Origin of the sequence: Millisia brevis NBRC 105863, from assembly GCF_001552615.1 — a bacterium.
Taxonomy (GTDB): Bacteria; Actinomycetota; Actinomycetes; order Mycobacteriales; family Mycobacteriaceae; genus Millisia; species Millisia brevis.
On record NZ_BCRN01000010.1, the window covers coordinates 1 to 57067 of the forward strand.

General features: G+C 69.4%; 55 protein-coding genes, 4 tRNA genes and 2 pseudogenes (1 of these 61 cut by a window edge). 35 read left to right on the top strand and 26 right to left on the bottom strand.

Going from position 1 to position 57067, the window contains the following annotated elements:
- The 3 genes and pseudogenes from MB1_RS26240 to MB1_RS14590 all read left to right on the top strand — a co-directional run.
- Positions 1 to 808, top strand: a pseudogene (locus MB1_RS26240) (serine/threonine-protein kinase); the annotation flags it as partial.
- A gap of 9 nt (positions 809 to 817) precedes the next feature.
- The gene (locus MB1_RS26320) at positions 818 to 2599 is read left to right on the top strand and encodes a serine/threonine-protein kinase (protein ID WP_066908610.1); all 1782 of its coding nucleotides are present in this window, start codon (positions 818 to 820) and stop codon (positions 2597 to 2599) included.
- 114 nt (positions 2600 to 2713) lie between these two features.
- Positions 2714 to 3130: a hypothetical protein gene (locus MB1_RS14590; RefSeq protein WP_066908612.1), complete on the top strand. Its 417-nt coding sequence runs from the start codon at positions 2714 to 2716 to the stop codon at positions 3128 to 3130.
- 294 nt (positions 3131 to 3424) lie between these two features.
- Here MB1_RS14590 and MB1_RS14595 read toward each other — a convergent pair whose 3' ends face one another.
- A complete protein-coding gene (locus MB1_RS14595; RefSeq protein WP_066908616.1) occupies positions 3425 to 3619 on the bottom strand; it encodes a DUF3073 domain-containing protein in 195 nt (64 codons plus the stop codon).
- A gap of 171 nt (positions 3620 to 3790) precedes the next feature.
- The gene (gene ygfZ, locus MB1_RS14600; protein WP_066908619.1) at positions 3791 to 4969 is read right to left on the bottom strand and encodes a CAF17-like 4Fe-4S cluster assembly/insertion protein YgfZ; all 1179 of its coding nucleotides are present in this window, start codon (positions 4967 to 4969) and stop codon (positions 3791 to 3793) included.
- A gap of 26 nt (positions 4970 to 4995) precedes the next feature.
- Between ygfZ and MB1_RS14605 the strand changes: the two genes are divergently transcribed.
- Positions 4996 to 5940: an aminodeoxychorismate lyase gene (locus MB1_RS14605; protein WP_084351821.1), complete on the top strand. Its 945-nt coding sequence runs from the start codon at positions 4996 to 4998 to the stop codon at positions 5938 to 5940.
- Between the two features lie 387 nt (positions 5941 to 6327).
- Here MB1_RS14605 and MB1_RS14610 read toward each other — a convergent pair whose 3' ends face one another.
- From MB1_RS14610 to MB1_RS14625, 4 genes are all read right to left on the bottom strand, one after another.
- Positions 6328 to 7008, bottom strand: coding sequence for a heme-binding beta-barrel domain-containing protein (locus tag MB1_RS14610; protein WP_174531968.1), 681 nt, complete (start codon positions 7006 to 7008; stop codon positions 6328 to 6330).
- A gap of 324 nt (positions 7009 to 7332) precedes the next feature.
- On the bottom strand, positions 7333 to 7638 hold the full coding sequence (locus tag MB1_RS14615; protein WP_066908622.1) for a DUF1416 domain-containing protein: 306 nt from the start codon (positions 7636 to 7638) through the stop codon (positions 7333 to 7335).
- Between the two features lie 5 nt (positions 7639 to 7643).
- Entirely contained in the window at positions 7644 to 8477 is an 834-nt protein-coding gene (locus tag MB1_RS14620) for a sulfurtransferase (RefSeq protein ID WP_066908625.1), read from the bottom strand.
- Between the two features lie 401 nt (positions 8478 to 8878).
- A complete protein-coding gene (locus tag MB1_RS14625; RefSeq protein ID WP_281190089.1) occupies positions 8879 to 9673 on the bottom strand; it encodes an LmeA family phospholipid-binding protein in 795 nt (264 codons plus the stop codon).
- Between the two features lie 126 nt (positions 9674 to 9799).
- On the opposite strand from MB1_RS14625, the gene MB1_RS14630 reads away from it, so the two are divergent.
- The 6 genes from MB1_RS14630 to pstB all read left to right on the top strand — a co-directional run bounded on the left by MB1_RS14630 (position 9800) and on the right by pstB (position 15908).
- Positions 9800 to 10615, top strand: a complete 816-nt coding sequence (locus MB1_RS14630) for a winged helix-turn-helix transcriptional regulator (protein ID WP_084351825.1) — start codon at positions 9800 to 9802, stop codon at positions 10613 to 10615.
- Between the two features lie 154 nt (positions 10616 to 10769).
- Positions 10770 to 11681, top strand: a complete 912-nt coding sequence (gene mshD, locus MB1_RS14635; protein WP_066908631.1) for a mycothiol synthase — start codon at positions 10770 to 10772, stop codon at positions 11679 to 11681.
- 252 nt (positions 11682 to 11933) lie between these two features.
- Positions 11934 to 13028, top strand: coding sequence for a phosphate ABC transporter substrate-binding protein PstS (gene pstS, locus MB1_RS14640; protein WP_066908634.1), 1095 nt, complete (start codon positions 11934 to 11936; stop codon positions 13026 to 13028).
- Between the two features lie 55 nt (positions 13029 to 13083).
- The gene (gene pstC, locus MB1_RS14645; RefSeq protein ID WP_066908636.1) at positions 13084 to 14142 is read left to right on the top strand and encodes a phosphate ABC transporter permease subunit PstC; all 1059 of its coding nucleotides are present in this window, start codon (positions 13084 to 13086) and stop codon (positions 14140 to 14142) included.
- A gap of 3 nt (positions 14143 to 14145) precedes the next feature.
- A complete protein-coding gene (gene pstA / locus MB1_RS14650) occupies positions 14146 to 15054 on the top strand; it encodes a phosphate ABC transporter permease PstA (protein ID WP_066908639.1) in 909 nt (302 codons plus the stop codon).
- Positions 15055 to 15131: 77 nt separating this feature from the next.
- Complete coding sequence (gene pstB, locus MB1_RS14655; RefSeq protein WP_066908642.1) at positions 15132 to 15908, top strand: phosphate ABC transporter ATP-binding protein PstB; 777 nt, start codon at positions 15132 to 15134, stop codon at positions 15906 to 15908.
- 160 nt (positions 15909 to 16068) lie between these two features.
- On the opposite strand, the gene phoU is transcribed toward pstB, so the two are convergent.
- The 4 genes from phoU to MB1_RS14675 form a co-directional block, all read right to left on the bottom strand.
- The gene (gene phoU, locus MB1_RS14660) at positions 16069 to 16734 is read right to left on the bottom strand and encodes a phosphate signaling complex protein PhoU (RefSeq protein ID WP_066908645.1); all 666 of its coding nucleotides are present in this window, start codon (positions 16732 to 16734) and stop codon (positions 16069 to 16071) included.
- 89 nt (positions 16735 to 16823) lie between these two features.
- Positions 16824 to 18494 carry an LCP family protein gene (locus tag MB1_RS14665; protein ID WP_084351898.1) on the bottom strand — a complete coding sequence of 557 codons (1671 nt, stop codon included), beginning with the start codon at positions 18492 to 18494 and terminating at the stop codon, positions 16824 to 16826.
- Between the two features lie 247 nt (positions 18495 to 18741).
- A complete protein-coding gene (dusB, locus tag MB1_RS14670) occupies positions 18742 to 19875 on the bottom strand; it encodes a tRNA dihydrouridine synthase DusB (RefSeq protein WP_218000252.1) in 1134 nt (377 codons plus the stop codon).
- Between the two features lie 35 nt (positions 19876 to 19910).
- On the bottom strand, positions 19911 to 20864 hold the full coding sequence (locus MB1_RS14675; RefSeq protein WP_066908651.1) for an acyl-ACP desaturase: 954 nt from the start codon (positions 20862 to 20864) through the stop codon (positions 19911 to 19913).
- Between the two features lie 226 nt (positions 20865 to 21090).
- Between MB1_RS14675 and rfbA the strand changes: the two genes are divergently transcribed.
- The 6 genes from rfbA to MB1_RS14705 all read left to right on the top strand — a co-directional run bounded on the left by rfbA (position 21091) and on the right by MB1_RS14705 (position 23546).
- Complete coding sequence (rfbA, locus tag MB1_RS14680; protein WP_066908654.1) at positions 21091 to 21990, top strand: glucose-1-phosphate thymidylyltransferase RfbA; 900 nt, start codon at positions 21091 to 21093, stop codon at positions 21988 to 21990.
- Positions 21991 to 22027: 37 nt separating this feature from the next.
- A tRNA-Lys gene (locus tag MB1_RS14685) sits at positions 22028 to 22100 on the top strand.
- A 372-nt stretch (positions 22101 to 22472) separates the two neighbouring features.
- On the top strand, positions 22473 to 23132 hold the full coding sequence (locus MB1_RS14690; protein WP_066908658.1) for a TetR family transcriptional regulator: 660 nt from the start codon (positions 22473 to 22475) through the stop codon (positions 23130 to 23132).
- A gap of 91 nt (positions 23133 to 23223) precedes the next feature.
- Positions 23224 to 23296 (top strand) — tRNA-Glu (locus MB1_RS14695).
- A 50-nt stretch (positions 23297 to 23346) separates the two neighbouring features.
- Positions 23347 to 23420: transfer RNA gene (locus MB1_RS14700), tRNA-Asp, on the top strand.
- A 49-nt stretch (positions 23421 to 23469) separates the two neighbouring features.
- A tRNA-Phe gene (locus MB1_RS14705) sits at positions 23470 to 23546 on the top strand.
- A gap of 27 nt (positions 23547 to 23573) precedes the next feature.
- Here MB1_RS14705 and MB1_RS14710 read toward each other — a convergent pair.
- Positions 23574 to 24461, bottom strand: coding sequence for a LysR family transcriptional regulator (locus MB1_RS14710; RefSeq protein WP_066908661.1), 888 nt, complete (start codon positions 24459 to 24461; stop codon positions 23574 to 23576).
- A 163-nt stretch (positions 24462 to 24624) separates the two neighbouring features.
- Here MB1_RS14710 and MB1_RS14715 point away from each other — a divergent pair, with 163 nt between their 5' ends.
- The 5 genes from MB1_RS14715 (at position 24625) to MB1_RS14735 (ending at position 29982) form a co-directional block, all read left to right on the top strand.
- A complete protein-coding gene (locus tag MB1_RS14715) occupies positions 24625 to 25938 on the top strand; it encodes a M20 family metallo-hydrolase (protein WP_066909115.1) in 1314 nt (437 codons plus the stop codon).
- A complete protein-coding gene (locus MB1_RS14720) occupies positions 25935 to 27041 on the top strand; it encodes a pyridoxal-phosphate dependent enzyme (protein ID WP_066908664.1) in 1107 nt (368 codons plus the stop codon). Before MB1_RS14715 ends, MB1_RS14720 begins: the two co-directional genes overlap by 4 nt.
- A complete protein-coding gene (locus tag MB1_RS14725; RefSeq protein WP_066908667.1) occupies positions 27038 to 28219 on the top strand; it encodes an amidohydrolase in 1182 nt (393 codons plus the stop codon). Before MB1_RS14720 ends, MB1_RS14725 begins: the two co-directional genes overlap by 4 nt.
- A gap of 39 nt (positions 28220 to 28258) precedes the next feature.
- On the top strand, positions 28259 to 29077 hold the full coding sequence (locus tag MB1_RS14730) for an alpha/beta fold hydrolase (protein WP_066908670.1): 819 nt from the start codon (positions 28259 to 28261) through the stop codon (positions 29075 to 29077).
- Positions 29078 to 29166: 89 nt separating this feature from the next.
- Positions 29167 to 29982 (top strand): exodeoxyribonuclease III, encoded by an 816-nt coding sequence (locus MB1_RS14735; protein WP_066909118.1) that lies wholly within the window; start codon positions 29167 to 29169, stop codon positions 29980 to 29982.
- A gap of 24 nt (positions 29983 to 30006) precedes the next feature.
- Here MB1_RS14735 and MB1_RS14740 read toward each other — a convergent pair whose 3' ends face one another.
- Positions 30007 to 31149, bottom strand: coding sequence for an acyl-CoA dehydrogenase family protein (locus tag MB1_RS14740; RefSeq protein WP_066908673.1), 1143 nt, complete (start codon positions 31147 to 31149; stop codon positions 30007 to 30009).
- A 179-nt stretch (positions 31150 to 31328) separates the two neighbouring features.
- Between MB1_RS14740 and MB1_RS14745 the strand changes: the two genes are divergently transcribed.
- Positions 31329 to 32837: an aminobutyraldehyde dehydrogenase gene (locus tag MB1_RS14745; RefSeq protein WP_066908676.1), complete on the top strand. Its 1509-nt coding sequence runs from the start codon at positions 31329 to 31331 to the stop codon at positions 32835 to 32837.
- 88 nt (positions 32838 to 32925) lie between these two features.
- Here MB1_RS14745 and MB1_RS14750 read toward each other — a convergent pair whose 3' ends face one another.
- Positions 32926 to 34497 (bottom strand): PucR family transcriptional regulator, encoded by a 1572-nt coding sequence (locus MB1_RS14750; RefSeq protein ID WP_066908679.1) that lies wholly within the window; start codon positions 34495 to 34497, stop codon positions 32926 to 32928.
- Positions 34498 to 34623: 126 nt separating this feature from the next.
- Here MB1_RS14750 and MB1_RS14755 point away from each other — a divergent pair, with 126 nt between their 5' ends.
- The 8 genes from MB1_RS14755 to MB1_RS14790 all read left to right on the top strand — a co-directional run bounded on the left by MB1_RS14755 (position 34624) and on the right by MB1_RS14790 (position 44538).
- Positions 34624 to 36117 (top strand): CoA-acylating methylmalonate-semialdehyde dehydrogenase, encoded by a 1494-nt coding sequence (locus MB1_RS14755; protein WP_066908682.1) that lies wholly within the window; start codon positions 34624 to 34626, stop codon positions 36115 to 36117.
- Positions 36118 to 36175: 58 nt separating this feature from the next.
- Entirely contained in the window at positions 36176 to 37558 is a 1383-nt protein-coding gene (locus MB1_RS14760; RefSeq protein ID WP_066908685.1) for an aspartate aminotransferase family protein, read from the top strand.
- Positions 37559 to 37708: 150 nt separating this feature from the next.
- A complete protein-coding gene (locus MB1_RS14765; RefSeq protein ID WP_066908688.1) occupies positions 37709 to 38338 on the top strand; it encodes a TetR/AcrR family transcriptional regulator in 630 nt (209 codons plus the stop codon).
- Between the two features lie 5 nt (positions 38339 to 38343).
- On the top strand, positions 38344 to 39978 hold the full coding sequence (locus MB1_RS14770; RefSeq protein ID WP_066909121.1) for an acyl-CoA dehydrogenase family protein: 1635 nt from the start codon (positions 38344 to 38346) through the stop codon (positions 39976 to 39978).
- 134 nt (positions 39979 to 40112) lie between these two features.
- Positions 40113 to 41756, top strand: coding sequence for an acyl-CoA synthetase (locus tag MB1_RS14775; RefSeq protein WP_084351829.1), 1644 nt, complete (start codon positions 40113 to 40115; stop codon positions 41754 to 41756).
- 49 nt (positions 41757 to 41805) lie between these two features.
- Positions 41806 to 42720: an MBL fold metallo-hydrolase gene (locus MB1_RS14780; protein ID WP_245650203.1), complete on the top strand. Its 915-nt coding sequence runs from the start codon at positions 41806 to 41808 to the stop codon at positions 42718 to 42720.
- A 181-nt stretch (positions 42721 to 42901) separates the two neighbouring features.
- Positions 42902 to 43309, top strand: a complete 408-nt coding sequence (locus MB1_RS14785; protein ID WP_066908690.1) for a hypothetical protein — start codon at positions 42902 to 42904, stop codon at positions 43307 to 43309.
- A 65-nt stretch (positions 43310 to 43374) separates the two neighbouring features.
- Positions 43375 to 44538: a diflavin oxidoreductase gene (locus MB1_RS14790; protein WP_245650204.1), complete on the top strand. Its 1164-nt coding sequence runs from the start codon at positions 43375 to 43377 to the stop codon at positions 44536 to 44538.
- A gap of 41 nt (positions 44539 to 44579) precedes the next feature.
- Here the strand turns inward: MB1_RS14790 and MB1_RS14795 are convergent, their stop codons facing one another.
- Together MB1_RS14795 and MB1_RS14800 are read right to left on the bottom strand one after the other, a co-directional pair.
- Positions 44580 to 44906, bottom strand: coding sequence for a DoxX family protein (locus MB1_RS14795; RefSeq protein ID WP_245650205.1), 327 nt, complete (start codon positions 44904 to 44906; stop codon positions 44580 to 44582).
- 75 nt (positions 44907 to 44981) lie between these two features.
- Entirely contained in the window at positions 44982 to 45932 is a 951-nt protein-coding gene (locus MB1_RS14800) for a pseudouridine synthase (protein ID WP_066908699.1), read from the bottom strand.
- Between the two features lie 141 nt (positions 45933 to 46073).
- Between MB1_RS14800 and MB1_RS14805 the strand changes: the two genes are divergently transcribed.
- Both MB1_RS14805 and MB1_RS14810 read left to right on the top strand, forming a co-directional pair.
- On the top strand, positions 46074 to 46958 hold the full coding sequence (locus MB1_RS14805) for an oxidoreductase (RefSeq protein WP_066909130.1): 885 nt from the start codon (positions 46074 to 46076) through the stop codon (positions 46956 to 46958).
- 198 nt (positions 46959 to 47156) lie between these two features.
- Positions 47157 to 48230, top strand: coding sequence for a 3-deoxy-7-phosphoheptulonate synthase (locus MB1_RS14810; protein ID WP_066908702.1), 1074 nt, complete (start codon positions 47157 to 47159; stop codon positions 48228 to 48230).
- Between the two features lie 64 nt (positions 48231 to 48294).
- Here MB1_RS14810 and MB1_RS14815 read toward each other — a convergent pair whose 3' ends face one another.
- The 9 genes and pseudogenes from MB1_RS14815 to MB1_RS14850 form a co-directional block, all read right to left on the bottom strand.
- Positions 48295 to 48876 (bottom strand): alpha-ketoglutarate-dependent dioxygenase AlkB, encoded by a 582-nt coding sequence (locus tag MB1_RS14815; RefSeq protein ID WP_245650206.1) that lies wholly within the window; start codon positions 48874 to 48876, stop codon positions 48295 to 48297.
- A 114-nt stretch (positions 48877 to 48990) separates the two neighbouring features.
- Entirely contained in the window at positions 48991 to 49293 is a 303-nt protein-coding gene (locus MB1_RS14820) for an SHOCT domain-containing protein (protein WP_066908708.1), read from the bottom strand.
- The gene (locus tag MB1_RS14825; RefSeq protein WP_157084087.1) at positions 49290 to 49727 is read right to left on the bottom strand and encodes a DUF1269 domain-containing protein; all 438 of its coding nucleotides are present in this window, start codon (positions 49725 to 49727) and stop codon (positions 49290 to 49292) included. Before MB1_RS14825 ends, MB1_RS14820 begins: the two co-directional genes overlap by 4 nt.
- Before the next feature lie 2 nt (positions 49728 to 49729).
- On the bottom strand, positions 49730 to 50290 hold the full coding sequence (locus MB1_RS14830; RefSeq protein WP_066908714.1) for an HdeD family acid-resistance protein: 561 nt from the start codon (positions 50288 to 50290) through the stop codon (positions 49730 to 49732).
- 119 nt (positions 50291 to 50409) lie between these two features.
- On the bottom strand, positions 50410 to 50868 hold the full coding sequence (locus tag MB1_RS14835; RefSeq protein ID WP_218000250.1) for a hypothetical protein: 459 nt from the start codon (positions 50866 to 50868) through the stop codon (positions 50410 to 50412).
- Positions 50869 to 50965: 97 nt separating this feature from the next.
- Positions 50966 to 51187 (bottom strand): hypothetical protein, encoded by a 222-nt coding sequence (locus MB1_RS14840; RefSeq protein WP_066908717.1) that lies wholly within the window; start codon positions 51185 to 51187, stop codon positions 50966 to 50968.
- A 119-nt stretch (positions 51188 to 51306) separates the two neighbouring features.
- Positions 51307 to 51435, bottom strand: a pseudogene (locus MB1_RS26965) (hypothetical protein); the annotation flags it as partial.
- 91 nt (positions 51436 to 51526) lie between these two features.
- Entirely contained in the window at positions 51527 to 51892 is a 366-nt protein-coding gene (locus MB1_RS14845; RefSeq protein WP_066908720.1) for an ArsR/SmtB family transcription factor, read from the bottom strand.
- 21 nt (positions 51893 to 51913) lie between these two features.
- Entirely contained in the window at positions 51914 to 53188 is a 1275-nt protein-coding gene (locus tag MB1_RS14850; protein WP_066908722.1) for an MFS transporter, read from the bottom strand.
- 289 nt (positions 53189 to 53477) lie between these two features.
- Between MB1_RS14850 and lppU the strand changes: the two genes are divergently transcribed.
- From lppU to MB1_RS14865, 3 genes are all read left to right on the top strand, one after another.
- Positions 53478 to 54083, top strand: coding sequence for an LppU family putative lipoprotein (lppU, locus tag MB1_RS14855; protein WP_245650207.1), 606 nt, complete (start codon positions 53478 to 53480; stop codon positions 54081 to 54083).
- 88 nt (positions 54084 to 54171) lie between these two features.
- On the top strand, positions 54172 to 55032 hold the full coding sequence (locus MB1_RS14860; protein WP_066908725.1) for a MerR family transcriptional regulator: 861 nt from the start codon (positions 54172 to 54174) through the stop codon (positions 55030 to 55032).
- Positions 55029 to 55604: a VIT1/CCC1 transporter family protein gene (locus MB1_RS14865; protein ID WP_066908727.1), complete on the top strand. Its 576-nt coding sequence runs from the start codon at positions 55029 to 55031 to the stop codon at positions 55602 to 55604. The genes MB1_RS14860 and MB1_RS14865 overlap by 4 nt, the downstream gene beginning before the upstream one ends.
- On the opposite strand, the gene MB1_RS14870 is transcribed toward MB1_RS14865, so the two are convergent.
- Positions 55595 to 56626, bottom strand: coding sequence for an AraC family transcriptional regulator (locus MB1_RS14870; protein ID WP_066908730.1), 1032 nt, complete (start codon positions 56624 to 56626; stop codon positions 55595 to 55597). The genes MB1_RS14865 and MB1_RS14870 overlap by 10 nt on opposite strands.
- A gap of 13 nt (positions 56627 to 56639) precedes the next feature.
- Positions 56640 to 57067, bottom strand: the 3' end of a protein-coding gene (locus tag MB1_RS14875; RefSeq protein WP_066908733.1) for a pyridoxal phosphate-dependent aminotransferase. It continues 751 nt past the right edge of the window; the window shows 428 of its 1179 coding nt (coding positions 752–1179); its start codon lies beyond the right edge, outside the window; its stop codon occupies positions 56640 to 56642.

Here is a 57067-nt window from a genome sequence, read left to right on the forward strand (position 1 = left end):
CCCCGCCGGCAACGGGGTGCCCGCGAACCCGGCGGCCCCGCCCGGGCCGCACCCCGGGCCGTGGCTCCCATCCGGCGCGGGCCCCGTCCCGGCCGTGACGCAGCTGCGACCGGCCACCGTCCCGCCGACGGCGGACCGCCGCCCGCGGTGGGTGATCCCGGCGGTGGTCGCCGCGGTGGTCCTGGTGGTCGCCGCGCTCGGATCGGCGGTATGGGTCACCCGATCGGTGGCCCCGACGCTCGGCATCGTCGCGGGGGCGGACGACACCCCGGCGACCCGGTCGGCCTCCACCCCGCCCGCCTCGTCCGCACCCGCCTCGTCCGCACCCGGGGCCGCCACCACCGAACCCACCTCCACCTCCACCACGGACACGGCCGGGGCGACGACGGCCTACAGCGCCTGGGGGCCGGCCGCCTATATCGCCGAAGCCTTTCCCGGCCTGCTTCCCGCCGAACCGGCCGGCGCCGGCTACCAGGGGCTTCGTTGCGGCCTGGACGACGACGAGGGCCGGTCGCTGACCTGCCCCGACGACGCCGCCGGCTACGGGGTCAACATCTGGTGCGACCCGCAACTCGGCCGCCGGGTGTACCTGCGGGACACCACCGGCGTCACCGGTACCCGCGAGGAGACGTGGGCCCGGCCGACCGGCACGGGCAGCGTCTGGTGGACCACCGACGCCATCAGCGGAACCGGGCTGCTGCGGGTCGAGTTCGACGACCCCGACCGGTACTTCTGCGTCCTGGGCGTCGCCGGCGACCACGGCGGTCAGGATGTCTACGACCGTTGGTGGATCGGCGCTCCGATCTGAGGCTGGGCGATGACGATGTATGTGACCCCCGGAACGGTCTTTGCCGGCTACCTGATCGAACGACGGATCGGCTCCGGCGGCATGGGCGCCGTCTACGCGGCCCGGCATCCCCGCTTGCCCCGACTGGTCGCCCTGAAGATCCTCACCGCCGAGGCGGGCGGGACCTCGCGGATGCGGGCCCGCTTCGAGCGGGAAGCCGACCTGATCGCCCAACTCGACCATCCGAACGTCGTCGATATCTACGACCGGGGGACCGAGGGCGACCATCTGTGGATCACCATGCGGCTGGTCGACGGCCTCGACGTCGCGCGGCTCGTGGCGCCCGGGCATCCGATGCGACCGGCGGCGCGGGCGGTGGGAATCGTCGCGCAGGCCGCCGACGGGCTCGACGCCGCGCACCGCCGCAGGCTGCTGCATCGGGACGTCAAGCCGGCCAATCTGCTGGTCGCGACGGCCGACGACGGATCCGACCAGGTCTTCGTCACAGACTTCGGCATCGCCCGATCGATCGAGAGCCCCCGGCTGACCTCGACCGGCTCGATCGTCGCCACGCTCGCCTATGCCTCACCCGAGCAGATCGGAGCCGGCCCGATCGACCACCGCACCGACGTCTACTCGCTCGGCGCCACGCTCTTCGAGATGCTGATCGGCGAGGCGCCGTTCGCCGGACGACCTCCGCCGGCGGTGCTGACCGCCCATCTCAACGAGCCGCCACCGCTGCCGTCGCGGATCGACCCGAGCCTGCCGGTCGGCCTCGACGAGGTGATCGCCACCGCGATGGCGAAGGACCCGAACCGGCGTTTCGACAGCTGCGCGGCCCTCGCCGCCGCCGCGTGGCGTGCCCTCGAACCCGCCGCCGCGTGGGGCGGCCCCGAACCCGCCGCCGCGTGGGGCGGCCCCGAAGCCGCGGAAGCGTGGCGCGGCCCGGAAACCGCCGAGGCGTGGCGCGGCCCCGAAACCGCGGGGGCGGCGCCGATTCTTCCGCCGACCGCGGCGGCGCTGCCGGGCACGCGGATCGCGGACGGCAGCGGTCCGCGGCCGAGCGTTCCGTCCCGCTCGGGGCGCAGGTCACGGGGCCTTCCGCTCGCGGCGGTGGCGGTGGCGCTCGCCCTGGTCGGGGTGATCGTGACCCTGCTGATCGTCGGACCCCAGCGCGGCGACGGGACCGAGACTCTCGCGACCACCGGCACGCTCGACCCGACCACCGGGACCGGGAGCACGAGCGCCGGCAGCGCGTCGACCACCGAGACCGGGACCGGCCACACGCCGACCAGCGAGGCGCCGACCACCGAGACGGCGGCCGCCGGAACCGCGAGCACGACTCCGAGCGCCGGGGCCTCGGTACCTACCGGTTCGCCCTACCCGGCGTGGGGCGCGGCGGGGGAGTTGGTGGCCATGTTTCCGTACCTGTTGCCGGCAACCCCCGACGATGTCGGCTACCAGAACTCCCGATGCGAGAGCATCGAGGTGCTGAACAACGGTCGGATGCCGGCGCTGCAATGCACCGGCGACGGGGGGTTGCTCTGGTACGTCTGGTCGTTCCGGCCCGACGATCCGCGCTGGGAACAGACCAGCACGGCGGCCTTCGAGGGCGCCACCGCCGTCGACGAACCCTGGCAACGCGTCTCCGGCAGCGGCACGCTGCGCATGTCGGACGGCCCCGACAACTCCGGCGCACTGGTGATCTCCTTCGACGACCCCAACCGCCGGTGGATCCTGATCGACATCACCTCGTGGTACTACGACGGCCGCGGCCTGACCGACCTCTGGTGGGCCGACGCGCCGATCTGAGCGCCCCGTCCGGCATCAGCGTCCGGCGCTATCAGCGGACTGTCATCGGGTTGTCACCACGCGATCGCATTCTTTGTTCAGCGAAGAGCTGAACCACAGACGAAGGAGATCGTGATGAGCACCGTCCGAATCGCACTGCGCACCCTCACCGTCGCGGTGGTCGGAATCGCCACCGCCGCGGTCCTGGTGATGACCGGAGTCGGCGCAGGCGTCGCGTCGGCCGCCCAGGGCAAGGACGTGCGGATCGAATTCGCTCCGGGCGAAAGCGGCTCGTCGTTCACCGGTGACATCGTGCGGGGTGACTACGACCACTACCACCTCGACGCGGTGGCCGGTCAGACCATGAGCGTCGGGCTGGTGTCGATCGAGAACAACGCCGTCTTCGCCATCTACACGCCCAGCGGATACCCGCTGGTCCTCGAGGAGGTCGACCGCAGCGTCGTGCTGCCGGAGACCGGGGACTACGTGCTCGAGATCAGCTCGGTCCGCGGCAACGCCGGGTACGACGGCTACGTGTGGATCGGCTGGTAGACCGCTCGACCGGTGTCGAGTCTCCGGGGGGAGGGATCGGCAACGTCGCCGATGGGTTGTGGCCGAGAGGATCTGCGCAGGGGGCAGATTCACTCGGCCACAGCCGCGTTCCCCGGAAGTACCGTGACTCGACCAACCGGGTCTCGACCATGGCTCACCCGCACGGCGTCACCCCGGCGAGGGGTGGTCGCATATGTGGAGGGTGGGCCGTCGACTCGTATCGGGTCGACTACCGAATCAACGAAAGTCGGGAGCGCCTCTGCGCCCCCGACCTTCATCAGAAGTGTGGTGGATCTACTGCCACTTCTCGTACTCGTAGTCGTAGTCGTCATCCGACGGCTCCGAGCGGCCGGTGGGCACGTCTCGACCCCGGGGCTCTTCACCGCCCGACAACTCGCGTTGGAGGCTCTCGAAATCTGTGGTCGGGGAGCTGTACTTGAGCTCACGTGCCACTTTGGTCTGCTTTGCCTTAGCCCGGCCGCGGCCCATGGCTAACCCCCTCGCGCGAGCGGGGCGGCCTGGGAGTTTTGGCGGCCCCGTCATAGTTTTGAGTATCTTCCTGCCGACCACTCTAGCGTGCCCGGGGAGCAAGTGCCGCAGCGATCGCGCGTGGCGAAGTGCGGCCGCGCGTGTCGACAGGAGAAATGGTCCCGCCGGAGGTCACCGCCCCCGCAACCGCGAGACCGCTTCGCGGCCCGCCCGCACCCAATCGGTGGGTGCGGAATCGGGGTCGATCGAGATCGCGGTGCCCGAGGCGACCAACGGGGTGTCGACCGGGACCGCGCGCTTGAGCAGCGCGAGCGCGATCGGACCGAGCTCGTGGTGGTCGACCACCGTTCCGAGGGAACCGACCCGGCGCCCCTCGGCGGTGAGCACGTCGGTGCCCCGCTCGGGACGCAGGTCGGCGGACCCGTCGATGTGCACCAGGAACAGATGCCGGGGGGGACTGCCGAGATTGTGCACCCGCGCCACGGTCTCCTGGCCGCGATAGCAGCCCTTGTCGAGGTGTACCGCACCCCGGGCGGCGATATCTCCGATCCAGTCGACCTCGTGCGGAATGGTGCGCTCGTCGGTGTCGACGCCCAGGCGTGCGCGCCCGGCCGCGACCCGCAGCGCCTCCCAGGCCCAGCTGCCCGCCGGCGCCGCACCCGCCGCGACGAGGCGATCGCGCATCCGTGCGACCCCGTCGGCCGGCACCAGCAGATCGAACGCCGCCGTTGGCGCTTCGCCCAGCACCGGTTCGCCGAGCGGGATCAGCGGGGGCATGGCGCGCACGACGACGTCCCCGGCGACCTCGGCGGCGTAGAGCCGGCTCGGCGCGGGCAGATCGGCGGCGGTCAGCACCGCGGCGGCGTTCGGCCCGAGGACCGACAGCACCGCCCAGCGCTCGCGGGCGTCCTCGACCCGCACGTCGGACCAGAAGACCATCTTGCTCAGATAGGCCAGCAGATCGGCGCCGCGATCGGGCTCGGTGTCGATGATCGTGGTGGGGGTGTCGTCGATCACGACGTCCGACATCACGAAGTGGTGTTCGACACGGCCGTTGATGTCGAGGATCAGATTCTCGGCGGACTCGCCCGACGGCAGCTGCGAGATGTGCTGGGTGGTGATCGAATGCAGCCAACTCAGGCGCTCGGATCCGGTCAAAACCAGCACGAATCGATGGGAGCGGTCGACGACGACCGCCGCCCGTTCGGCGGCGCGTTGCTCCCCGAGGGGATCGCCGTAGTGCCAGGGAATCGCCGCGTCCGGACCGGAATCCGGTCCGGGGAAGATCGCTTTCGGCGCAGTGCGAAGCGACTCGCGGTCGTGGGGGTGCGCGGGTTTGTCGCCGACCATGCGTCCAGTCTAGTTAGGCTTCTGCCATGGCTACGCAGGTTGTTGTGACTCTCGATGGCACAGTCCACGACGGAAGCGAGCCGCTGCTGCACGCCGACGATCTGTCGGTGGTTCGGGGGGATGGAGTTTTCGAAACTGTTCTCGTCCGGGACGGCAGGGCGGTCCTGCTCGACAAACATCTCGATCGCCTCGCGATCTCGGCGGGGATGCTCGACCTACCGGAGCCGGATCGGTCCGCCTGGGAGGCGGCGGTCGAGATCGGTGTGACCCGCTGGGTGTCGACCGCACCCAAGCCCGTGCCGCCGGCGCACGCCGATGCGATGATGCGGTTGGTCTACACCCGCGGGCGCGAGGGTGGGGGCCCGCCGACCTGCTTCGTCAGCATCGCCGAGGTACCCGATCGGGTGACCGCGGTGCGCAACGACGGGGTCGTCGTGGTCACCCTCGGACGCGGGTACTCCGCGGATTTCGCCCCCGAGGCCCCCTGGCAGCTCTACGGCGCCAAGACGCTGTCCTACGCGACCAATATGGCGGCGCTGCGCTATGCGCGCAGCCGCGAGGCCGACGACGCGATCTTCCTGAGCAGCGAACGCTACGTGCTCGAGGGGCCGCGCTCGACGGTGATCGTGGTCAACGACGACGAGCTGCACACCCCGCCGGTGGAGCAGGGCATCCTGCGCGGCACCACCCAGGCGGCGCTGTTCGAGGTCGCCCCGAAGAAGGGGTTCCGCTGCTTCGAAACGCCGCTGCGCCCGGCGGACCTGCTGACCGCCGATGCGGTCTGGTTGGTCTCGTCGATCACCCTGGCGGCCCACGTCCGCGAACTCGACGGGCTGCCGCTGCGCCCCCGCCGGCGCGGTGAGGAGATCCCGGCGTTGATCGACCTCGCGATCGCCCCGGAGGGGCCCAGCGCACCCGCACCGCCGCGCCCGCGGTCCTATCCGCGCGATCGCGGCCGCTGGCGCCGCTGAGGGTCCCCGTTGGACCGCTGCGCAGCGTCGTACCTGGTCACAGCCGCTTTCCGGCGGTACGCGATCAGCGAAATTTAATCGCTTGCGGCCCTGGTTCGCCGCGGCGTACGTTCGGAGGTACACAAGGAAGGAGGTGGTCCGACAGTGATTGACATACGGACATGTGAGGTGGCTGTCCGCTAGCCGCTAACGCTGCAGTCGGGTATCACCCGTCGCGCGAGCGGCGAGCGAATACCAGGCAGCCACCCGACCCCCGAGCCGCCGGTCCGTCCGACCGGCACGTGTATCCCCCCACGGATGCGCAGGGCTCGGGGGTCGTTCCGTTTCCGGGCGCCCGTTGCCGGCACGAGGTCACCCGAGGTGCGAGGGTCGGCAGGGTACCGAGATTCAGCCGATGTAGCGGCTCAGCCGCGCCGACATGCGCGGCTCGAGGGCGCCGTCGGCGGTGATCCGCTCCTCGACGTAGGCGAGGTCGCCCCCGTCGACGATGCCGTAGAGCCGCTTCGCGCCGCCCACGACGTCCGAGGAGGTGCTGCGGATGACCACGTCGGTGGCGATCTCCCACGACGACGCGGTGAGCGCGGCGCCGTAGTAGAGCTCGACGACGCCGGAGGTATGCGTCAACAACAGCTCGAGGACCTCGTCCGAGGTCGTCCCGTCGCCATTGGGCTCGCCCCCGGCCACCCGCCAGAAGCCGCTCTCGCGCTGATCCGGACCGAGGTACTCGCCCTCGGGGGTCAGCCGCCAGGCGACCGACTCCCACACCAGATACGGACCGCCGTTGTGGGCGACGATGATCTGCTGCCCGAAGCGGTACTCGCCGGTGCTGGGATCGCGGCCCTCGCCGACACCGCGCCAGACACCGACCATCGGCAGCAGGGCGAGCAGATCGTGATTGAGGTTCGCGCCCTCGCGCAGATTCGCGGTATCGGCCGGGATCGGCAGGTCCGGCAACGACGGGACGTTGAGCGTCCCGGTCACCGCGGCCCGTTCGGCGGCCGCGGCGATCGCGTCATTGCCGCCGAGCTGCGGAACGCCGGCGGAGCCGTCATCGGACGGCACCGCGATGTCCTCGGGCGAGGCGTCGGAGCTGGTCTGCTCGTTCCGGGGGCCGTCGGTCACGATTCGTCGGTGACCAAGCGGTAGACCACGTAGAACGTGAACCACAACACCAAGACGGTCGCGAGACCCAACAGAATTTCGAATATGAGAACCACAGCGGGAGTCTATCGCGTGTACGACCGTGTGAAGTAGCGCGTCGGCAACCTCACCATCGCGGTTCTGCGATCGGTGTCCCTCGGGCTCGACCGCACCCGTGCCGCCGGGCCCCGGAGACGACCGTGGGCCCGCCGAATCGGCGGGCCCACGGGGTGAGGCATGAAGAGCAGCAGGTCAGGCGGCGATCGTCACGTCGACGGCGTGAATCCCGGCGCCCTCCGCCTGCACGGCAGCCTGGCCGTTGCCGGCGGACGACAGCGCGCGAACCGTCCACGCCCCCGGCGCGGCGAAGAAGCGGAAGTCGCCGGTCGGCGACGCCACCACCTCGGCGGTGAACTCGCCCGTTCCGTCGAGCAGGCGAACGTAGGCGCCGGCGACCGGCTGCCCGTCACCGGCGAGCACGCGCCCGGTGAGGATCGTTTCCTTCTCGGCGTCGACTCCGACGGGCAGATTCTGACCCTGCACGGGTGCAGCACACATGTCTCTTACTCTCCCAACTCGATCGGCACGCCGATCAGCGAGCCGTACTCGGTCCAGCTTCCGTCGTAGTTCTTGACGTTCTCGTGGCCCAGCAGTTCCTTCAGCACGAACCAGGTGTGCGAGGAGCGCTCACCGATCCGGCAGTAGGCGATGGTGTCCTTGGAGCCGTCCAGACCGGCCGCTCCGTAGATCTCGGCCAGTTCCTCGTCACTGCGGAAGGTACCGTCCTCGTTCGCGGCCTTGCTCCACGGCACGTTGATCGCGCCGGGGATGTGGCCGGGACGCTGGCTCTGCTCCTGCGGCAGGTGGGCCGGCGCCAGGATCTTGCCGGAGAACTCGTCGGGGGAGCGCACGTCGACGAGGTTCTTGACGCCGATCGCCTCGACGGTCTCGTCGCGGAAGGCGCGGATCGACAGATCCGGCTCCTTGGCGACGTACTCGGTCGGCTCGCGCTTGACCGGGTCGGTGCTCAGCGGACGACCGTCGAGCTCCCACTTCTTGCGACCGCCGTCGAGCAGCTTGACGTTCTCGTGGCCGTAGAGCTTGAAGTACCAGTACGCGTAGGCGGCGAACCAGTTGTTGTTGCCGCCGTACAGCACGACGGTGTCGTCGTTGCCGATACCGCGGTCGGACAGCAGCGCGGAGAACTGCTCGCGGTTGACGAAGTCACGACGGACCGGATCCTGCAGATCGGTCTTCCAGTCGAGCTTGATCGCACCTTCGATGTGGCCGGTGTCGTAGGCACTGGTGTCCTCGTCGACCTCGACCAGAACGATGCCGGGGGTGTTGAGGTTCTGCTCGGCCCAGTCGGCGGTGACCAGGGTGTCGGAGCGAGCCATGAGTGTCCTTTCCTGCTGCGTACGTTTGCGTGGAGCATCACCGAGGCGCTGATGCGTCCGTGGATGGGGGATGTCGGCACGCGATATGCGCGGGAATTGCACAATCGGGGGCCGGGACGATCGGGAACGAGGCCACGCCACGAGAGAATTCGGGTGCGGATACGGGTCGAACGAGCGACGTCGCCGCGAAGAGGGGCCCGATCAGGAACGGCAGCGACAACAGCAGCCACCGAGACGGCACAGATCAACCGCGCGTCGTCGGGTGAGCAAAAGCTCTCGGCTGTTCTGCACACGCACAGCGTACCCGGACCGTTGCCGACCGTCGGCGGCCCCGGGCCCCCGGGAGCCGGGCGGGCGATCCGAGCCCCGGCGCGGGCGCCGGAAACGGGCGCGACCGGGTCCTAGCTGCGACGCAGGGTGGTCAGGTCCACCGTGACATCGCGGGTGATGCCCTCGACGACGATCTGGGATCCCTCGGTATAGATCCAGGTGACCGGAACGCCGAACGGCAGGGTTCCCGCGTCGATGACGCCGCCGAAGGGCGCGATGATCGCGGGCACCTGCGCATCGGGGACCCGGATGTCGACCTGCCCGTCGGCGCCCTGGTGCAAACCGGTCGGGGTGATCACTATCCGGTTGCCGTCCATCTCCAACCGGGCGTCGACCGAGATCGTCTCCGGCTCGCCGTCGACCGGCACGGTACCGGTTAACACCGTCGTTCGCGGACGGGTTTCCCGAGTCTGTTCCGGTGAACCGGGTGTTCGCTCCGGTTCGGATATTCCGAGATCCGGAATGCCGAGAAATACACCCAGGTCCGTGCCGTCTATCCGAATTCGTCCATACAATTCGGATACCGGCAGGTCGGCGAACTGCCGTCCGACCAGGTTCGAAGCCGGCAGAACCGCGCCGAAGAGGGACGCTTCGACTGTGGTATTGCTCACGTCCGGGGCCGGCACGTCGTGCGCGCTGACCTCGATGTCGCGATAGGTCCCGCTCGCCAATTGCGGGAGGAAGGCCCATCCCGTGATCCGCACGGACGGATCGGTTTCCAGCCCGCTACCGGCGCGTAATGCTCGAGACACACGGAATTCAGCTGCGGCCGCCGAGCCGAGATCGGCCAGCGCTAGGATCGCCAGCAGAGCGATCAGAACGACGAACAGCCTCCGAATCAGGGTGATTGTCTCTCTCCCTTTCACGTGGATCGGGCGCCAACCGGCCCGACCACGCTAATCTGTTCGTCGGGGTGAGGTCGTTCGGTCGGCGCATTGCTTGCATTGGCCTCGATCGGATCGTACGGGCTACCGAGGTCTGGGAGGCCACTGATGGAACTGCTTCTGCTGACTTCCGCTCCCGATGTCGACGCCGTTCTCCCGTCGTTGTCCTTGCTGCCGCACACCGTGCGCGCAGTACCGGCGGAGGTGTCGTCGTTATTGGAGGCGGGCTCCGCGGACATCGCTCTGGTGGATGCGCGAACCGATTTGGCGGGCGCGCGAGGGCTGTGTCGTTTGTTGGGTACCACCGGCGGTACGCCGATCCCTGTGATCGCCGTGCTCACCGAAGGTGGATTGGTCGCCGTCAACGCGGACTGGGACCTCGATGATTTTTTCCTGCCGAGTATCGGCCCGGCCGAGATCGAGGCGCGCCTGCGCCTGCTGGTCTCCGGACGGACCGGAACGATAGGCGACGAGTCGACCGGCAAGATCACCCTCGGTGAACTGGTCATCGACGAGAGCACCTATACCGCGCGGCTGCGTGGTCGAGTGCTCGATCTGACCTACAAGGAGTTCGAACTGCTCAAGTACCTCGCGCAGCACGCCGGCCGGGTCTTCACCCGCGCCCAGCTGCTGCAGGAGGTCTGGGGATACGACTTCTTCGGCGGTACCCGCACGGTCGACGTGCACGTACGACGGTTGCGGGCCAAGCTCGGGTCGGAGTACGAGTCGCTGATCGGCACGGTGCGCAATGTCGGCTACAAGGCCGTACGTCCCCGGCCCGGCAGCGGCGGCGATCTGATCGTCGACGCCGGCCCGGTTGCCGACGTACCCGCACCGCGCAATGTTCCCGCGGCCGGCGAACCCGCCCGCGGCCCCGAGGACCGTCATCACCTGCACTCCGTCGCCGGAGGCCGCGCGGGCTGAGCCCGCTCGGTACCCACCGGACCCGCTTGTGCCCGCTTGTGCTCGGTGCACACTGGGCCCACCTGCGCTCGGTGAGTAGCGCACTCGCTCGGGTCGGCATCGACGCCGACGTCGTCACCGCGGCATCGAGGCCGCGCGGGGCTAGACTTCCCACATGGTGTCAGCCGGCGATGGATCGAGCCCCCTGGCGGTCGCGGTGGAGGACGCTCGCGCCGACGTCGACCGCATCATCGCCGCCGCCACGGAAGCCGACGGCACCGCCCCGCTGTCCTCCGACATTCTGCGCGCCCGTTCGGCCGGTACGTCCGGCCTCGAGGAAGTGATCGCCCGCGTCGACGGTGAGGTCGCCGGATACGCCGCGGTCCTGAACTTCCGGGACGGCTTTCCCGCCATCGGCGAGGCGGTCGTCGACCCGGCCCACCGCAATGTCGGGATGGGCGGTTCCCTGGTCTCCTGGATCCTGAGCACCGGGGGCGCCGACGCCCGCGTCTGGGCGCACGGCGATCTGCCGTCCGCCCGCAGCGTCGCCAATCGTCTCGGCCTGGTCGTCCTGCGCGAGCTGCTGCAGCTGCGCCGCCCGCTCGACGGCGATATCCCCGAACCGGTCGTCCCCGACGGCGTGGTGATCCGCACCTACACCGACGCCGACCGCGCCGAACTGCTGCGCGTGAACAATGCCGCCTTCTCCTGGCATCCCGAACAGGGCGGTTGGGACGACCGACAGATCGACGAACGCGCCGCCGAACCCTGGTTCGACCCCGAGGGGATCTTCCTGGCGGTCGAGGCCGATCGGCCGGAGCACGTCCTGGGCTTCCACTGGACCAAGATGCACCTCGAGCATCCGGGGCTGGGGGAGGTCTACGTCGTCGCCGTCGATCCGGAGGCGCGCGGCCGCAGTCTGGGCGGCATCCTGACCACGATCGGGATGCGCTATCTGCGGGATCGCGGCGCCGACACGGTGATGCTCTACGTGGAGGCGGACAATGAGCGCGCGGTCCGCACCTATGACAGGGTCGGCTTCCGCCGTTTCTACGCCGACGTCGCCTACGGGCGACCGGCTATTTGACGAGCCCTTTACCCGATAGATACCGGTCGAAGAGACCGATTCGGGGCGCTCTACCTCACACTTCTTCCGGTGAACGGATGGTCACCATCTCGTGGACGCCCAGCGTTCACCTCTGATTAACCCTTGCGGTGAGGACAGTGCACCGAAACGTCCTAGTTTCGAGAGGGCGGCAGCCGTCGCCTCGGTGCGGGCGCACCACCACATTCGAGTCGCCGTACCGGTGGACCCGACTCTCGTACAAAAGGAATCTCTGTGAAGCTCAAGCGCAGCGTGGCCGTTGCCGGAATCGTCGCCGTCGGCGGCATGCTCGTCGCCTGTGGCAGCGACTCGAACGTCGAGGGCGCGACCACGGGGACGTCGTCGGCGTCCTGTGAGGGCAAGTCGCCGATCACCGGCGAAGGATCCTCCGCCCAGCAGAACGCCATGGCGAACTTCACCGCGCAGTACCAGGCCGTCTGCCCCGGCCAGGAAGTTGCGTACACCGTGAGCGGCTCGGGTAACGGCCGCACCCAGTTCGTCAACGGAATCGTCGACTTCGCCGGCTCGGACTCGCCGATCACCGGTGACCAGGCCACCCAGGCCGAGGCGCGTTGCGCGGGCAACCCCGCCTGGAACCTGCCGTTGGTCTTCGGCCCGATCGCGGTGGCCTACACCCTCGACGGTGTCGACAACGTCACCCTCTCGCCGGTCGTGATCGCCAACATCTTCAACGGCACGATCCGCACCTGGAACGACCCGGCCATCGCCGCGCTCAACGAGGGCGTCACCCTTCCGGATACCCCGATCGTGCCGGTGTACCGGTCCGACTCCTCGGGTACCTCCGACAACTTCCAGCGCTTCCTGAACGCTGCGGCCCCGGCCGAGTGGGCCACCCCGCACAGCTCCGACTGGTCCGGTGGCGTCGGCGAGGGCGCCAACGGCTCGACCGGTGTCGCGCAGGCCGTCGCCGCCACCCCCGGCTCGATCACCTACGTCGAGAAGAGCTACGCGGACCAGGAAGGCCTGAGCGTCGCTCAGATCGACTTCGGTTCGGGTGCGGTCGCGCTGTCCTCCGAGACCGCCGGCACCGCGATCGACGCCGCCACCTTCTCCGGTGAGGGCAACGACCTGGTCGTCGACATCGACGCCCTCTACGCCTCGTCCGAGGCCGACAGCTACCCGTTGGTCCTCGCGACCTACGAGATCGTCTGCTCCGCCGGCTACGACGAGCAGACCTCCCTGGCGGTCAAGTCCTTCCTGGACAGCGCCGTGGCCGAGGGTCAGCAGGGCCTGGAAGAGGCCGGCTACGTGCCGCTGCCCGATTCCTTCAAGGAGCGCCTGACCACGGCCATCAACGCGATCGCCTGACCGACGTCGACTCGTCAAGAAATTCGACAGTAAACCCGGGAAGGTTAACCGGCACATGAGTGAGACGTTTTCCGCGGGAGCAACTCCCGCAAGTGCGGCACGGGCGGGAGCGATGGCGGCCGAGACAGCAACAACCCAGGGACCTCCGCCGCAGAAGTCCGCCCATGAGGGACACCCGAAGAACAAGCCGGTTGTCCGCCCCGGTGATCGGATCTTCTCGGGGCTCGCCACGGGTTCGGGCATTCTCATCATCGTCCTGATCGGCGCGATCGGTGTCTTCCTGCTGTGGCGCGCGATTCCGGCCCTGGCGAACAACACCGTCAATTTCTTCACCTACAACGGGTTGTGGAATACCAGCGACACCTCCGCGATGGTGTTCGGTATCCGGGACATCTTCCTGGTCACCGTCACCGTCTCGGTGATGGCGCTGGTGATCGCGATGCCGATCGCCCTCGGCATCGCGATCTACCTCACCCAGTACGCGCCGAAGCGGATCGCCGCCCCGCTCGCGTACGTGATCGACCTGCTCGCCGCGGTTCCCTCGATCGTCTTCGGTCTGTGGGGCCTGTACGTCCTGGCCCCGGCGATCGCTCCGTTCGCCGAATGGCTCAACCGCACTCTGGGGTGGTTCCCGCTGTTCGCGACCGGTTCGGTATCGATCGCCGGTGGCGGCACGATCTTCACCGGCGGCATCGTGCTGGCGGTGATGATCCTGCCGATCGTCGCCGCGGTCACTCGCGAGGTGTTCGTGCAGACGCCGCGCGGCAACATCGAGGCGGCGCTCGCCCTGGGCGCCACCCGGTGGGAGGTCGTACGGATGACCGTGCTGCCCTTCGGCCGCTCCGGCTACATCAGCGGATCGATGCTCGGCCTCGGCCGCGCGCTCGGCGAGACGATCGCCCTGTACATCATCATCCGCTCGACCCAGGAAGCGTTCAGCTGGACGCTCTTCGACGGTGGCAACACCTTCGCGACCAAGATCGCGCTGGCCGCCGCCGAGTTCAACAACGAACTGCAGGCGGGCGCCTATATCGCCGCCGGCCTGGTGCTCTTCGTGCTCACCTTCGTCGTCAACGCGGCGGCGCGTGCGGCTGTCTCCGGAAAGCAGGGCTGATCGATGACCGCTTCGTTGGACAATCCGATCAAGGCTCCGACCTTCCACGGGGTCAGTACCCGGCGCAAACTGACGAACAACGCGGCCACCGTGCTGGTGACCGCGTCGGTTGTCATCGCGATCATCCCCCTGGTGTGGGTGCTCTACACGGTGCTGTCGCGTGGCTTCTCCGCGGTGCTCAATCCCGACTGGTGGTGGAAGTCCCAGGCCGGCGTCACCCAGTTCGTGCAGGGCGGCGGTGCCTACCACGCGATCATCGGCACGATCACCCAGGCGGGTGTCTGCGCCCTGATCTCGATCCCGATCGGCATCTTCGTCGCGATCTACCTGGTCGAATACGGCGCCGGTACCCGGCTCGCTCGGGCGACGACCTTCATGGTCGACATCCTGACCGGTGTCCCCTCGATCGTCGCGGCGCTGTTCATCTACGCCCTCTGGATCGCGACCTTCGGATTCGGACGGTCGGGCTTCGCGGTGTCGCTGGCCCTGGTTCTGCTGATGATCCCGGTGATCGTGCGCTCCACCGAGGAGATGCTGCGGGTCGTCCCGATGGACCTGCGCGAGGCGTCCTACGCCCTCGGCGTTCCGAAGTGGAAGACGATCTCGCGCATCGTGCTGCCGACCGCGCTGTCCGGCATCGTCACCGGCATCATGCTGGCGCTCGCCCGGGTGATGGGCGAGACCGCACCGGTGCTGATCCTGGTCGGCTCCTCGGCCGCGATCAACTTCAACCTCTTCAACGGACCGCAGTCGTCGCTGCCGTTGATGATGGTCGATCTGCAGAAGGCCGGCACCAGCGTGCTGACCAGCGAGCGGATGTGGGGCGCGGCCCTGACGTTGATCCTGATCATCGCGCTGCTCAATATCGGCGCGAACCTGATTTCCAAGTTCTTCTCCCCGAAGGGGATCTGAGTGCGGACCGCGCCGGACCGCGCCGCACACGCCTCCCTTCGGCATCACCTCATCGTTAGAAACTGGAGCAACATCTGATGGCCAAGCGACTGGACCTCGAGGACGTCAACATCTACTACGGCAACTTCCACGCCGTCGCCGACGTCGCGCTCTCGGTGCATCCCCGTAGCGTTACCGCGTTCATCGGCCCCTCCGGCTGCGGCAAGTCGACCGTGCTGCGCTCGCTCAACCGTATGCATGAGGTGATCCCGGGCGCCTACGTCGAGGGATCGGTTCTGCTCGACGGTGAGGACATCTACGGCGCCGGTGTCGACCCGGTCGGTGTCCGCAAGACGATCGGCATGGTCTTCCAGCGGCCGAACCCGTTCCCGACCATGTCCATCAAGGACAATGTCGTCGCCGGGCTGAAGTTGCAGGGCGGCAACTCGCGGTCGGAACTCGACGAGGTCGCCGAGCGCTCGCTCAAGGGCGCGAACCTGTGGAACGAGGTCAAGGACCGTCTCGACAAGCCGGGCGGCGGCCTGTCGGGTGGTCAGCAGCAGCGTCTGTGCATCGCCCGCGCCATCGCGGTGCAGCCCGATGTGCTGCTGATGGACGAGCCCTGCTCGGCTCTCGACCCGATCTCGACGCTTGCGATCGAGGATCTGATCTCGGAGCTGAAGAAGGACTTCACGATCGTGATCGTGACGCACAACATGCAGCAGGCCGCCCGTGTCAGCGACCAGACCGCCTTCTTCAACCTGGAAGCCACCGGCAAGCCGGGCAAGCTGGTCGAGATCGACGACACCGAGAAGATCTTCTCGAACCCGACCCAGAAGGCCACCGAGGACTACATCTCCGGACGTTTCGGCTGACGGGCCGCAAACGGACACCAACGGCCCCGGTCGCGCTACCAGCGCGACCGGGGCCGTTGGTCATGTCGGGGCCGGTCGACGCGGAGCGGATCCCCGGGATATCCGACAACAACGGCCGGGACCATGTGGTCCCGGCCGTCGGCTGTCGATGCGGCGTGCGTCAGCCCAGCGTGATGTCCTTGTCCGAGGGCAGTTCGCCCGTGACCAGGAAGATGACCCGACGGCCGACCTCGACCGCGTGGTCGGCGAAGCGCTCGTAGAAGCGGCTGAGCAGTGTGACGTCGACCGCCGCGGCGACCCCGCTCTTCCACTCGCGGTCCATCAGGACGGTGAACAGGTGGCGGTGCAGGTCGTCCATCGCGTCGTCCTCCTCGCGCAGCTCGGCGGCGCGGTCGGGATCGCGGGTGATCAGGACCTGCTGGGCGCTGTGGCCCATCTGTACGGCGATGCGGCCCATCTCGGCGAAGTAGCCGTTGACCTCTTCGGGTACGGCGTGGGCGGGATGCCGCCGCCGGGCGATCTTGGCGACGTGCAGGGCCAGGGCGCGCATCCGATCGATGTCGGCGACCATCTGGATACCTGCGACAACCGATCGAAGATCACCGGCGACCGGGGCCTGCAGCGCCAACAGCGCGAAGGCACGCTCCTCGGCCTGGGCGCTCAGGGAGGCGGTGGATTCATGATTGCCGATCACCTGCTCGGCGAGTTCCAGATCGGCCTGCAGGAGCGCCTGAGTGGCGGTTTCCATGGCCTGACCTGCGGAACCCGCAAGCTGGCCGAGCAACTCGGTGAGCTCGGTCATCTGTTCGGTATACGCAATACGCATGAATAGATCCTAAGTGTCCCACGTAACTCTCACGGGTGAGTGTGGGTGAACGGCGGGTGAATGACGATTGGTCGGATTCCCCGTGCCCATCAGGCGCAGGTGTCGTCACCGGCATTTGTATAGCTCAGATCGGGCGGCAACTCGACGCCCGGGTCGGCGCCGGAGAGGTGGACGTCGGTGATCGGGGTGCCCACGGCGGGCGGCGCGAGCACCGTGCCGTCGAACTGGGATCCGAGCACCACCTCGACCCCCGCGGTCACATCGGTCGCCTCGGTGACCACCGCGCCGGGCAGACTCGCGGCGACCGTGGCCGCCTCGGCCTCGTAGCCGACGGGATAGCGCACGACGACGCCGGCCGACGAGCCGGTGTAGTTGCCGGTACCCGAGACGGTATAGCCGTACTGGGTAAGGGTGTTGGCGGTGACGGCAGCCAGCCCGGACTGGTTCGACGCGTTCGAGACGTGGATCGCGATCGAGTACGGGCTGACGGCGGCCAACTCGGGGACCGACGCCGCCAGCGGCTCGGGGGCGGGCGGCGTCGAGGTCCGTTCGACCGGAACCTCCTCGCCGGGCAACGGCAGGTCCTCGATGATCGCCTTGAAGATCGCGTCGATGTCGTCGAGGCGGGGGATCTCGTTGCCCCACTCGTTGGTGCCTGAGGTCGGGACGGTCAGGAAGGTCACCGCGCCGGCCTCGACACCCTGCAGCGACTGCCCGAGGGACAGCAGGTCCTGGGTGCGCACGTTCTCGACGAAGGTATTGGCGGTGAAAGCGTCGATGAAACCGTTGAGCTTGGTCGGGTCCAGCAGCACGTGACCGGACAGGGCCTGGCGCAGCAGCGCGGACAGGAACAACTGCTGGCGCTTGATGCGGCCGTAGTCGCCGGTGCCCTCCGACTCGACATACCGGGCGCGCACGTAGTTCAGGGCGGTCTGACCGCTGATGGTCTGTCGACCGGCCTGCGGCAGGACCGGGCCGAGCTCGGAGTCGATCAGCGGCTCGGTGGTGCAGACCTCGACGCCGCCGATCGTGTCGACCATCTGCTCGAATCCGGCGAAATCGATGCCCACGAAGTGGCCGACACGCATACCGGACAACTTCTGGATCACCTTGACCAGGCACTTCGGTCCGCCCAGCGCGTAGGCCGCGTTCAGCTTGTCGCCGCTGGCCTCGCCATAGGTCTCCGAGCTGTATTCGCCGGTCGCCGGGTCCCACGCGTTGCATACCGGTCGCTCGATGTCGAGGTCGCGGGGGAAGGACACCGCGACGACGCGGCTGCGGTCCGCCGGGATATTCACCAGGATGACGGTGTCCGAGCGGGCGCCCTCGGCGTCGGCAACCGTGCCGGCGCCGACCAGGCCGGACGCGCCGATGCGGGTATCGGTGCCGACGATCAGGTACGTCTCGTCGCCGTACTGCTGTTCGGGGTTGACCACATCGGTCGAGTCGAGGTCGAGCGCGGCGATCTGGGCGAAGGCGTTGTCGGTCGAGCGCAGGTAGGTCCACAGGATGCCGGTGCCGACCAACATCACCAATGCCATACCCGCGGCGATCACCCGGGCGATCGAGCGGACCCGTCGGCGCCCGGCGGCCTTCTTGCGGCTCAGCCGGGTCTCCGGCTCGGCCTTGGACTCGTCGGCGGGCAGCACGCGGGGCGCCGCGACCGCGGCCAGGGGAACCGGACCGGGGGAATTCGGATCGGCGGGAGCCGGACCGGGGGACACCGGGCCGGCGGGCGTGACCGGAAGCTCGCCGGTCATCGGTTCCTCCGGGCCGGGCTGCCGAACGGTCGGGCGTTCCCACGGAGCGACGCGAATGCGGGGATCCGGGCTCGAATCGGACTCGTCAGCCACCTATCGCCTTAGCCCTTCCCCTACGAAACGGTCGCCACAACCCGAGCGACAACCAGCCGTCATCCTACGTCGGCGGTCGGTTTTCGGCCCGGCGTGCGCACCGGGGCCGAGACTGCGACCCGAGGCGATCACCATCGATGCCGGTGCGGTGGCGTCAGCCACCCGAATGCATCATGTCCGCCCCGGCGGGCACCGTACAGTCGTCGGGATCGTCGAGCCAACCCTCCGGCAGGACCACCGAGCCCGGCGAACCCTGACGGCCGCGCGGGCCCTCGGCGTCCGGCGGGAAGGGAACGTCTTGGTCGAGGCGGCCCAGCAGGTCGTCCAGCTGCGCGAGCGTCTCCACCCGGGCGAAGTCCTGGCGCAGCTCGGACCCGGCGGGGAAGCCGCGCAGGTACCAGGCGGTGTGCTTGCGCATATCGCGCAGGCCCTTGTCCTCACCGTGGTGGGCGGCGAGCAGCTCCGCATGCCGGCGCATGATCTGCGCCACCTGGCCGAGCGTCGGCGGGCGCGGGATGTCGCGACCGGTCAGATGAGCGGAGAGCTCGGCGAACAGCCAGGGGCGGCCGAGGCAGCCGCGGCCGATGACCACGCCGTCGCAGCCGGTCCGCGCCATCATCGCCGCCGCGTCCTCGGGCGCGAAGATATCGCCGTTGCCGAGCACCGGAACCTCGGTAACCGCTTCCTTGAGCCGGGCGATCTGGTCCCAGTCGGCGGTACCGGAGTAGCGCTGCGCCGCGGTGCGGGCGTGCAGGGCGACCGCGGCGGCACCCTCGCCGGCGGCGATCCGACCGGCGTCGAGGTGGGTGTGATGATCGTCGTCGATGCCGACCCGGAACTTGACGGTCACCGGGATGTCGGTGCCCTCGGTGGCCTTGACCGCCGCGGCGACGATGGCGCCGAAGAGGCGCCGCTTGTAGGGCAGGGCCGCCCCGCCGCCGCGCCGGGTGACCTTGGGCACCGGGCAGCCGAAGTTCATGTCGATGTGGTCGGCGAGGTTCTCGTCGACGATCATCTTGGCGGCGTCGTAGGTGGTCGCCGGATCGACGGTGTAGAGCTGCAGCGAACGCGGCGTCTCGGTCGGATCGAAGGCCGTCATGTGCAGGGTGGCGGGCCGGCGCTCGACGAGTGCGCGCGCGGTCACCATCTCGCAGACATAGAGACCGGAAACACTCCCGACCCGGGCGATCTCGAGCTCCCGGCAGAGCACCCGGAAGGCGACATTGGTGATGCCCGCCATCGGGGCGAGCACCACCGGGCTCGCCAGGTTCAGCGAGCCTATCCGCAGGCCTCCCACCTCGGTGGCGGCCGTCAACGTGCTGGTCAGGGCGTTAGCTTCTTTCCTCGCGCCGCGTCTCGGGCGAGCGCGCGATCCCGCGACTCCTCGAATTTGAGGGTCTGCCGCTCCAATTCTTCCAGATAGGTCGCGAGCTCCTCGCGGTACTTCTCGCCCAGACCGGTGAAATCGGTCCGTTCGAAGATGTTCCATTTCTTCAGAACCGGACGAACCACCTCCTCCAGATGCTGGCGCAGGTCGTAGATGCCGTACTTGGCGATCATCACCGCGTTGCGTCGGAAGTTGGGCATCTCGGCGCCCGGCATCTGGAAGTTGGTCAGCACCCGATGGATCGCCGCGATCGTCTGATCGGGGGCCAGGTCGAGGGCCGCGCCGCAGATATTCCGGTAGAAGGTCATGTGCAGGTTCTCGTCCGCGGCGACGCGTTGCAGCATTCGGTCGGCGATCGGGTCGTTGCAGATCTTGCCGGTATTGCGATGCGAGACGCGCGTCGCGAGTTCCTGGAAGGTGACGTAGGCCACCGAGTGCAGCAGTCCGGCGTCGGCGTCGGGTGAGGCGAAGCCGTTGGTCATATGGGCCATGCGGGCGTTCTCGAGGGCGACCGGATCGATCCCGCGGGTGACGACCAGGTAGTCGCGCATGACGATGCCGTGGCGATTCTCCTCGGCGGTCCACCGGCCGACCCAGGTCCCCCAGGCGCCGTCCATCGAGAAGTTGTCGGCGATCTCCCGGTGATAGGACGGCAGGTTGTCCTCGGTCAGCAGATTGGTGAACATCGCCGCCTTGGCCACCTCGTTGAGCTTCGACTGCTCCGGGGCCCAATCCTCGCCGCCGAGGTGCGCGAAATTGCGTCCCTGGTCCCACGGCACGTAGTCGTGCGGATGCCAGTCCCGCGCCTGCGCCAGATGTCGGTTGAGATTCACCTCGGCGACCGGCTGCAGTTCGTGCAACAGCTGGAGCTGGGTGTATTCCTTCGACATGCTGGATCCTCCGCAGTGGGGCCTGGTAACCGGCGCCGTCCAGGGTCCGCGTTCGGCGGTGTGGTGGCAACGTCCGGACGTCGTCGTCGATGACGGCGATCGCCCAGCCTACGACAGGTTAGCCTCGGTTGGGTCTCGCTCCTATTCCGTATTGGTCAGGTCGGGCGCGGTTGGTTTCCTTTGGTGGCGGCCGGATTCGGCCCGTCGGGTGCTATAGCCTGGGCCGGTGCGCGGGATCATCCTGGCCGGAGGATCCGGTACGCGGCTCCACCCGATCACGCAGGCGGTGAGCAAGCAACTCGTGCCGGTCTACGACAAGCCGATGATCTACTACCCGCTCACGACGCTGATCCTGGGCGGTATTCGCGACATTCTGGTCATTACGACACCGCACGACGCACAACAGTTCCACCGATTGCTCGGCGACGGGTCCCAGTTCGGGATCGACCTGCGATATGCCGTTCAGGAACATCCCGACGGTTTGGCGAAGGCCCTGGTGATCGGCCGGGACTTCGTGGGGGCCGACCAGGTCGCATTGATCCTCGGCGACAATCTCTTCTACGGCCCGACCCTCGGAACCCAATTGCAGCGCTTTCATCATCTCGACGGCGGGGCGATCTTCGCCTACGAGGTCGCCGACCCGTCCGCCTATGGTGTCGTCGAAATCGATGCGAACGGCATCGCCCTTTCGCTGGAGGAAAAGCCCGCCATTCCGCGGAGCCGGTACGCCGTCCCCGGCATGTATTTCTACGACAATGACGTTCTCGATATCGCCGCGGGATTGCGGCCGTCGGCGCGCGGCGAATACGAGATCTCCGATGTCAATCGGATCTACCTGGAACAGGGTCGGCTGCGCGTCGACATCCTGCCCCGCGGTACCGCCTGGCTGGACACGGGAACCTTCGAATCCCTGCTGGAGGCGGGCGAATTCGTGCGCACGATCGAGCATCGGCAGGGTCTGAAGGTCGGATGTCCCGAGGAGGCCGCCTGGCGGGTCGGCCTGATCGACGACCGGATGCTGCGGGAGCGTGCGGAAACCCTCCTGCGTTCGGGGTACGGGGCCTATCTGCTGAGGCTGCTGGACGCGGGCGCGCCGAGCGGTGCGAACCAGACGAACCTTCGTTGATTGCCGGTTCGATCGGTCCGGTAGGCTGTCGGGCCGAGCCCCTCTAGCTCAGTTGGTAGAGCTGCTGACTTTTAATCAGTAGGTCGTAGGTTCGAGCCCTACGGGGGGCACTTCGCCCGGGTCCGCCGATCGGTCCGCCCGTCGCGTCGACCGCCGGGGGAGCGGCGCGCCCCGCGATCCGGGAGTACCGGACGAATCGATGCCGGGAACGCGGTGTTCTGCTCACGGATTCTTCGCCACGGCTCGGCCGGGTCCCTCCGGTTGTGAACTTTCACAGTGAAAACGACCCATAGATCGGGTTCGTGACACAATCGATACCTGAAAAACCAGCCTCTGGGTGGTTTAGCCCCACATCTGCAGACTTAAAGCTTTGAGGTGCACTATTGTGGCTACCTGTCCGCTCGGTCGGGTGGGCTAAGGGACGAAATGGTCCTCGGGGTTGGATATTTCGCCTGTCGGGGGCGGCTGGAGGCTAACGGCACATGGCACCACAGCAGGAGCGTGCGAAGAGAACACGCGCTGCAATCGTCGAGTCGGCCGCGGTGGAGTTCGGCAAACGAGGCTACGCCGCAGCGTCGATCAACACGATCCTGGAAGGCTCGCATGCGACCAAGGGTGCGATGTACTTCCACTTCAGCTCGAAGGAAGACCTGGCCAGGGCGGTCCTCGGAGCCGCAACGGCCCAGTACCACTCCATATTCGAGCGCTGGGAGGGTGCCGCGCGTGATCCCCTGGACACGCTGCACGCGATCATCGTCGACATCGCTCGGGGGTTCGGCGAGTCCGCGATCCTGCGTGCCGAGTTTCGCCTGATCGCCGAGCCGGAGTTCCACGCGGCGATCGTCGGCGGCTCGGGGTCGCTGTGGTCGCGAGCCGCGCGGGATCTGGCCGTGCGCGCTCAGGCCGACGGTCTGATCGGGCCGGGGGTCGACCCGGATCGTTTCGGTCGGGTGCTGTCGGCGACGCTCGCCGGGCAGCGGTTCCTGCGTGACGTGGTCGCCGATCCGACGTCGCTCGAGGAGCTGTTCGTCCAGGCGTACGAGGTGATTCTCGCCGGCGTCACCACCGACGGATGGCGTCAGCGGCATCGTTCGTCCGGGTGGGCTCCGGTGCCGATTCCCGAACCAGAACCGGCCATCTAGCTGGGGATTTGGGAATCTGAGGGGCTGTGTCATAAGCTAGCGGAGCTCCCAACGGAACGCCGTTGGAGGTACCGGCTGGTTTGCACAGCGGGCCCCCTTCGTCTAGCGGCCTAGGACGCCGCCCTTTCAAGGCGGTAGCGCGGGTTCGAATCCCGTAGGGGGTACGATTGTCCGGCAACGGATGATCGGCAAGATGGTAAAGAGGTAGTAGCAAGGCCCTGTGGCGCAGTTGGTTAGCGCGCCGCCCTGTCACGGCGGAGGTCGCGGGTTCGAGTCCCGTCAGGGTCGCTGGATGCGATTGGTAGCAATCGCACCGGGCACGTTCGAGAGTGCCTGCGGCCAGGTAGCTCAGTTGGTACGAGCGTCCGCCTGAAAAGCGGAAGGTCGCCGGTTCGATCCCGGCCCTGGCCACCACGCTTTCAGGTCACAGCCCCAGCCGGTTCATTCGGTTGGGGCTTTTCCATTGTCACCACCGGTGAACGCGTCGATCACGGCGCGCACCGCGGGGTGGTCATCGCTTCCCGTCCGCGTGGACACCTCGATGATCCGTGCCCGATCGATCGCGATCACGCGAATGCTCGCCGAGGGCTCCAAGGCCAGCCGGGGAACGAACGCCGCCGTGCGCCCGCGGGACACGATCGCCGCGTGCAGCTTCAGATCCGCCGTCTCGTACCGGACCAGCGGGTCGAATCCTGCGCTGCGGCAGGTCGCGTCGGCCCAGGCGCGGGCCATCGTGCCGGGCGGTTCCAGCACCCAGGGTGCCTCGGCCAGATCGGTCAGCCGCCGGGCGGACCAGTCGACCGGGATCGCGAGCACCAGCGGATCGCTCATGATCGGCTGCGTGACCACGCCCGGATGCGGCACCGGGGGATGGCCGGGGTACTGCTCGCCGAGCACCAGGTCGAAGTCGCGGGCGAGCAGCGCCGGGATCGCGGATTCGGCACTGATGTGGGCGAAGGTGACGATCAACCGAGGATGCCGAGTCGCCAGCCGGTCGATCGCGTCCAGAACCACCGTATGCGCGGCCGTTTGAAAGGTCGCGACGCGCACGACGCCGATGATGTCGGCCCGGCTCGCGGCGATATCCGCCTCCGCCCGTTCGAGTTCGCGCATGATCACCTCGGTATGCGCCACCAGGCGGACCGCCGCCGCCGTCAGCCGCACCCCGCGCCCGGCCGGTTCCAGCAGCGGGACCCTCACCTCCCGCTCGAGCAGCGCCAACTGATGGGAGATCGCCGACGGGCTGTACCCCAGGGCCTCGGCGACGGCGGCCAGCGTGCCGCGATGCGACAGCTCGCGCAGCAGGCGCAAGCGGTGCAGGTCGTACATCCCGCCCCCTCCTCGCCGAAGCCGGTGCCGCTCGCGGGAATCGAATCATCGAAAGAATTCACCGGTACCGATCGCAATCATGCTATCGATCGGCCGGTTGCCCGTCCCTAGCGTGGAACGGGAGAAGACATCCTTCGGATACCGAGACCGCCGGGAGGCCGTCATGACCACTTCGCCCGCCGCTGCCGCGTCGATACCGCCGACGGATACGCCGCGGCTGACCATCGACGGTGACCGCCTCTGGGCGTCGCTGATGGAGCTGGCGACGATCGGCGCCTACCGGGACGCCGAAACCGGGTTGATCGGCGTCGACCGCCAGTCGCTGACCGACGCCGACGCCGCGGGCCGCCGGCTGCTGGTCCGGTGGATGCGCGAAGCCGGACTCGAGGTCACCGTCGACGAGATGGGCACGATCTTCGGGCGCCGCGAAGGTAGCGACCCGACGCTCGCCCCCGTGCTGGCGGGTTCCCATATCGACTCGGTGGGCACCGCCGGCGCCTTCGACGGCTGCCTCGGGGTGCTCGGCGCGCTCGAGGTCGTCCGCTCGCTCGACGACCGCGGCATCACCACCCGCCGGCCGTTGGTGATCGTCGCGTGGACCGAGGAGGAGGGCGTGCGTTTCGGTACCGACATGCTCGGCTCCGCGGTGGCCGCCGGCCGCATCGCGCTCGCGGACGCCCTCGACCTCACCGACGTCGAAGGCCACCGCTTCGGCGACGAATTGGCGCGCATCGGGTTCGACGGATCGCGGCCGGTCCGCCTGACCCCGCCGCACGCCTATCTGGAATGCCATATCGAGCAGGGGCCGGTCCTGCTGCGCGGCGGCCACGCGGTCGGCATCGTCACCGGGGTGCAGGCGATCTCCTGGCAGAAGGTCACCCTGCACGGTCGCGCCGCGCACGCCGGCACCACCCCGACCGAATTGCGCATCGACGCCGGCCTCGCCGCCGCGCAGATCGTCGTCAAGGTGCGGGAGATGGTCGACTCCGGCCGCTACGGGAGGCTGCGCGCCACCGTCGGACGGATAAACACCTTCCCCGGGCTGCCGAGCGTGGTGCCCGACCGTGCGGAGCTCACCGTGGACCTGCGCAACCCCGATGGCGACCGGATGGCCGCTGCCGAAAAGGATCTGGCCGAATTCCTGGAGACCCTCCCGCAATGGCAGCCGGGCCTGCGGGTGGTGACCGAACGGATGGCGAAGACCCACCCGGTGCCCTTCGACCCGCGCATCCGCGACCTCGTCGCCGACGTCGCGACCGACCTCGGCCACGAACCGCTCGCGCTGATGTCCGGCGCCGGACACGACGCCCAGGAGATGGCCCCGATCACCCCGACCGGAATGGTGTTCGTCCGTGGGCAATACGACGGCATCAGCCACAACCCCCGCGAATACTCGACCCCCGAGGATTGCGCGGCCGGGATCACCGTCCTGGCGAACGCCCTGCTCCGACTGACCGAGGAGCCGAGCGGCGCATGACCACCTCGTACTACGTCAATCCGGCGGCCCGCACCCGGCGCACCGAGCCGCTGCGCGATACCCCGGCGAACTTCCACCGGTCGTTGCCCGGCTACGCGCCGACCCCGCTGACCGAACTGCCGACCCTGGCCGACGAACTCGGCGTGGGATCGGTTCTGGTCAAGGACGAATCGGCGCGCCTGGGGTTGCCGGCGTTCAAGATCCTCGGCGCCTCCTATGCGATCTCCCGCACCCTGTCCGCCCGTCTCGGCGAGCACACCGCGCTGCCGCTCGACGTCCTGCGCGGCCGGATCGACCCGGCCGAGGGGCTCCGGCTGGTCGCGGCGACCGACGGCAACCACGGCCGGGCCGTCGCGCATATCGCACGCCTGCTGGGCATTCCGGCGACCATCCACGTCCCGACGGTCATCTCGGCGGCCGCGAAGGCCGCGATCCGGGCCGAGGGAGCGGACCTGATCGAACTGGACCTGCCCTACGACGACGTGGTCACCCGGGCCGAGCACTTCTCGGGCGGCACGAACCTGTTGATCCAGGACACCTCCCGCGACCCGGTCGCTCCCGTCCCGCAGTGGATCGTCGACGGATACTCCACCCTCGTCGCCGAAGTGGACGACCAGCTCGCCGCGCGGGGGATCGACCGCCTGGATCTGGTGGTCGTCCCCACCGGTGTCGGGTCCTTGGCGCAGGCGGTGGTGCACCACTACCGCTCCACCGAGCGGGCCCCGGCGATCCTGCTGGTGGAACCCGACGTCGCCGCGTCGGTGACAACGGCGCTGGCCGCGGGCAGGATTGTGCCGGTGACCACCGGCGAGACCGTGATGAACGGCCTGAACTGCGGGACCGTCTCCGCGACCGCCTGGCCGGTCCTGCGCGACGGGGCGGACGCGTCGATCGCGGTCACCGACGCGCAGGCCCTCGCCGCGGTCGCCGACCTCGCGGACCTCGGCGTCGACTCCGGGCCCTGCGGCGCCGCCACCCTCGCCGCGCTGCGCGTGATCGCCGGCAGCGCGTATCAGCTTCCACCGCCGGGCTTGACCGCCCAGTCCGTGGTCGTGCTGCTGAGCACCGAGAGCCGAGCGGCAAACCCGGCGGGGCAGCAGTGACCACCTCATCCGATACCGACCCCACCGGCCAAGTGGTGCCCTGGCGACATCTGTTGCACGAGATCGCCGAAACCGCCTTCGACGAACACCGCACGGCGGCCGCGGTCGCCGAGATCCTGCGCTCCCTCGGGCTCGACGTCGCCACCGGCATCGGCGGTACCGGTGTGGTCGGCACCCTCGACCGCGGCCGGTCCGGCCGAACGATCGCCCTGCGCGCCGACCTGGACGGACTGCCGATCCACGAACGTACCGGGCTGCCGTACGCGTCCCGCCACGACGGCAGCATGCACGCCTGCGGACACGACGGGCATATGGCGATGGTGTTGGGCGCCGCGGCGGCCCTGGCCGCGGACGCAGCCGCCGACTCCGGCGCCGACGGGATCGTGCGGTTCGTCTTCCAGCCCGCGGAGGAACCGGGCCGGGGCGCCGAGGCGATGATCGCCGACGGCCTGCTCGACCGCTTCCCGATCGACGCGATCTTCGGTCTGCACAACATCCCCGGCCTGCCCGCCGGACGGCTGCACACCCGCAGCGGCGCGATCATGGCCGGCGAGGACAACTTCACCATCACCGTCACCGGCCGCGGCGGGCACGCCTCGACGCCGCATCTGGTGGTCGACCCGTTGGTGATCGGCGCGCAGATCGTGCTCGCCCTGCAGACCGTGGTGGCCCGCAGCGTCGACCCGATCGCATCCGCGGTGCTCTCGTGCACCAACCTGACCACCGACGGTGCGCGCAACGCCATTCCGACCACCGTGCGGATCACCGGCGATACCCGCAACTTCGACCCGGCCGTCAGCGACCTGCTCGAAGGGCGCATCCGCGAGATCGCCCGGCACACCGCGTTGGCGCACGGCGGCTCCGCCGAGGTCACCTATACCCGCGAATTCGGCACCACGGTCAACGATCCGGAGATGACCGCCGTGGCCGCGCACGCCGCGCACCGGACCGTCGGCGACCGGCGCTGCGAGGCGGACACCCCGCCGATCATGGGCAGTGAGGACTTCGGGCGGTACGCCGACCGCGTCCCCGCGAACTTCACCCTGATCGGGAACGGCGCCGGCGGCGAGGTCGGCGGGGTCCCCCTGCACAGCCACGACTACACCTTCAACGACGCGATCCTGCCGATCGGGGTGGCCTACTACCGCAATGTCGTTCACCGGATGCTCGCCGAATGACGGCCGCCCGATGACCATTCGTGACCACGCGGAGGCGGCATGGTCGACATCGACACCCTGACCTACGCCGGGTTTCGCACCCGGGTGGTGACGCAAGCCGGCGACGGGCCGCCGGTGATATTGCTGCACGGCATGTTCGACACCGCCGAGACCTGGCGGGCACTGGTGCGCGAGCTGGCCGCCCGGGGGCGCCGGGCGGTCGCGGTGGACCTACCCGGGTACGGCTGGACCGATCGCCGCGAGCCCGGAGCGGTGCTCCCGCAATTGGACGCGTTCGTCGACGATCTGGTGCGCGCCAACGGGCCCGGCGCGGTGGTCGTCGGCAACTCGCTCGGCGCGACGCTGGCCGTGCGCGCCGCCGCCCGGGCGGATCTCGGCATCGCCCGGGCCGTGGCGATAGCGGTGCCGGGCTACGGCTTTCGTCCCGGTATCGGCTGGGGCGTGTCGCGCCGGTCCCCGCTCCCGACGATCGTGCGGCGCGCGCCGCTGCCGAAGCGGGTGCTGACCGGCCCGGCGTCCCGTACGGCGCTCGCCCGAGTCCTGCGCACCCCACAGGACTCGGAGGACTTCCGGATCGCCGTGCGGATGGGGCGGATGCTCGCCGATCGTCCCCTGTTGCTGAGACTGGTGGAGGAGGCGCAGAGCGTGCTCGGCGAGATCGACGGTCCCGCCGGCCCCACCCCCATCGCACCCGTGCTGTTCGTGCACGGCAGCAGGGACCCACTGATCCCGGTATCGGCCGCCCGCCGCGCCCACCGGCTGACCCCCGGCAGCGCCCTGCACGTCATCCCCGGCGGCGGTCACCTCCCGCAGCGCGAACACCCCGGTCTGATCGCCGATCTGATCGGCGACCGCTGAGGCGCGTCCCGGGCCCACAGCGACCGGATCTACCTCGCTCCATGCACCTCACCGGTGTCGGCCGCCGGGCCATCTGGAAACCTGACCGGGTGCGCATCGCCACCTGGAACGTCAACTCGCTGTCCGCCCGCCTGCCTCGGCTGCTCGAATGGCTCGCGCAGGTGCAGCCGGATGTCCTGTGCCTGCAGGAGATCAAGATGGACAGCGTCGACGTGCCGCGCGAGGAGCTGGCCGCGCTCGGCTACGAGATCGAGGCCTACGGCATCGGACGCTGGAACGGGGTGGCGATTTGCTCGCGGGTCGGCATCACCGATGTGCGGCGCGGGCTGTTCGACGAACCGGAGTACCAGTCCGAGGTCGCGCGGGTCCCCGAGGTCGAACCGCGCGCGATCGCCGCCACCTGCGGCGGTCTGCGGCTGCTGACCGTCTACGTCCCCAACGGGCGGGGGATCGACGACCCGCACTACCAGTACAAGCTGCAGTGGTTCGCCGCGCTGCGGGATACCGCCGCGCGGGAGCTGGTCGATCACCCGGATCTGGTGGTCCTCGGCGACTTCAACGTCGTACCCACCGATGCCGACGTCTGGGACGTCACCCAATTACACGGTGGCACCCACGCGACCGAACCCGAACGCGCCGGTCTGCGCGCGATTCTCGACGTCGGGTTGATCGACGTCCGCCCGCGCGCCCTCAAGTACGACATTCCGTATACCTACTGGGATTACCGTGCCGGAATGTTCCACAAGAACTTGGGAATTCGCATCGACCTGGTGCTCGCGACCCCGAGGATCGCCGACAGCGTCACCGACGCCTATGTCGACCGCGAAGCCCGCAAGGGCACGGCGAAGTCGGGTAAGGGCCCGTCCGACCATGCCCCGATCGTCGTCGATCTCGATCGGGGATAGCGTCGGCGGTCCGAGCGGGTCGGCTCAGCTCGCGGCGAGCGAGCGGGCGATCACCAATCGCTGAATCTGGTTGGTGCCCTCGAAGATCTGGGTGATCTTCGCCTCGCGCATCAGCCGCTCCACCCGGAACTCACGGGTATAGCCGTACCCGCCGAAGACCTGCACCGCGTCGGTGGTCACCTTCATCGCCGCATCGGTGGCGACCAGCTTGGCCACCGACGCGTTGCGGGAGTACGGCAGTCCGGCGTCGCGGCGTCGGGCGGCGTCGAGGTAGCTCGCCCGCGCCGCATCGACCGCCGCGGCCATATCGGCCAGCAGGAATCCCAAACCCTGGTGGTCGATGATCCGCTTGCCGAACGCGGCGCGCTCCTTGGCGTAGGCGACCGCCTCGTCCAGCGCCGCCTGCGCGATGCCGACCGCGACCGCCGCGATGCCCAGGCGTCCGGAATCCAGTGCGCTGAAAGCGATCTGCAGACCCTGGCCCTCCGCGCCGATCCGGTGCTCGGCGTCGAGGACGGTCCCGTCGTAGTACGCCGATGCGGTGGGCACGCCGTTGAGGCCCATCTTGTCCTCCGGCTTGCCGAAGCTCTGCCCGGGGGTGCCGGCCGGGATGTGGAAGCAACTGACCCCGCCCGAACCCTCGCCGGTGCGCAGGAATGTCGTATAGAAGTCGGCGACCCCGCCGTGGGTGATCCACGCCTTGGTGCCGGTCACCCGGTAGCCGGCCGCGGTCGGTTCCGCCTTGCAGACCAGGGCCGCGGCGTCGGAACCGGCCTGCGGCTCCGAGAGGCTGTACGCGCCGATCGTCGAGCCACCCAACATGTCGGGCAGCCACCGCTCCTGCTGCTCCGGTGTGCCGAACGCCGACAGCGGATAGCAGGACAGACTGTGCACGCTGACCGCCACGGCCACCGCCGCCCAGCGCGCCCCCAGTTCCTCGAGGACCTGCAGGTACACCTCGTACGGCTGGTCTCCGCCGCCCCACTGCTCCGGGTACGGCAGGCTGAGCAACCCCGCCTCGCCCAGGGTGGCGAACAGGCCCTCCGGGTAGGTGTGGTCGCGCTCGTGCTGATCGGCGATCGGGGCCATCGCCTTGTCAGCGATGTCCGCGGTCAGCTCGATGAGGGCGCGGGCCTCCTCGGTGGGCAGCAGACGATCTACCGGCACGCGGTCCTCCTGGTGGTTCGGGCCTGGCTTCGGGCGTTTCGGTCAACCCGTTGCACGCCATCGTAGGCAGGCCGCGATGGACGGGTGGGCGGATCGGTCGGTCGGGCAGTACGTTTTCGGTGGGCACGATGAGCATCCGCTCCCGATTCGGGAGCCGTCGCGAGGCTGGAGATACCGAAATGACAGACGCACCCACCGGCGTCCCCCTGCAGTACATCGCGGGCGAGCGGCGGCACGGCACCTCCGACGATGTGCTCGACGTGATCGAACCGGCCACCGGCAAGACGATCGTCACCGGCCTCGCCGCCGGACCCGAGGACGTCGACGCTGCGGTCGCCGCGGCGAAGGAGGCGTTCGCCACCTGGTCGAAGACCACCCCCGCCGAGCGCTCCGACCTCTTCGCCGCCTGGGTGCGCGAGCTCAATGCCCGCGCCGACGAGATCGCCGAGATCGAAAGCCGCAACGGCGGCAAGGCGATCCGCCTGACCACCGGCTTCGACGTGCCCGGCTCGATCGACAACGTCGCCTACTTCGGCACCGCCGCCCGCCATCTCGAGGGTCAGGCGTCCGCGGAGTACTCCGCCGACCACACCTCGGCGATCCGCCGCGAACCGATCGGCGTGATCGGCTCGATCGCCCCGTGGAACTACCCGCTGCAGATGGCGGCCTGGAAGATCCTGCCCGCCGTCGCCGCCGGCAACACCATCGTGCTCAAGCCCGCCGAGATCACCCCGCTGACCTCGCTGATCTTCGCCGAGACCGCCGTGGCCGCCGGGATCCCCGCCGGGGTGATCAACATCGTCACCGGTCGCGGCCCGGTCGCCGGCACCGCGCTGATCTCGCACCCCGACGTCGCGATGGTCTCGTTCACCGGGTCGACCGCCGTCGGCAAGCAGATCGGTGCCACCGCCGCCGGGCTGGTCAAGCGGGTGCACCTCGAACTGGGTGGCAAGGCGCCGTTTGTGGTCTTCGACGACGCCGACCCCGAGGCTGCCGCCCGCGGCGCGGTCGCCGGCGCGCTGATCAACGTCGGGCAGGACTGCACCGCCGCCACCCGCGCCTACGTGCAGCGTCCGCTCTACGACGCGTTTGTCGAGCGGGTCGCGGAGTTGATGTCCGGGGTGCGCGTCGGCGCGGTCGACGACCCGGCCACCGATATGGGTTCGCTGGTCTCGCGGGCGCACCGCGACAAGGTCGCCGGCATGGTCGACCGGGCGCGCGAGGCGGGCGCCCGGGTGGTGATCGGCGGCTCGATCCCGGAAGCCACCCCCGCCGACGGCGCCTACTACCTGCCGACGCTGATCGTCGACGCCGCGCAGGACTCGGAGATCGTGCAGAACGAGGTCTTCGGCCCGGTCCTGGTCGTGCTGCCCTTCGACACCGACGACGAGGCGATCGCCCTGGCCAACGACACCCCCTTCGGCCTCGCCGCCTCCGCGTGGACCACCAACGTCTACCGCGCCGGCCGCGCGACCCGCGAGATCCAGGCCGGCTGCGTCTGGGTCAACGACCACATCCCGATCATCAGCGAGATGCCGCACGGCGGGTACAAGGCCTCCGGCTTCGGCAAGGACATGTCGGCCTACTCCTTCGAGGAGTACACCAACATCAAGCACGTGATGACCGAGATCACCGGCGCCGCCCACAAGGAGTGGCACGACACGATTTTCGCCGACCCGGCCGAGTAGGGCTGTGCAAACCTGCACGTTTTCGGGCCGCCGAAGCAATAGTTGTCGTGGCGGCCGAAAATCGTGCAGGTTTGCACGCGCCCTGTCGTCAGCGCGCCTCGAGCAGGAGCAGCGCGACATGCAGGGACGTGCGCGACAGTCCGTCGTCGAGCGGCACGCCCAGGATCTGCTGGAGGCGGCTCAGTTTGGCGTACAGGGACGGGCGGCTCATGTGCAGCGCCGCGGCGACCGCGGACTTGTTGCCGCCGAGCTCGAGGTAGCTGCGCAGGACGGGTAGCAGGGTGTCGCCGGAGAGGTCGTGCAGCAGGAGAGTGCGCAACTCCGACTCGGCGAAACGTTGCGCGCGGGGGTCGTTGCGCAGCAGGGCGATCAGGCCGCGCAGCCGCACATCGCCGATCGCCACGTAGCTGCGCCCATCGGACATCGACAGCGCCGCGTCGGCGACCTGCGCGGCCTCGGGGATGCGGCGGATCGCCTCGATCAGCTGCCCGGCCGGTTCCGCCACCCCGAGGACCGGGCGGCCCGGTTCGCCGCGCCGCACGTCGCGGCTGATCTTGTCGCCCAGCGACCGCATTGCCGCGGGCTCGCCGACGGGGGAGAGCACCATGCCCACCTCGCCCGGCCCGCGCAGGGAGAACAGCCCGGTCAGCCCGGAGGCGCGCACCGCCCGCGCCACGGTGTCGAGCAGCCGGCCGCCGCGCCGCTGGGTGTCGACCGGGTCGATGTCGGCCGGCCAGTCGCCCACCCGCACGGTGGCCGGGAGGTACTGCGGGGACGCGGCCAGGCCGAGGGCGAAGGCGCGCGCGCCGGCCTCGTCCTCGTCGCGCACCCGGGCGGTGAGCACATCGTCGAGCAGCCCGGCCCGGGCCTGGTGTTCGATGTCGTCCCGGCCGCGTTCGGCCATCCGGTAGAGCACCAATGCCTGGGCGGCGCGCTCGAGGACCATGGTGGTGCGCTCGTCGGGGTGCGCTCGGGTCGCGATCAGCCGCCCCCACCGGTCGCCGCCCCGGCCGACCGCGGCGACAACCCAATCCTCGGCGCCGACCGGCCCGATGCCCGCGGCCTGCAGACGTGAGCGCCGCTCCCAGTCGCGCAGCACGGTGACCGTCGCCGCGCCGCCGGTCGCGACGGCCACCGCCTGGTGGGTGAGGTCCTCGAGCACGATGGGGGAGTCGAGCAGCCGGGCGGTCGCCTCGACGATGTCGGTCACCGATCCGCGCCGCATGCTCAGCTCGGTGAACACCTCGTGGGTGCTGCGCGCGAAGGCGACCTGCTCGTATTGCTCCGCGACGATCGAGCGGTGAACCCGTTCTGTGACGTCGACGAAGCGGATCACCCGGTGCAGGGTCACCAGGCTCAGCCCGAGGCCGTCGGCGATCGCGCCGGCGCCGGCCGGCAGCGCGGGGCCGTCGCCGATCTCGACGACCACTCCGACCGCGCCGGCCCGGGCGAGCGAGCCGAGGTAGGCGGCGGGGTCGTCGCGCAGCGCCGAACCGGTGGTCAGGACCAATTCGCCGCCCTGCAACAGTTCGGTCAGGTCGGCGACATCGCTGACGTGCACCCACCGCACCGGCCGGTCGAGGCCAACCGTTCCGACGACCTCCGGTTCACCGGCCTGGATCTCCGGTAGGGCGATGATGTCGGCCACCGTCGGAGTCATTGGCAGAGTGTAAAGCCAACGACGTGATGTGTTGACAGTCTGATCGGACCCGGGGCGTCGGGGCGGCAGCAGACTCGAAGCAACGGGGGCGAATCCCGCACCACCTTCCTCGAGGAAAGGCTCGCGATGACCGAGACGATTCTGCATTGGTCCGACGGCAAGATCTTCGCCGGCAACTCCGACGCCACCGCGCCGGTGACCAACCCGGCCACCGGTGAGGTCACCGGACGGGTCGCCCTCGCGGACGTCACCGACGCGCAGCACGTGATCGACGCGGCCGCCGCCGCCTTCCCGGCCTGGCGCGATACCTCGCTGGCCAAGCGCACCCAGACCCTTTTCGCCTTCCGTGAACTGCTCAACGCCCGCAAGGGTGAGCTGGCCGAGATCATCACCAGCGAGCACGGCAAGGTCGTCTCCGACGCCCTCGGCGAGGTCGCCCGCGGCCTCGAGGTCGTCGAATTCGCCTGCGGTATCCCGCATCTGCTCAAGGGTGGCTACAGCGAATCCGCTTCGACCAAGGTCGATGTGTATTCGATCCGCCAGCCGCTCGGCCCGGTCGCGATCATCAGCCCGTTCAACTTCCCCGCGATGGTCCCCATGTGGTTCTTCCCGGTCGCGATCGCCGCGGGCAATACCGTCGTGATCAAGCCCAGCGAGAAGGACCCGTCCGCCGCGCTGTGGATGGCGAAGCTGTGGGAGGAGGCCGGGCTGCCCGCCGGCGTATTCAACGTGCTGCAGGGTGACAAGGTCGCCGTCGACGAGCTGCTGACCAACCCGAAGATCAAGGCCGTGAGCTTCGTCGGCTCCACCCCGATCGCCCAGTACGTCTACGGCACCGGAACCGCCGCCGGCAAGCGCGTCCAGGCCCTCGGCGGTGCGAAGAACCACGCGGTCGTGCTGCCCGACGCCGACCTCGACCTGGCCGCCGACGCGATGGTCAACGCCGGATTCGGCTCGGCCGGCGAGCGCTGCATGGCGATCTCCGCCTGCGTCGCGGTCGGCTCGGTCGCCGACGAACTGGTCGCCAAGATCGCCGAGCGCACCCGCCCGCTGGTCACCGGCGACGGCACCCGCGAGGTCGACATGGGCCCGCTGGTCACCCGCGCGCACCGCGATCGCGTCGCCTCCTACGTCGACGCCGGCGAGGCGGACGGCGCCACGATCGTCGTCGACGGCCGCACCGTGGAGCCGCAGGGCGGTGCCGACGGCTTCTGGCTCGGCCCCACCCTCATCGACAACGTCACGCCCGAGATGTCCGTCTACACCGACGAGATCTTCGGCCCGGTGCTGTCGGTGGTCCGTGTGGAGACCTACGATGAGGCGTTGGCCCTGATCAACGCCAATCCGTATGGCAACGGCACCGCGATCTTCACCAACGATGGAGGCGCGGCCCGCCGCTTCCAGAACGAAGTGGAGGTTGGCATGGTCGGCATCAACGTGCCGATCCCGGTTCCGATGGCCTACTACAGCTTCGGTGGGTGGAAGGCGTCGCTGTTCGGCGACTCGCATGCGCACGGGACCGAGGGTGTGCACTTCTTCACCCGCGGCAAGGTCGTCACCAGCCGGTGGCTCGACCCCAGCCACGGTGGCATCGAGTTGGGTTTTCCCCAGAACGCCTGAGCAGCCAACGCCTGATCGCGGCCGAAACCGCCCCGCCAGAGAAAGGGAAGTCTCCGATATGACCGCCATTACCGATCGCCCCGTGCCGGGCACCAGAAGCCTCGACGAGGTCCGCGAGGCCGCGGCCCGCACCTACGAGTTGGATCGGGCTCACGTCTTCCACTCGTGGTCGGCGCAGGCGAAGATCAAGCCGATGGTGATCAGCGCCGCCGAGGGCAGCTACGTCTGGGACGGCGACGGCAATCGGCTGCTCGACTTCTCCTCGCAGCTGGTCAACACCAATATCGGCCACCAGCACCCCAAGGTGGTCGCCGCGATCCAGGAGCAGGCGGCGAAGCTGTGCACCGTCGCCCCGCAGCACGCCAACGAGGCGCGCTCCGAGGCGGCCCGGCTGATCGCCGAGCGCACCCCCGGTGAACTGAACAAGGTCTTCTTCACCAACGGCGGCGCCGACGCGATCGAGCACGCGATCCGCATGGCCCGGCTCTACACCGGCAAGTACAAGGTGCTCTCGCGCTACCGGTCGTACCACGGTGGCACCGAGACGGCGATCAACGTGACCGGCGACCCGCGGCGCTGGGCCAACGATCACGGCAACGCCGGCACCGTGCACTTCTTCGGGCCGTTCCTGTACCGCACGCACTTCCACGCGACCACCGAGCAGGAGGAGACCGAGCGGGCCCTGGCCCACCTCGACGAGGTGATCCGCCTCGAGGGCGCCTCGACGATCGCGGCGATCGTGCTCGAGTCGATCCCCGGCACCGCGGGCATCATGGTGCCGCCGCCCGGCTATATGGCCGGCGTGCGCGAGCTGTGCGACAAGTACGGCATCGTGTTCATCGCCGACGAGGTGATGGCGGGCTTCGGCCGCTCCGGCAAGTGGTTCACCATCGACCACTTCGACGTGATCCCGGACCTGCTGACCTTCGCCAAGGGCGTCAACTCCGGCTACGTGCCGCTCGGTGGTGTGGCGATCTCCCCGGCGATCGCGCAGACCTTCGACGAGCGCCCCTACCCGGGAGGCCTGACCTACTCGGGTCACCCGTTGGCGACGGCGGCGGCGGTCGCGACGATCAACGCGATGGCCGAGGAGGGCATCGTCGAGAACGCCGCGCGCGTCGGCGAAGAGGTGATCGGACCCGGTCTGGCGGAGCTGGCGGCCAAGCATCCGAGCATCGGCGAGTACCGCGGCCTGGGCGTCTTCTGGGCACTGGACCTGGTGTCGAACCCGGAGACCCGCGAGCCGTTGGCGCCCTACGGTGCGTCGAGCCCGGCGATGGATGCCGTCGTCGCCGCCTGTAAGTCGAACGGGCTGTTGCCGTTCGCGAACTTCAACCGTATCCACGTGGTCCCGGCCTGCACGGTGACCGACGACGAGGTCCGCGAGGGTCTCGCGATCCTCGACAGTGCCCTCGACGAGGCCGACAACCACGTCGGCTGAGGCCCTCGACGAGGCCGACAAGCACGTCGGCTGAGGCTCTGGACGAAGCCGACACGCACGTCGGCTGATCGTCGGCGGCCGAGCCCGCCATGAAATGAACCCCGGTTCCGCCCTTGACGGCAAGGGTGGAACCGGGGTTCACTTCTTGGCATGGCGTACCGCCGCACCCCCGCCGTGCTCGACCGCCTCGCCGGCACCCGTGAGTCGATCCTGCGCGGCGCCACCGAGGTGCTCAGCGAATCGGGCTACGCGGGGTGCACCATGTCGGCGGTCGGAGCCCGGGCCGGGGTGGGCACCGGCACGATCTACCGCTTCTTCGCCGGCAAGGGCGAACTGTTCGCCGAGGTCTTCGCCTACGTCAGCAGCCGCGAACTCGACCGGGCCCGCGAGGCGGCGCTGGCCGTCTTCGACGGGCCGGGGGAGCGGCGCACGGCGGCCGCGATCGTCGCGGCCGTCGACACCTTCTGCCGCCGCGCCTTCGCATCCCCGCGATTGGCTTATGCGCTGATCGCCGAACCGGTCGACCCGCTGGTCGAGGCGCAGCGCCTGGAGTTCTACGCCGGCCACGCCGACGTCTACGCCGCGATGATCGCCGACGGGATCACCGCCGGCGAACTGGTACAGCAGGATCCACGCACCACCGGCGCCGCGATCGTCGGCGCCGTCTCCGGGGCGCTGATCGCCCCACTCGCCCGCGGCGAGGTCGACCACACGGTGATCGACGCGCTGCCGGCCTTTGTCGAACGGGCGCTGGGCGAGATCCCGGCCACGGGAAGGTGACGGATATGGCCACGCATACTGTGACGAATCAGGTTCCGCCGCTGGTGGATTACGACGTCTCCGATGATCCGGCGGTCCTGGAGGCGCTCGCGCGCTCCGATGCGCAGCACGCCCTGGACGAGGTGCACGCCCTCGGCCGGCTGGCCGGCAGCGCCGAGGCGATCGCACACGGCGAACGGGCCGAGCAGAATCCGCCGATCCTCGACACCCACGACCGGTACGGCAACCGCGTCGACGAGGTGCGCTACGACCCCTCGTACCACTGGCTGATGAACACCGCCGTCACCCACGGGCTGCACGGATATCCCTGGGCCGCAGCCGATCCGCACGCCCATCTGGTGCGCGCGGCGAAGTTCGGCATCTGGTCGCAGGTCGACGCCGGCCACGGCTGTCCGATCTCGATGACCTACGCGGTCGTCCCGGCGCTGCGCGCGAACGCGGAGCTGTCCGTGCGCTACGAGCCGCTGCTGACCGCCCGCGTCTACGACTACGGCCTGCGCGCCCCGGCGACCAAGCGCGGGCTGATCGCCGGCATGTCGATGACCGAGAAGCAGGGCGGCTCGGACGTGCGGGCCAATACGACCACCGCGGTGCCCGCCGCCGACGGCAGCTACCGGATCACCGGACACAAGTGGTTCACCTCCGCGCCGATGAGCGATATGTTCCTGACGCTCGCGCAGGCTCCCGGCGGTCTGTCCTGCTTCCTGGTGCCGCGCGTCCTCGACGACGGCGGCCGCAATGTCTTTGCCCTGCAACGCCTCAAGAACAAGCTGGGCAACAAGTCGAATGCGAGCAGCGAGGTCGAGTACGACAACACCGTCGCCTGGTTGGTCGGCGACGAGGGCCGCGGCGTGCGCACGATCATCGAGATGGTCAACATGACCCGTCTCGACTGTGTACTCGGCACCGCGGCGGGCATGCGCAAGGGCATCGCGCACGCCGCCCACCACGCGGCGCACCGCAGCGCCTTCGGCCGCACCCTGGCCGATCAGCCGCTGATGCGCAATGTGCTCGCCGACCTCGCCGTCGAGTCCGAGGCGGCCACCACGGTGGGCCTGTGGCTCGCTGACCTGACCGACCGGGCGATGGCCGGGGACGACGCCGCGACCGCGCTGCGCCGGATCGCGTTGGCCGTCACCAAGTATCACGTCTGCAAGCGCGGCTCGATCCACGCGGCCGAGACGCTGGAATGCCTGGGCGGCAACGGCTACGTCGAGGAATCCGGGATGCCGCGGATCTACCGGGAGGCACCGCTGCTGTCGATCTGGGAGGGTTCCGGCAATGTCGCGGCCCTCGACGTGCTGCGCGCGATGGCGAAGAGCCCGGCGGTGGTCGGTGCCTTCTTCGACGAGATCGGCCTCGCGACCGGGGCCGATACCCGATTCGACGCCGCGCTGAGCCGATTGCAGGCGCAGCTGGGCGACCTCGACGCGATCGAGTTCCGGGCCCGGCGGATCGTCGGGGATATGGCGATGCTGCTGCAGGGATCGCTGCTGCTGCGGCACGGTCATCCGGCGGTCGCGGACGCTTTCGTCGCCAGCCGACTCGACGGCGATCGCGGCGATGTCTTCGGCACCCTGCCGCGCTCGGTGGATACCGCGGCCATCATCGAACGGGTCACGCCCAAGGTCGCAGTCTGACCTCCGGCCGCCTGTCGGGGGCCCGGCTCGCAGGACTACATTCCTTCGCTGTGACCTGTCCGACGCTTGCTACTGTCGAGTAGGTTGAGATCGGGCGGGCGACGTCGCTCGCGTCGGAATCGCGAAGGGGCCCCATGAACCTTGTGCACCAGATCGTCCAGCCGGTTCGTTCGGCCGTGGAGGCGGTACATGCCCTGGAGCGCATGCAGTCCCGCGGCATCGTCGATGTCCGTCGCCCCGATCGCGCCGTCCTGTTGGCGGTCCGCAACCGCAAGTACGGTCCGCAGGCCGGGCCGATCATGCAGTCGGCCGCCAAGTATCCGGACCGGATCGCCGTCATCGACGATCTCGGGACCCTGACCTACCGCGAGCTCGACGAGCGGTCGAATGCGCTGGCCCGGGCGCTGCGGGCGACCGGCCTGCCCGAGGGCGCGGTGATCGGCTGCCTCGCCCGTGATCACCGCGGCCTGCTGCTGGCGATCAGCGCGTCCGCTCGCGGCGGCTTCCGGCTGGCGCTGATGAACACCGGCTTCGCCAAGCCGCAGTTCGCCGAGGTCGCCGAGCGGGAGAAGATCCGGGCGGTCCTGTTCGACAGCGAATTCGACGAATTGCTTTCCGGCCTGCCCGAATCGGTGGAGCGGTACCACACCTACGTCGAGGAGGGCGCCGACCCGAAGGTGCCGAGCATCGACGATCTGATCGCCGGTCAGGACACCACGGCGCCGACCCCGCCGACCAAGCCGGGCGGGTTCATCATCCTGACCAGCGGTACCACCGGGCTGCCGAAGGGTGCACCGCGCAGCGCGGTTTCGCCGCTGACCCCGGCGATGTTGGTCGACCGGATCCCGTTCCCCCGGCAGGGCACGATGCTCGTCGCCTCCCCGATCTTCCACTCCACCGGCTTCGCGATGTGGAGCATCGGTGCGGTCCTGGCCGATACCGCCGTGCTGATGCGCCGCTTCAATCCCGAGCGGGCGCTGGAGCTGATCCAGCGCGAGCGTGTCGAGATGCTCGTCGCCGTTCCGACGATGCTGCACCGCATCCTGCAACTCGGCCCCGAGGTGATCGGCCGATACGACACCTCGAGTCTGAAGGTGGTGCTGGTCTCCGGGTCCGCGCTGTCGACCGACCTGGCGAAGCGCTGGCAGGACACCTTCGGCGACAACCTGCACAACCTCTACGGGTCGACCGAGGTCGCCGTCGCCAGCGTCGCGCAGCCGCAGGAGTTGCGCCTGGCCCCCGGCACGGTCGGGCGTGCGGTGGTCACCACCCGGATCGCCCTGTTCGACGCCGACGGCAAGCCCGTCACCGAGCCCGGCGTCAGCGGCCGCATCTTCGTCAAGGCGGTCACCCCGTTCGAGGGCTACACCGACGGGCGGCACAAGGACTTCATCGACGGCTACATGTCCAGCGGCGATATGGGGCATTTCGACGAGAACGGCCTGCTGTTCGTCGACGGCCGTGACGACGACATGATCGTCTCCGGCGGCGAGAACGTCTATCCGCAGGAGGTCGAGGATCTGCTGCTGCATCGCGAGGACGTCAGCGATGTCGCGATCATCGGGGTCGACGATCCCGAATTCGGTCGGCGGCTGCGGGCTTTCGTGGTGGCCGGCGAGTCGTCGAAGCGCGACCCGCAGGAGCTCAAGGACTACGTCAAGGCGAATCTGGCCCGCTACAAGGTGCCGCGCGACATCATCTTCATCGACGAACTGCCGCGCAATCCCACGGGCAAGATCCTGCGGCGAGTGTTGGCCGAGAAGGACACTCAGGGCTAGGTCGGGTGTTTCGACCCCGCCGATCATCGGGTGATGTGATGATGGCGGGGTGGCGGAACCCGATCGGCAGCACGGCGAGTTGGAGCATCGGCGCTACGGATCGGTGACCGTTCTGGTGCCGGCCGAGGGCGCCGCCTACCCCAACGGCGGCACGGTGGTGGTCGCCGGCGCCGATGCGACGCTGCTGATCGACCCGTCCCTGGCGGTGCGGGCCGATTCCGCCGACCCCGACGCGCTGATGATCAGCCACGCCCACGAGGATCACCTCTCGGGCGTGCGGCACTTCGACGTGCCGATCCACGGCCACCACCTCGACATCGCGGCGATCCGTTCGCCGGAGGTGCTGCTCGACGGCTTCGGCTATCCACCCGATCGGCGGGAGGAGTTCGCGCGCACCGTATTACCGCCCTTCGGTCTGATCGAACGGCCGGACGCGATCGCGGTCCCGACCGGTCATCGCTTCGACCTCGGCGGCGGCGTGAGCGCGACCGTCGTGCACCTGCCGGGCCACACCGCCGGCCACTGTGGGGTACTGGTGGAACCGGACGGCTTCTTCTTCATCGCCGACATCGACCTGACCGGCTTCGGCCCCTACTACGGCGACGTGGGCAGTTCCCTCGCCGGCTTCATCGCCTCGATCGAGGCGGTCGCCGACGTCGAGGCCCGCTGGTACGGGACCTTCCATCAGAAGGGGGTCGTCGAGGGCCACGGCGTGGTGCGCGAACGGTTGGCCGCCTACCGCGGGGTGATCGACACCCGGCGCCAACGGCTGCTCGACCTGCTCGCGGAACCGGCGACCCTCGCGCAGATCGCGGAACACCGCCTGGTGTTCCGACCGCACGTCGACGCCCCGCACGTCGAGACCGTCGAACGCCGCACCGCCCGGCTGCACCTGGACGCGCTGCTCGCCGATGGAGCGGTCGTCGAGGCGGAGCCGGGGCTCTTCCGTGCCGCTCCGGGGTGATCCCGGGGCCGGTGTCGGCGTGCGGACGGGGTCGTCATCGGACCGGCACCGGAGTGATACGCGTCCGTCGACCTGCTGAAACCTGCCAATTGGTATTTTCTAGGGGTGGGGTTGTCGACGGACACCCCGGACGCGTCGGCGACAGGTCACCGGGGCTCCACACGATCAAGGGCAGGGCGTCATGGCAGCAACCGAGGACTCGCGGGCGACGGCGGAGTTGGCCGACCGCGTCGCCGGGAGTGCCGACGCGCGCGCCTACGTCCAGCGGTACGCCCGGCTGATCGAACGCAACCCGTCCACCCCGCGCCCGGTCCGCGACCGCATCGCCGTGCTGATCCGGCGGATCGCCGACCCGGAGCCCCCATATCTGCGGGTACTGCCCGAGGCGCTCGCCGTGCTGGTCGCCCTGCTCGTCGCGGCCGGATTGGTGGTCGCGGGCTGGATCGACGCGGTACCGCTGCACCTGTTCGCGGCGGTCTGCGGCGGCCTGCTGATCGCTCACCCGATCCTCGTGCGGCAGTACCGCCGATGGACGGGGCGCCGTCGGGCACGGACCGTCGAGGAGCTCGACGTGCTGCTACCGTCGTGACCGCCGACCGATCGTCGCGGCAGGTCGCATACCCGCCGGCGGTTCCGGCGTCCCGAGGAGGCCCCGTGAGTCAACCCGCCGCCCGCACCCGTCGTCCGGCCTGGAATCGGAAGAATCCGTATGCCGCCGAGGTCCTCGAGAGCCGGCGGATGTCGGGGGAGGGCTCGGAGAAGGACGTCCGGCACTACCGCTTCGCGATCGGCGACAGCGGACTCGAGTACCAGGTGGGCGACGGTCTCGGCGTTCGGCCGATCAACGATCCGGCCCTGGTGGACGCGATCATCGAGGCGCTCGGGGCGAGCGGGGATGTCGAGATCGCCGGCAAGGACGCCGATCTGCGGACCGTGCTGTCCACGCAGGTCGAGATCTCGGTGCCGTCGACCGATCTGCTCGAGGCGATGGACGGGCGCACCCACGACGGGGAGTTGGAACACGTCCTGGCCACCCGCGACAAGCAGGCCCTCGAGGCGTGGCTGTGGGGGCGCGACGTGCTCGACGTGCTGCGGATGGCGCCGCTGGGCTGCCTGAGCCCCGACGAATTCGTGGGCCTGCTGGGGCGGTTGCAGCATCGGACCTACTCGATCTCGTCGAGCCCGCTGTCGCATCCCGGCGAGATCCACACGATCGTCTCGACGGTGCGCTACCGGTCGGCCGAGCGCGACCGCGGCGGGGTTTGCTCCACCTATCTGGCGGACCGCATCGAGACCGGCGACCGGGTCGGGGTGTTCATCCTGCCCAACCGCTCCTTCCGGCTGCCCGCCGACGACGCCACCCCGGTGATCATGGTGGGCCCCGGCACCGGTGTCGCACCGTTCCGGGCGTTCCTGCACGACCGGCGCGGGCGCGGTGCGAGCGGCCGCAACTGGCTCTTCTTCGGGGAGCAGCATCGGGCGAGCGACTACCACTACCACGAGGAATTCGAGGAATTTCTCGCCGACGGCACCCTCGACCGACTCGACCTGGCCTTCTCGCGCGACCAGCCGCCCGCCGAGGGTGTCGCCAAGGACTACGTGCAGAACCACATGCTGCGCCACGGCGCCGACCTCTACGCGTGGCTCGAGGAGGGCGCCCAGCTGTACGTCTGCGGGGACGCCACCCGGATGGCGAAGGACGTCGACACCGCGCTGCACCGGATCGTCGGCGAGCACGGCGGTCTGAGCGACGACGCCGCGGAGGACTACCTCAGCGCGCTGCGCAAGGACAAGCGCTACCTGCGGGACGTCTACTGAGCCCCGTGCGCCCCGGCCGTCGGCTCGGGTCGTGATCGGGTTCAGATGGTGATCAGCCGCAGGACCAGCACCGCGAGCGATACGACGAGGAAGCCCGCCGCCGGCAGGTAGTCGCGGTCGTTGATCCGCAGGTGCGCGGCGACCGCGGCGATGAAGTACGCGACCAGCCCGACCGCGGCGGCGACGCCGATCGGCCACCACACCAGGCCGACCAGCAGCCCCGCCGCGCCGGCGATCAGGGCGGCGGCGAGCAGCGGAATGTGCTCGTCGGGGAAGCCGACCGCGTAGATGCCGTCGACGAAGTTGCGGTTGCGCGTCAGCTTGCCGTAGGCGGAGAACCCGAGGACCGCCGCCAGAACCAACGACACGCATGCGGTGGTGATGAACACCCTGACCGACCCCCTCCTGCGCCCGGAGCGTTCCGGAACCGCGGCCCCGTCATGCTAGCGCCGGTGATCGATCGATTCCCTCGACCCGGCCGCACCGGGTCCGCGCGGGTCGAGCGCGAGGGTGCGGCGGCTGTCGAAGCGGATCGGTTCGCCGGTCACCGGATGGTCGAAGGCGATCGACGCCGCCAACAGTTGCAGGGGGACGCCTTCCTCGTCGGGGTCCTCGATGACGTTGGGGTAGAGCGGATCCGCCCGGATCGGCAGGCCCAGCGCGTTCATGTGCACCCGCAGTTGGTGGGTGCGGCCGGTGGTCGGGCGCAGCAGGTAGACCGCGTCGGGGCCGCGGTGCAGCAGCTCGATCTCGGTATGCGCGTTGACCGGTCCCGGCATCTCGACGCATCGAAGACCTTTGCGGGGTTTGATGATTCGTGATTCGCGGGCGAGATGGTCGACGTCCTCGGGCAGCGGGTCGGCGATCGCGAGGTATTCCTTGTGGACGCGGCGTTCCTGGAAGAGCAGGTGAAAGTCGCGTCGGGCCTGCTGGTGTCGGGTGAACAGTAGGATGCCGGCGGTCAGCCGATCGAGCCGATGGGCCGGCGCGAGCTCCTCCTCGCCGGTCAGCAGCCGCATCTGCACCAGGGCGCTGTGCCGCACGTGGCTGCCGCGCGGCGCCGTCGCGAGCCGGTGCGGCTTGTCGACGACGATGATGTCGTTGTCGCGGTAGAGGATTACCGGCTGCGGCGGGTCGCCCGGCTCGTCGGGCGGATCCCGGAAGACGTGCACAAAGGAGTTGGGGACGGCGATGGCGTCGGCGGGCAGCGGGCGGCCGTCGTCGTCGAAGATCTCGCCGGTGTCGGCCTTCTCGCGCAGCCGACGGGCATCGGTGGGGAAGCGGGCGGTCAACACCGCGAGCACGGTCGGCTCGGGGGAGCGGTCGAGCATCTCGCGGTCGAGACGGATTCGGCTCGCCCGCAGTCCCTCGCGCATCGGCGGGCCGGGTGTCATCCCCCCACCGTACGACCCGCAAGCCGCCCCCTCCCGCCATCGCCCGACCCGTGGCCGTCGCCGAGTCGGTGGTCGCGATCGGGCCGGTCGCGGGTGTCGCGCGGTGGTCGGCGGGGCGTGCGGGACCAGTACGGTGGCGGCATGCAGTGGTGGACCGAGTCCGATATCCCCGACCAGAGCGGCCGCACCGTGATCATCACCGGCGCGAACAGTGGGCTGGGGGAGCGGGCGGCGCATGTGCTGGCCGAAGCCGGGGCCGAGGTGATCCTGGCCTGCCGCTCGGTCGAGAAGGCCGCACCGGTCGCCGCGGCGATCGGACCGCGCGCGACCGTGCGCCGACTCGATCTGGCCGACCTGTCCTCGGTGCGCGCATTCGCCGACTCGGTCGAGTCGGTCGACGTGCTGATCAACAACGCCGGCGTGATGGCGATCCCCTTCGGCCGCACGGTCGACGGCTTCGAAATGCAGTTCGGCACCAACCATCTCGGCCACTTCGCGTTGACCGGGCTGCTGCTCGACCGGATCACCGATCGGGTGGTCACCCTGTCGAGCGTGCTGCACCGCCTGCCCGGCATGAACCTCGACGACCCGAACTTCACCGAACGCCGCTACGGGCGGTGGCGGGCCTACGGGCAGGCCAAGCGCGCCAATCTGATGTTCGGCTACGAACTCGCGCGCCGGTTGGAGGCTGCCGGGTCGCCGCTGCGGTCGATCGCCGCGCACCCCGGATATGCCCGCACCCATCTGGCGGTCAACACCCGACTGCCGCTGGCCGCCGTCGGCGCGGCGGTGATGAACGGCCTCTTCGCCCAGACCGCCCGGCTCGGAACGCTGCCGGAGCTGTACGCGGCGACGGTGCCGGACGCCCCGAACGGCGCCTACTACGGCCCGAACGTCCCCGGCGAGCTGTGGGGATTCCCGCACCGCTGCGGCTCGAACCGGGCCTCGCGCAATCTCGACACCGCGCGCCGGCTCTGGGAGGAGTCCGAGAAGCTCACCGGGGTGGTGTACCCACTTCCGACATAACGCGCTATGGTGGGCGACATGCACAACGCGTATTTCTGGTTTGCCAGGCCGGCCCGGGTGGGCACGGTCGGCGGCTGGATGCGCTGACCACAACAACCCCGGAGCCGGCAACGGCGACGGGGTTTTTTCATGCCTCGCGCCGGAACGCGGTCCTCGCACCACCACCCGACAGTTCCGAAGTACGCAGAGAGGCACATCGTGACCACAGTCGTAACTCCCGCGATCACCGCGCCGGCGGCAGCCGTCGAACCCCTGTCGCCCGCCGCGGTCATCGTCGGTGAGCTGCCGGCAAGCGACAGCGCACGATCGGTGGTCGATGCCGGACGAGCGGTGATCACCGACATCCTGGCCGGCCGCGACGACCGCATCCTGGCGATCGTCGGACCCTGCTCGGTCCACGACCCGGAGGCGGTCGTCGAATACGCCGGACGCCTGGCCGAATTGGGCGAGCGGATGTCCGACGCGGTCGTACCGGTGCTGCGGGCCTACTTCGAGAAGCCGCGCACCACCGTCGGCTGGAAGGGCCTGATCGACGACCCCGATCTGGACGGTTCGCACCACATGGAGCGCGGCCTGCGCACCGCCCGCCGGGTGCTGCTCGACGCCGCCGACCTCGGCCTGCCGAGCGCCACGGAATTTCTCGACCCGATGGTGTCGGGCTACCTCGCGGACCTGGTCGCCTACGGCGCGATCGGCGCGCGGACCGCCGCCAGCCAGACCCATCGCCAGCTCGCCAGCGGCCTGCCGATGCCGGTCGGCATCAAGAACGCGATGGACGGTGACGTGCAGATCGCCGTCGACGGGGTGGCCTCGGCCCGCACCGCGCACCGCTACCCGGGGGTGGACGCCGACGGGCGCGCCGCGATCATCTCGACCGTCGGCAACCCGATGGCGCACGTCATCCTGCGCGGCGGCGCCTCCGGGCCCAACTACGACGAGCGGTCCGTCCTCGACGCCGCGGCCCGGCTGGACACCGCCGGGCTCAACCCGCGCCTGGTGGTCGACGCGAGTCACGGCAACAGCGCCAAGCAGCACCGCCGCCAGTCTCTGGTGCTCGGCGACGTCGCCGGACGGGTCGCCGCGGGCGACCGGGTGATCGCCGGCGTCATGGTGGAGAGCTTCCTGGTGGAGGGGCGCCAGGACGTCGGCCCGGCCGGACGCGCGGGACTGGTGCGCGGACAGTCGATCACCGACGCCTGCCTCGGCTGGGAGGACACCGCCGCCGCCCTCGAAGTGCTCGCGGGCGCCGTGCGCACCCGCCGGCTCGACTGACCCGCTCCACCGCGAGGGAGGTCCCCCGACAGGTCCCTCCCTCGCGGCGCCGGCCGCCGGGCGGTCACCGCACCCCGCGGGGCCGGAACTGGACGCTGACACGCGGCCCGGTGGGCTGCAGCGTCTTCGGTACGCAGTGCTGCCAGGTGCGCTGGCAGCTGCCGCCCATCACCAGTAGATCGCCGTTGGCCATGTCGATCCGGATCGAGCGCCCGCCCTCGACCGGCCGCAGCGCGAGGCTGCGGGTATCGCCGAAGGACACGATCGCCACCATGGTGTCGGCGGTATTGCCGCGCCCGATGCGATCGCCGTGCCAGGCGACGCTGTCGCGCCCGTCGCGGTAGAGGCACAGCCCGGCGGTGGCGAACCGCTCCCCGAGTTCGGGTTCGTACCGCTGGTCGAGCCGGGCTTTGATCGACGCCAGCTCCGGCAGCGGGAGCGGAGCGTTGCGGTCGTACCAACACTGCAGGCGCGGTACGTCGACCACCCGGTCGTACATCGTGCGCTTGTCCGCCTGCCACGGCACATCGGTGAGCAGACGGCCGAGCAGCGGGAGGTCGAACAGGCCCGGAACGTGGTCGACCCACGCGCCCGCCGACAGTTCCCGGCGGGGCGGAAGGTCGAGATCGAGCAGCGCTTGTTCCATGCCGAACACTCTATCGAACATATGTTCGACGCGCCAGCGTGTTCGATACCCGTCCGTGGACGCACAACGGCCGCCGTCCCGAGGACGGCGGCCGAAGAGCCGATGCGGGAGGGTTCAGCCGGCGGCGAGGATGCGCGCCTTCTGGACCTCGAACTCGGCGTCGGTGAGGACGCCGGCCTCGCGCAGCTGTCCCAACTGGGTCAGCTGCTCGAGCATCGAAGCGGCCGGAGCAGCCGCCGGAGCGGCGGGCGCCACCGGCTCGGGAGCAGGCGCGGGAGCGGCGACCGGGGCCGGCGGCGTGGCCGCGGCGACGGCGGCGGCATCCTGTGCGGCCCACCGCTGTTGCTGGCGACGTTGGGTGGCCCCCACCACTCGGGTGGCAACCGCGGCGCGGGCGGCAGTCTTGAACAGGCTCATGATCCGGTCCTCTCTTCCAATACATCGTGCAGCTCGGTGACGTCGACGCCACCGGAGAACAACTCGGCGCCGCCGACGGTGGCCCAGGCCGCTGCGGCAACCGCGAGCGACCGATCCTCGTAGACGATCGCCACCGCAACCTGGTCGGCCTCGAGAGCATCGGCGATGCCGGCGAGATCCTCGGCGTCGAGAAGTCCCGACTGGAGGCCGCTGAATACCGCCGGATCCAGGCCCGTCGCGGTCTGCGTGTCGGCGAGGGGGAGCGTGACTGCCGCGCCGTCGGTGTCACGTCCGACCAGTTCGATGTCGAGGATCTCGACGATCCCCTCCTTCGCCCGCTCGAGCACTGCGAGCAGGCCGGTCCCGAGATCGGCGCCTCGATCGAACGCGAAGACGAGGTAGTCGATCGGGCCGGCGAACTCTTCCGTCGCCACGATCACTTCCTACCGGTCAGGGCGCGCACCACGTTGAGCGCGCCGAGGACGATCAACGCGATTCCGAGGAACCACCACAGGAAGACCGCGCCCCACACCGGGCCGCTCAGGAGGGTGAATCCCGCGAGGATCGAGATGATCGCGAAGACGATGGTGAGAACCTTCGAGTCGGCCTGGCCGAGGGTGAACAGCGAGACGAATCCCTCGATCAGCCACAGCACGCCGACCATCACCGTCAGGAAGACGGCAAGGAATGCCGCCGACTGCTGCAACGAGGTGAGCGCGGAGATACCCGCGGCGACGTACAGCACGCCCAACAGGACGTGGCCGATGCGGCCGCCGGCGCCCAGATTCTTGGAGAATATTCCGATGGCGGCGTAGGCGATACCGGCGATGATCGCGTAGACGGCGATGACGCCGGTCAGCGTGACGGCGGCCTTGGTCGGCCAGACCAGTACGGCGATACCGAATCCCACCGCGGCGAGGCCGGCGACGAGCAGTGCGAGTCGAGCCCCCTTCACCGGAGGTGTATCGGTGACCTCGGGGACTGTGGAGGTGGTCATTTCCTGCCTTCCTCGGGCGTGGTCGTTCGCAAATCCCCCCGCAAAGCTTCCACTGTTGACTCTAACGGACGAGGGGCCCCGAATTGTGCGCCAACCTGGTCATTCTTTGGTCCGAAACGTCACACCGAGCTCTGCTGGGTATCCCCATTTATGGGGGTGTCCATTCGGTCGTTCCCGGGGTACGCATCGGGCCGGTAGCCGACCAGGAGGCGCGTCCCGTGGCGGGCGAGCATCAGGGTCAGGATCAGGGCGGTGACCGCGAAAAACCCGCCCAGCTGTACGGAGTCGCCGAAGGCGAGGGCGGTCAGCTCGAGGACGACAAACTTGCTGCCCGCCATCACCATCAACAGGGCTACCGCTCCGACGATGCGGCCGATACGGGTGTCCGCCGAACGGAGCCCGCCGACAATTTTCTTCTTGATGCGCAGAACGGCTTCCAAGACGATCTTCAACAAAATGGCGGTGAAAAGCGCCAACAAGAATGTTTCCGACAGGACTCCGGGGAGTAGCTGTATGAAAATGCCGAGTACCACCAGATAGGCGAGCACATCGACGAGATCTATTGCGCGCACTCGCATTCGACAAGTGTAGGACGCCATTCTCCGCGGTGGGTGACTTCGCGGCGCCCGGCGGATCACGTCGGCGCGGACCGCCCGTGCCGGCTGCGTCCGGTGGTCAGCGCCCCGAATTGCGCGGATGCCTGCGGGCGGTATGTTCGTTGCCGCGCTTGTAGTTTCCGGTCAGCCGCGCCATCAACAGCTGCGGATCGCCGGTCTCGACCTCGTCGAGGAACTCGCTCGCCCGCGCTCCGCGCAGCACCGCCGCGCGCCTACCGTGATGGTGGATGACCACCTCGTGACCACGACGTTCCCAGTCGAATCCACCGGCGGTGCTCACGGCTGCCGGATATTCGGGGTCGCGTACGGCTCGGCGAGTTCACGGCGGGTGAGCACATCGAGGAGCCCGCGGTTGATGAAGAGGTGTTCCCGCCCCGCACGCACGTCATCGAGCAGGTCCGCCTCGGCGAGAGCCGTGAGCCATTTGGTGGCGGTCGGGCGCGATACACCGCATCGGTCCAGCGCGGGCGCAGGTGGGGATACGGCACCGTGGCTGCCCGAACAACGTCGTCGACAGTGCAATGACATGTAAAGAACTTCGCGAGATTTTGTCACGTCATCGGGACGATGCAAGAAAGTGTGCAAGTCGGCCCCGATGGTCCAACCGCATCGGTGGCGATCATTCGTGCGGGGGCTCGCCGGTGACGACGTGGTCGGCGTGGTTCATCCCCTCGAGGACCAACCGTGCGACGTGGCCGTCACGGATCCGGTAGATCACGCGGCGCCCCTCGCGGCGGGTGTCGACCAACCCGGTGAACCGCAGCTTCGCCAGGTGCTGGCTCACGGCGGTGCGCGAGGCACCGCAGGCCTCGGTCAGCGCGGTGACGTCGGCCTCGGCGTTGGTCAGCGTCCACAGGATGTGCAGCCGCGTCGGGTCGGCGAGCATGCGGAAGGTATTGGTGGCCGCGTCGAGGCGGGCGGTATCGGGAGCGGCCGGGTGGAAGAGGCTGGCCGGGGTCGCGTCGGGGTCGTGGGTCGACGCCACGCGTTCACCTCCCGACCGCGGTCACCCGCTGTGTGCCTCCGATGGGGCTGTATCGGAGGTCGCCGCCGGCCACAGGCGCACGGCAGCTATGGCTGCGAGTGTAGCGAGGACGGTCAGCGAGATCGCGGCTATTTCCTGCCCGGCGGCGACGCCGAGCCAACCGGCGAGGGGATAGGTCACCAGATAGCAGGCGTGCGACAACGAGAACTGGGCGGTGAACAGCGCCGATCGGGTGCTCGGCGTCGCGGCGGCGCGCACCAGCCGCGCCGAGGGGGTGGCGATCAGCGACGTGCCGGCGCCGAGGGCGATCCAGAGCACCGCCAACGCCGCCGAGCCGACGATCGGGCCCGGGGCGGCGACGAGCGCGACCGTCCACAGCAACAGTCCGGCGACGACGACCACGGCGCCGGACATCATGATCCGACGGTCGCCGAAGCGCGCCACCGCCCGCGGGGTCCACAGGGCGACCACCATCGAACCCGCGCCGAAGCAGGCGAGCGCCAGCGCGACCGCCGTGCCGTCGCCGCCGAGATCGTGCACGTAGACGACCGTGTTCACCACCACCAGACCGATGGCGGCGGCCACGACGGCGTTGAGGGCCAGCAGGCCGCGCAGGGTGGGCCGGGCCACCATGATGCGGGCGCCGGCGGTGATCCGCCGCCCGAGCGGTTCGGGGGAGCGCGACGCGCTCGATCCCGGCAGGGCGGTGCCGACCACCAGCAGCCCCGAAGCGATGAAGCCGACGATCGTGCCGACGAACAGCGCCGAGTAGGTCACCACGGTCAGCAGGGCGGCGGCGAGGATGGGGCTGACCACCGCTTCGAGGTCGTAGGCCAAGCGGGACAACGACAGTCCGCGGGTGTAATCGTCCTCGTCCTCGTCCTCGAGGATCGTCGGGATGACCGACTGGAACGTCGGGGTGAAGGTCCCGGATGCCGCCTGCAGCACCAGGATCAGCAGATAGATCTGCCAGGTCGCGTCGACGAAGGGCAGCGCCAGGGCGGTCGCCGCCCGAATCGCGTCGGAGCAAACCATGACCACCTTCGGCGACAGCCGGCTCGTAGCCGCGACGATGATCGGCGAAATCGCCACGTAGGCAACCATCTTGATCGCGAGCGCCGTGCCGAGCACCGCCCCGGCGTCGTCGCCGGCGATGTCGTAGGCCAAGAGGCCGAGGGCGACGGTCAGCAGGCCCGTCCCCACCAGGGCGATCACCTGAGCGCCGAAGAGTCGGCGGTATCGCCGATCGCGCAGGACGCTCGCGGTGGACCGGTCGGCGGATGTCGTGCGCGTCATGCCGACCAGACTAGTGCACAAGTGCGCAGCTGCGCACATATAAGTCTCGGACTGGAGAGGGCGCATGAGAAGGTGACCCGCGAAATGATGTGTCCCGCCCGGAAAAAGGAACGGAATGCGGAGCGGGAATCGCAGGAAGTCACGGTTTCGGTATGGTGTGGCCGTTTTGAACGACTTGACCAGATTGCCGGTCTTGACATAGAAACCACTGCTGCGCACATGGCGCCGCGACCGCGTCGGCTTCCTCCCGACGCTCCCCAACCACGAAGGGTCCCGTATGCGTCTCCTGATGAGCTCCCGTTCCGCCGCGCCGGTGCGGGGTGCCCTGGTCGGTGGGGTTGTCCTCGCCACCGCGCTGTTCGTCGCCGGCTGTTCCTCGAGCGACGACGGCTCGTCGGCGGCATCCTCCGCGGCGGAGTCGGCCGAGACGACGGCCGCGGCGGCCACCTCGACCATCGCCGGCCAGGACGGCGCGGACGAGGGCGGCTCGACGTCCGTCGACGTTCCCGTGGGCGCCTGCGTGAACCTGTCCGGAACGATCATGAATGCCGAGGTCGTCGAGGCCCCGTGCGGCAGCATGGAGTCGAACTACCGGGTCGCGTCCAAGGTCGAGCAGAACCAGAATTGCCCCGGCGACGCCGACCAGGTGTACTACGAGACCCTCAACGGTGTGGAGATGGGTGCGCTCTGTCTGGACACGGACTGGGTGGTCGGCGGATGCATGTCGGTGCCGATGATGCAGCCCGCCACCCGGGTCGACTGCGCCGATCCCGCCGCGACCTCCGTCGAGCGGGTGACGGCGATCCTGGAGAACACCTCCTCGGCGCAGGAGTGCGCGACCAGCGGCTACGAGTACACCGAACGCAACTTCGTCGTCTGCACCGAGAGCGTCTGACGCAGCCGATCCGGCACCGGGTATCGACCGCGGTCCGCGCGAGATGCGGTCTTGACCCTGACGCGGCGTCAACGTCGATACTCGGTGCATGCGGATCGGACACCTGGCGGCGGCGGCGAACACCACGCCGCGCGCCGTCCGGCACTACCACCGGCTCGGACTGTTGTCGGAGCCGCCGCGGCGGGCGAATGGCTACCGCGACTACACGATGGCGGACCTCGCACGGTTGATGCGGATTCGATGGCTGGCCGACAGCGGGGTGCCGCTCGGTGCGATCGCGGCGATCCTCGCCGGGGCGCAGGACGATTCGGGCGGCGGCCGCACCGGCGACGATCCGGAGGCGCGGGCGGACGTGCGTGACGACCTGGCCGATCTGGTCGCTCGCAGCGCCGAGCAGGTCGACATCGCCCGCCGTCGGCACGAACGGTTGGTGCGGATGCTCGACGCCGCGGACCGGGGCCGGCCGTTGTCGCCGCTGCCGCCCGAACTGGTCGACCTGATCGCGATCGCGGAGCGGGAATGCGACGGCGCGGAGTTGCGGGCGCTGCGCCGGGAACGCGACCTCGTCGAGGTTTTCGCCCTGGCGGGCACCCTGCCCGATCCGATCGTCGACTGGTCGGTGCGGGTGCTGGGCGACGCCGGTATGCGCCGGGCGTACCGCATGCTCATGCGCGACTGGGATCGGTTGGAGGGCCGCGAGCCCGGTGAGGTCGATCAACAGATCACCGACCTCGCGACCCGCATCTCGACGTGGATCATCGATGATCCGATCCTCCTGTCGGCCATGGGAATCGGCGATCCGATCGGCACGGCGACCGGCGGCGACGGGGCGGCGGACGGCGACCCGCCCGCCTTCGTACCGACCGCGGCGCAGGTCTTTCCGGATCCGGCGCAGCGGGCCGTCGTCGAGCGTTTGGCTGCGCAGCTGCGGGAGCGGGCGCCATCGTGATCGCCGGCCGGGCCCTGTGGCTGTGGATGCGCCGGCGCCCCGACATCCCCGCGGGGTATCGCGGGTTCCCGCCGCCGCCCGGGGCACTGGCGATGCCGATCGCCTTCACCGTCGCCGCGCTGATCGAACTGGTGGTGCTGCATCTGCTGATCCCGTGGGAGTGGCTGCGTTGGGTGCTGGCCATCCTGACCCTGGTCTCACTGGTTCCGCTACTCGGATCGGTTGCCGCGCAACGTGTCTACCCGCATCTGCTCGGCGAGGGGGTTTTTCTGGTGCGCTCCGGCGGGCGGGTCGCCGCGACGATTCCGATCGCCGATATCGCGGCGGTCCTGCCGCGCCGGCGCTACAGCCCGACCGAGGCGATGGTCGCCGACGGCGCGCTGATCCTGCCGACCGGTGACGGCACCACCGTCGAGATCGATCTGTCGCGGCCGGTCGACGCGCGCGTCCACGCGCCGCTGCCATCGATGCGCGGCGCCGGTCCGGTCACCACGGTGCGGCTGAACCTCGAGGACCCCGCCGACCTGATCGCCGCCCTCGCCCCGCGTCCGGGCGATCCGATTCAGCGATAGGAACCCGGGGTTGTGCCGGTCCAGCGTTTGAACGCCCGTCGAAAGGCGCTCGACTCCGAGAACCCCAGCGCCTCCGAGATGCCCTCGACCGAGTCGCCCCGCTCCAGGGCGGCGCGGGCGATCGTGCTGAGCACGTCGTCGCGCAGATCCCCGACGCTGGTGCCCTCCTGGCGCAACAACCGGCGCAGATGTGGTTCCGATACCGACAGCAGCGCCGCGATCTCGCCGGCGGTTCGGGTGGCCGGGCGCGGGCTGCGCTCGATCGCGCGGCGCACCATCACCTCGACCGAGGTCCCCAGGTCCTGCTCGCTGAAGATCGGCCCGGGGGAGGCGCGCAGATACTCCTCGAGCGATTCCTCGGTCTGGGTGATCGGCCAGGTCATCAGCGAGTTGTCGAACTCCAACGCCGCCGTCTCCGCCCGGTAGGTGACCGGCGCGCCGTAGATGTCGTCGTAGACGCGGGCCAGCCGGCCCGTCGGAGCGGAGTGCGGCAGGTAGACCGCCACCGGTTCGAGGCGTCGACCGACCATCCAGGACGCGAATCGGTGCTGCACCAGCAGATTGAATTCGAACAACACCCGCATCGCCGTCGACGCCCACCGATCCGGAATCACCGGCGACAGGATCGACCGGTCGGCCAGAATCGTCAGCCGGGTGGTCGTCGGACCGCCGACGACCATCAACCGCGGTGCGCCCTGGAAGACGCGCATCGCCTCGCTCATCCGCACCAGGGCTGAGCCGAGATCGGGTCGGTGGATCGTCGCGAGCGCGGAGAGCCGAAAGGCGCCGCGCGGCATCCCGACCACGGTCAGGCCGAACAACTCGTCGCCGGTCTGCGTCCACAGCAGCCGGGTGAAACGCGAGATCTCCTCGGCGGACAGGTAGGAGCCGGGATCCTCGAGCCGCCGCGGATCGATATCGAGCGTGCGCAAGGTCGCCGCGACGTCCAGGCCGATCGAGTCGTGTGCCACCTGCAGCGGCGTCAGCAGGAACTCGATCGGCACCCGAACCTCGGCGGTCACGGACGCTCCGGGGTCACAGACCGTCCCGGAGGGGATCGAGCCGGGTGATCGCCTCGACGAGCACATCCTCGGCCTTGCAGAACGCGAACCGGACCTGGGAGCGGTAGCGCTGTTGGTCGTCGGCCAACGCGGAGACCGGCACCGCCGCCACCCCGAACCGCTCGGGCAGCATCCGGCAAAAGTCCTTGGCGTCCATATCGGTCAGGCCGGAGATGTCCGCACAGACGAAGTAGGTGCCATTGCTGACCGACGGGCGCAGCCCGATCTCGTCGAGGCCCTTGGCCAGCAGATCGCGGCGGCGTTGCAGACTCTCGCGCAGCCCGCCGATCCAGGCGCGCTCGGCGGTCAGCGCGTGGGCGACCGCCGGTTGGAAGGGGCCACCGCCGACAAAGGTCAGGAACTGCTTGGCGGTGCGCACCGCGTCGATCAGCGGCGGGGTCG

Excerpts from the sequence above, each read along its gene's own strand:
- MB1_RS14590 (WP_066908612.1), top strand. The coding sequence starts at position 2,714 with ATGAGCACCGTCCGAATCGCACTGCGCACCCTCACCGTCGCGGTGGTC.
- MB1_RS14760 (WP_066908685.1), top strand. The coding sequence starts at position 36,176 with ATGACCGCCATTACCGATCGCCCCGTGCCGGGCACCAGAAGCCTCGAC.
- MB1_RS14630 (WP_084351825.1), top strand. The coding sequence starts at position 9,800 with ATGGAACTGCTTCTGCTGACTTCCGCTCCCGATGTCGACGCCGTTCTC.
- MB1_RS14755 (WP_066908682.1), top strand. The coding sequence starts at position 34,624 with ATGACCGAGACGATTCTGCATTGGTCCGACGGCAAGATCTTCGCCGGC.
- MB1_RS14815 (WP_245650206.1), bottom strand. The coding sequence starts at position 48,876 with ATGGAACAAGCGCTGCTCGATCTCGACCTTCCGCCCCGCCGGGAACTG.
- phoU (WP_066908645.1), bottom strand. The coding sequence starts at position 16,734 with ATGCGTATTGCGTATACCGAACAGATGACCGAGCTCACCGAGTTGCTC.
- MB1_RS14720 (WP_066908664.1), top strand. The coding sequence starts at position 25,935 with ATGACCACCTCGTACTACGTCAATCCGGCGGCCCGCACCCGGCGCACC.
- MB1_RS14820 (WP_066908708.1), bottom strand. The coding sequence starts at position 49,293 with ATGAGCCTGTTCAAGACTGCCGCCCGCGCCGCGGTTGCCACCCGAGTG.
- lppU (WP_245650207.1), top strand. The coding sequence starts at position 53,478 with ATGAGCTCCCGTTCCGCCGCGCCGGTGCGGGGTGCCCTGGTCGGTGGG.
- MB1_RS14830 (WP_066908714.1), bottom strand. The coding sequence starts at position 50,290 with ATGACCACCTCCACAGTCCCCGAGGTCACCGATACACCTCCGGTGAAG.
- MB1_RS14800 (WP_066908699.1), bottom strand. The coding sequence starts at position 45,932 with ATGACACCCGGCCCGCCGATGCGCGAGGGACTGCGGGCGAGCCGAATC.
- MB1_RS14620 (WP_066908625.1), bottom strand. The coding sequence starts at position 8,477 with ATGGCTCGCTCCGACACCCTGGTCACCGCCGACTGGGCCGAGCAGAAC.
- MB1_RS14835 (WP_218000250.1), bottom strand. The coding sequence starts at position 50,868 with ATGCGAGTGCGCGCAATAGATCTCGTCGATGTGCTCGCCTATCTGGTG.
- MB1_RS14850 (WP_066908722.1), bottom strand. The coding sequence starts at position 53,188 with ATGACGCGCACGACATCCGCCGACCGGTCCACCGCGAGCGTCCTGCGC.
- MB1_RS14665 (WP_084351898.1), bottom strand. The coding sequence starts at position 18,494 with ATGACCGGCGAGCTTCCGGTCACGCCCGCCGGCCCGGTGTCCCCCGGT.
- MB1_RS14690 (WP_066908658.1), top strand. The coding sequence starts at position 22,473 with ATGGCACCACAGCAGGAGCGTGCGAAGAGAACACGCGCTGCAATCGTC.
- MB1_RS14675 (WP_066908651.1), bottom strand. The coding sequence starts at position 20,864 with ATGTCGAAGGAATACACCCAGCTCCAGCTGTTGCACGAACTGCAGCCG.
- MB1_RS14605 (WP_084351821.1), top strand. The coding sequence starts at position 4,996 with ATGGCTACGCAGGTTGTTGTGACTCTCGATGGCACAGTCCACGACGGA.
- MB1_RS14615 (WP_066908622.1), bottom strand. The coding sequence starts at position 7,638 with ATGTGTGCTGCACCCGTGCAGGGTCAGAATCTGCCCGTCGGAGTCGAC.
- pstA (WP_066908639.1), top strand. The coding sequence starts at position 14,146 with ATGACCGCTTCGTTGGACAATCCGATCAAGGCTCCGACCTTCCACGGG.
- MB1_RS14745 (WP_066908676.1), top strand. The coding sequence starts at position 31,329 with ATGACAGACGCACCCACCGGCGTCCCCCTGCAGTACATCGCGGGCGAG.
- MB1_RS14775 (WP_084351829.1), top strand. The coding sequence starts at position 40,113 with ATGAACCTTGTGCACCAGATCGTCCAGCCGGTTCGTTCGGCCGTGGAG.
- MB1_RS14785 (WP_066908690.1), top strand. The coding sequence starts at position 42,902 with ATGGCAGCAACCGAGGACTCGCGGGCGACGGCGGAGTTGGCCGACCGC.
- MB1_RS14860 (WP_066908725.1), top strand. The coding sequence starts at position 54,172 with ATGCGGATCGGACACCTGGCGGCGGCGGCGAACACCACGCCGCGCGCC.
- MB1_RS14710 (WP_066908661.1), bottom strand. The coding sequence starts at position 24,461 with ATGTACGACCTGCACCGCTTGCGCCTGCTGCGCGAGCTGTCGCATCGC.
- pstB (WP_066908642.1), top strand. The coding sequence starts at position 15,132 with ATGGCCAAGCGACTGGACCTCGAGGACGTCAACATCTACTACGGCAAC.
- pstC (WP_066908636.1), top strand. The coding sequence starts at position 13,084 with ATGAGTGAGACGTTTTCCGCGGGAGCAACTCCCGCAAGTGCGGCACGG.
- MB1_RS14595 (WP_066908616.1), bottom strand. The coding sequence starts at position 3,619 with ATGGGCCGCGGCCGGGCTAAGGCAAAGCAGACCAAAGTGGCACGTGAG.
- MB1_RS14805 (WP_066909130.1), top strand. The coding sequence starts at position 46,074 with ATGCAGTGGTGGACCGAGTCCGATATCCCCGACCAGAGCGGCCGCACC.
- MB1_RS14765 (WP_066908688.1), top strand. The coding sequence starts at position 37,709 with ATGGCGTACCGCCGCACCCCCGCCGTGCTCGACCGCCTCGCCGGCACC.
- mshD (WP_066908631.1), top strand. The coding sequence starts at position 10,770 with ATGGTGTCAGCCGGCGATGGATCGAGCCCCCTGGCGGTCGCGGTGGAG.
- ygfZ (WP_066908619.1), bottom strand. The coding sequence starts at position 4,969 with ATGGTCGGCGACAAACCCGCGCACCCCCACGACCGCGAGTCGCTTCGC.
- MB1_RS14770 (WP_066909121.1), top strand. The coding sequence starts at position 38,344 with ATGGCCACGCATACTGTGACGAATCAGGTTCCGCCGCTGGTGGATTAC.
- MB1_RS14730 (WP_066908670.1), top strand. The coding sequence starts at position 28,259 with ATGGTCGACATCGACACCCTGACCTACGCCGGGTTTCGCACCCGGGTG.
- MB1_RS14715 (WP_066909115.1), top strand. The coding sequence starts at position 24,625 with ATGACCACTTCGCCCGCCGCTGCCGCGTCGATACCGCCGACGGATACG.
- MB1_RS26320 (WP_066908610.1), top strand. The coding sequence starts at position 818 with ATGACGATGTATGTGACCCCCGGAACGGTCTTTGCCGGCTACCTGATC.
- MB1_RS14750 (WP_066908679.1), bottom strand. The coding sequence starts at position 34,497 with ATGACTCCGACGGTGGCCGACATCATCGCCCTACCGGAGATCCAGGCC.